The 42,455-nt window shown below is 38.5% G+C and carries 39 protein-coding genes and 1 tRNA gene; 23 read left to right on the plus strand and 17 right to left on the minus strand.

The window, feature by feature from the left end; genetic code table 11:
- Window positions 1-214 precede the first annotated feature (214 nt).
- A complete protein-coding gene (locus tag LY11_RS07615; RefSeq protein WP_111633125.1) occupies window positions 215-958 on the minus strand; it encodes an SDR family oxidoreductase in 744 nt (247 codons plus the stop codon).
- A gap of 104 nt (window positions 959-1,062) precedes the next feature.
- On the opposite strand from LY11_RS07615, the gene LY11_RS07620 reads away from it, so the two are divergent.
- The gene (locus tag LY11_RS07620) at window positions 1,063-1,413 is read left to right on the plus strand and encodes a winged helix-turn-helix transcriptional regulator (RefSeq protein ID WP_111633126.1); all 351 of its coding nucleotides are present in this window, start codon (window positions 1,063-1,065) and stop codon (window positions 1,411-1,413) included.
- Window positions 1,414-1,462: 49 nt separating this feature from the next.
- On the opposite strand, the gene LY11_RS07625 is transcribed toward LY11_RS07620, so the two are convergent.
- The 3 genes from LY11_RS07625 to LY11_RS07635 all read right to left on the minus strand — a co-directional run bounded on the left by LY11_RS07625 (window position 1,463) and on the right by LY11_RS07635 (window position 5,554).
- Window positions 1,463-3,688: an ATP-binding protein gene (locus tag LY11_RS07625; protein WP_111633127.1), complete on the minus strand. Its 2,226-nt coding sequence runs from the start codon at window positions 3,686-3,688 to the stop codon at window positions 1,463-1,465.
- A 433-nt stretch (window positions 3,689-4,121) separates the two neighbouring features.
- Entirely contained in the window at window positions 4,122-4,874 is a 753-nt protein-coding gene (locus tag LY11_RS07630; RefSeq protein ID WP_111633128.1) for an SDR family NAD(P)-dependent oxidoreductase, read from the minus strand.
- Window positions 4,875-4,966: 92 nt separating this feature from the next.
- Window positions 4,967-5,554, minus strand: a complete 588-nt coding sequence (locus tag LY11_RS07635; protein ID WP_111633129.1) for a Crp/Fnr family transcriptional regulator — start codon at window positions 5,552-5,554, stop codon at window positions 4,967-4,969.
- Between the two features lie 232 nt (window positions 5,555-5,786).
- Between LY11_RS07635 and LY11_RS07640 the strand changes: the two genes are divergently transcribed.
- Genes LY11_RS07640 through LY11_RS07650 form a run of 3 tightly spaced genes read left to right on the plus strand, consistent with a single transcriptional unit; the run spans window position 5,787 to window position 8,449 of the window.
- Window positions 5,787-6,764 (plus strand): aldo/keto reductase, encoded by a 978-nt coding sequence (locus LY11_RS07640; RefSeq protein WP_111633130.1) that lies wholly within the window; start codon window positions 5,787-5,789, stop codon window positions 6,762-6,764.
- Window positions 6,765-6,777: 13 nt separating this feature from the next.
- Entirely contained in the window at window positions 6,778-7,515 is a 738-nt protein-coding gene (locus LY11_RS07645; RefSeq protein WP_111633131.1) for an SDR family oxidoreductase, read from the plus strand.
- 19 nt (window positions 7,516-7,534) lie between these two features.
- Window positions 7,535-8,449, plus strand: a complete 915-nt coding sequence (locus tag LY11_RS07650) for a helix-turn-helix domain-containing protein (protein ID WP_111633132.1) — start codon at window positions 7,535-7,537, stop codon at window positions 8,447-8,449.
- A 311-nt stretch (window positions 8,450-8,760) separates the two neighbouring features.
- Here the strand turns inward: LY11_RS07650 and LY11_RS07655 are convergent, their stop codons facing one another.
- From LY11_RS07655 to LY11_RS07665, 3 genes are all read right to left on the minus strand, one after another.
- Window positions 8,761-9,444 (minus strand): LytR/AlgR family response regulator transcription factor, encoded by a 684-nt coding sequence (locus tag LY11_RS07655; RefSeq protein WP_111633133.1) that lies wholly within the window; start codon window positions 9,442-9,444, stop codon window positions 8,761-8,763.
- A 1-nt stretch (window position 9,445) separates the two neighbouring features.
- Window positions 9,446-10,408: a sensor histidine kinase gene (locus LY11_RS07660; RefSeq protein ID WP_211321505.1), complete on the minus strand. Its 963-nt coding sequence runs from the start codon at window positions 10,406-10,408 to the stop codon at window positions 9,446-9,448.
- A 109-nt stretch (window positions 10,409-10,517) separates the two neighbouring features.
- Window positions 10,518-11,630, minus strand: coding sequence for an acyltransferase family protein (locus LY11_RS07665; protein ID WP_111633135.1), 1,113 nt, complete (start codon window positions 11,628-11,630; stop codon window positions 10,518-10,520).
- A 901-nt stretch (window positions 11,631-12,531) separates the two neighbouring features.
- On the opposite strand from LY11_RS07665, the gene LY11_RS07670 reads away from it, so the two are divergent.
- From LY11_RS07670 to LY11_RS07685, 4 genes are all read left to right on the plus strand, one after another.
- Entirely contained in the window at window positions 12,532-12,828 is a 297-nt protein-coding gene (locus LY11_RS07670) for a hypothetical protein (protein WP_111633136.1), read from the plus strand.
- 62 nt (window positions 12,829-12,890) lie between these two features.
- Complete coding sequence (locus LY11_RS07675; protein WP_111633332.1) at window positions 12,891-13,745, plus strand: enoyl-CoA hydratase/isomerase family protein; 855 nt, start codon at window positions 12,891-12,893, stop codon at window positions 13,743-13,745.
- 193 nt (window positions 13,746-13,938) lie between these two features.
- Window positions 13,939-14,277, plus strand: coding sequence for a gamma-glutamylcyclotransferase family protein (locus tag LY11_RS07680; protein WP_111633137.1), 339 nt, complete (start codon window positions 13,939-13,941; stop codon window positions 14,275-14,277).
- Window positions 14,278-14,962: 685 nt separating this feature from the next.
- Window positions 14,963-15,910, plus strand: coding sequence for an alpha/beta fold hydrolase (locus LY11_RS07685; protein ID WP_211321506.1), 948 nt, complete (start codon window positions 14,963-14,965; stop codon window positions 15,908-15,910).
- 681 nt (window positions 15,911-16,591) lie between these two features.
- On the opposite strand, the gene LY11_RS07690 is transcribed toward LY11_RS07685, so the two are convergent.
- The 5 genes from LY11_RS07690 to LY11_RS07710 form a co-directional block, all read right to left on the minus strand.
- Window positions 16,592-16,681, minus strand: a tRNA-Ser gene (locus LY11_RS07690).
- Between the two features lie 109 nt (window positions 16,682-16,790).
- Window positions 16,791-17,756, minus strand: coding sequence for a YihY/virulence factor BrkB family protein (locus LY11_RS07695; RefSeq protein WP_111633138.1), 966 nt, complete (start codon window positions 17,754-17,756; stop codon window positions 16,791-16,793).
- Window positions 17,757-18,164 (minus strand): acyl-CoA thioesterase, encoded by a 408-nt coding sequence (locus LY11_RS07700; RefSeq protein WP_111633139.1) that lies wholly within the window; start codon window positions 18,162-18,164, stop codon window positions 17,757-17,759.
- Between the two features lie 3 nt (window positions 18,165-18,167).
- On the minus strand, window positions 18,168-19,223 hold the full coding sequence (gene mltG, locus LY11_RS07705) for an endolytic transglycosylase MltG (RefSeq protein WP_111633140.1): 1,056 nt from the start codon (window positions 19,221-19,223) through the stop codon (window positions 18,168-18,170).
- A 26-nt stretch (window positions 19,224-19,249) separates the two neighbouring features.
- Entirely contained in the window at window positions 19,250-20,017 is a 768-nt protein-coding gene (locus tag LY11_RS07710) for a PASTA domain-containing protein (RefSeq protein ID WP_111633141.1), read from the minus strand.
- Window positions 20,018-20,214: 197 nt separating this feature from the next.
- On the opposite strand from LY11_RS07710, the gene LY11_RS07715 reads away from it, so the two are divergent.
- The 5 genes from LY11_RS07715 to LY11_RS07735 all read left to right on the plus strand — a co-directional run bounded on the left by LY11_RS07715 (window position 20,215) and on the right by LY11_RS07735 (window position 26,116).
- Window positions 20,215-21,201 (plus strand): D-alanine--D-alanine ligase, encoded by a 987-nt coding sequence (locus LY11_RS07715; RefSeq protein ID WP_111633142.1) that lies wholly within the window; start codon window positions 20,215-20,217, stop codon window positions 21,199-21,201.
- Window position 21,202: 1 nt separating this feature from the next.
- Window positions 21,203-21,817 carry a Crp/Fnr family transcriptional regulator gene (locus LY11_RS07720; protein WP_111633143.1) on the plus strand — a complete coding sequence of 205 codons (615 nt, stop codon included), beginning with the start codon at window positions 21,203-21,205 and terminating at the stop codon, window positions 21,815-21,817.
- A 125-nt stretch (window positions 21,818-21,942) separates the two neighbouring features.
- Window positions 21,943-22,287 carry a DUF983 domain-containing protein gene (locus LY11_RS07725; RefSeq protein ID WP_317047983.1) on the plus strand — a complete coding sequence of 115 codons (345 nt, stop codon included), beginning with the start codon at window positions 21,943-21,945 and terminating at the stop codon, window positions 22,285-22,287.
- Between the two features lie 329 nt (window positions 22,288-22,616).
- Window positions 22,617-24,803 (plus strand): peptidase domain-containing ABC transporter, encoded by a 2,187-nt coding sequence (locus LY11_RS07730; protein ID WP_111633334.1) that lies wholly within the window; start codon window positions 22,617-22,619, stop codon window positions 24,801-24,803.
- A gap of 23 nt (window positions 24,804-24,826) precedes the next feature.
- A complete protein-coding gene (locus LY11_RS07735; RefSeq protein ID WP_111633144.1) occupies window positions 24,827-26,116 on the plus strand; it encodes an HlyD family secretion protein in 1,290 nt (429 codons plus the stop codon).
- 8 nt (window positions 26,117-26,124) lie between these two features.
- Here the strand turns inward: LY11_RS07735 and LY11_RS07740 are convergent, their stop codons facing one another.
- On the minus strand, window positions 26,125-27,552 hold the full coding sequence (locus tag LY11_RS07740) for an MATE family efflux transporter (protein WP_111633145.1): 1,428 nt from the start codon (window positions 27,550-27,552) through the stop codon (window positions 26,125-26,127).
- An 86-nt stretch (window positions 27,553-27,638) separates the two neighbouring features.
- Window positions 27,639-28,058, minus strand: coding sequence for an acyl-CoA thioesterase (locus LY11_RS07745; protein ID WP_111633146.1), 420 nt, complete (start codon window positions 28,056-28,058; stop codon window positions 27,639-27,641).
- Window positions 28,059-28,185: 127 nt separating this feature from the next.
- On the opposite strand from LY11_RS07745, the gene rpsO reads away from it, so the two are divergent.
- Window positions 28,186-28,491: a 30S ribosomal protein S15 gene (gene rpsO / locus LY11_RS07750; protein WP_068399255.1), complete on the plus strand. Its 306-nt coding sequence runs from the start codon at window positions 28,186-28,188 to the stop codon at window positions 28,489-28,491.
- Window positions 28,492-28,607: 116 nt separating this feature from the next.
- Window positions 28,608-30,752 carry a polyribonucleotide nucleotidyltransferase gene (gene pnp / locus LY11_RS07755; protein ID WP_111633147.1) on the plus strand — a complete coding sequence of 715 codons (2,145 nt, stop codon included), beginning with the start codon at window positions 28,608-28,610 and terminating at the stop codon, window positions 30,750-30,752.
- Between the two features lie 74 nt (window positions 30,753-30,826).
- Here pnp and LY11_RS07760 read toward each other — a convergent pair whose 3' ends face one another.
- Complete coding sequence (locus tag LY11_RS07760) at window positions 30,827-33,193, minus strand: ABC transporter permease (RefSeq protein ID WP_111633148.1); 2,367 nt, start codon at window positions 33,191-33,193, stop codon at window positions 30,827-30,829.
- A gap of 266 nt (window positions 33,194-33,459) precedes the next feature.
- Between LY11_RS07760 and rpe the strand changes: the two genes are divergently transcribed.
- The 4 genes from rpe to LY11_RS07780 all read left to right on the plus strand — a co-directional run bounded on the left by rpe (window position 33,460) and on the right by LY11_RS07780 (window position 37,512).
- Complete coding sequence (gene rpe, locus LY11_RS07765; RefSeq protein WP_111633149.1) at window positions 33,460-34,134, plus strand: ribulose-phosphate 3-epimerase; 675 nt, start codon at window positions 33,460-33,462, stop codon at window positions 34,132-34,134.
- Window positions 34,135-34,220: 86 nt separating this feature from the next.
- Window positions 34,221-35,288, plus strand: a complete 1,068-nt coding sequence (serC, locus tag LY11_RS07770) for a 3-phosphoserine/phosphohydroxythreonine transaminase (protein WP_111633150.1) — start codon at window positions 34,221-34,223, stop codon at window positions 35,286-35,288.
- 6 nt (window positions 35,289-35,294) lie between these two features.
- A complete protein-coding gene (locus LY11_RS07775; RefSeq protein WP_211321507.1) occupies window positions 35,295-36,245 on the plus strand; it encodes a D-2-hydroxyacid dehydrogenase in 951 nt (316 codons plus the stop codon).
- A 76-nt stretch (window positions 36,246-36,321) separates the two neighbouring features.
- Window positions 36,322-37,512: a DUF1015 domain-containing protein gene (locus tag LY11_RS07780; protein ID WP_111633151.1), complete on the plus strand. Its 1,191-nt coding sequence runs from the start codon at window positions 36,322-36,324 to the stop codon at window positions 37,510-37,512.
- Here LY11_RS07780 and LY11_RS07785 read toward each other — a convergent pair.
- The gene (locus LY11_RS07785) at window positions 37,509-38,021 is read right to left on the minus strand and encodes a hypothetical protein (RefSeq protein WP_111633152.1); all 513 of its coding nucleotides are present in this window, start codon (window positions 38,019-38,021) and stop codon (window positions 37,509-37,511) included. The two genes, LY11_RS07780 and LY11_RS07785, sit on opposite strands and share 4 nt — an antisense overlap.
- A 91-nt stretch (window positions 38,022-38,112) precedes the next feature.
- The gene (locus tag LY11_RS07790) at window positions 38,113-38,892 is read right to left on the minus strand and encodes an SAM hydrolase/SAM-dependent halogenase family protein (protein ID WP_111633153.1); all 780 of its coding nucleotides are present in this window, start codon (window positions 38,890-38,892) and stop codon (window positions 38,113-38,115) included.
- A 101-nt stretch (window positions 38,893-38,993) separates the two neighbouring features.
- On the opposite strand from LY11_RS07790, the gene LY11_RS07795 reads away from it, so the two are divergent.
- From LY11_RS07795 to LY11_RS07810, 4 genes are read left to right on the plus strand one after another with little or no spacing between them, the layout of a single operon-like run.
- Window positions 38,994-39,965, plus strand: a complete 972-nt coding sequence (locus LY11_RS07795; RefSeq protein WP_111633154.1) for a PhoH family protein — start codon at window positions 38,994-38,996, stop codon at window positions 39,963-39,965.
- Window positions 39,966-40,000: 35 nt separating this feature from the next.
- The gene (locus LY11_RS07800; protein WP_111633155.1) at window positions 40,001-40,945 is read left to right on the plus strand and encodes a phosphoribosylaminoimidazolesuccinocarboxamide synthase; all 945 of its coding nucleotides are present in this window, start codon (window positions 40,001-40,003) and stop codon (window positions 40,943-40,945) included.
- Between the two features lie 35 nt (window positions 40,946-40,980).
- Window positions 40,981-41,370, plus strand: coding sequence for an STAS domain-containing protein (locus LY11_RS07805; RefSeq protein WP_111633156.1), 390 nt, complete (start codon window positions 40,981-40,983; stop codon window positions 41,368-41,370).
- A complete protein-coding gene (locus LY11_RS07810) occupies window positions 41,370-42,281 on the plus strand; it encodes a ribonuclease Z (RefSeq protein WP_111633157.1) in 912 nt (303 codons plus the stop codon). The genes LY11_RS07805 and LY11_RS07810 overlap by 1 nt, the downstream gene beginning before the upstream one ends.
- Window positions 42,282-42,455: the final 174 nt, after the last annotated feature.

A 42,455-nucleotide genomic window follows, 5' to 3' on the forward strand; every position in this document is an offset into this window, starting at 1 on the left:
CACTGGGGTACTTGTCCCCAGAAGAATTTGGGAAAAACTTAAATAAACAAAATATTGCCGCTTAACTAAATGTCAACTTTAATGTTGCAATTCCAGTTTATTGTTCTTAGCGAAAACGGATTACCAAACTAAATTTTCTAAAAAAAAGTTTAAAAGGCAGACAAAAACATCTTTGTCTGCCTTTTATTTAGGTTTTGAATACTGTTATTATGGCTTATTTTAATGCGTAGTTATGGTAACCACCATCCACAGTGATCTCTGTTCCTGTAATAAAACTTGCGGCATCAGAAGCCAGGAATAACACTGTTTTTGCAATCTCATCAGGATCACCAATCCGTTGCAGAGCTGTAGCGCTGGCTAAAGATTCTTTTGCTTCTGGGGGTAAGGCATTATCTAAACCAGGAGTTAAAATAGGCCCCGGGCTAACAATGTTTACACGAATTTTTCTTCCCGCCAGTTCATTTGCTGCAATCTGGGCAATTTTATTTAAAGCTCCTTTAGTTGCAGAATATACGCTGGCTCCCAAATTTGCAGCTGAGGCAACTGATGAAGAAGTGAATACTACTGCTGCTCCGTCTGCCAGGTGAGGAAGTAATTTTTGCAATGTGAAGAAATGGCCTTTGACATTGGTGTTGAATTGTGCGTCAAAGTTTGCCTCAGTTACTTTTTCTATGGGCTCAAATGTTGCAATTCCCGCATTCAGGAAAAGGACATCTAATTTATTTCCACTTTCTGCAACTGCTTTTTCCAGGATTGAAATTTCTTCAAGTTTTGAAGTGTCCGATACTACAGTAAACAATTTCGGGTTGTTTATTTCTTCTGTTGCTTTTTGCAGATTACCGGCATTTCTGCCCGTAATCCAAACATTTGCACCTGCGTTAATAAATGCTTTTGCTGTTGCAAGCCCTATTCCGGTAGTTCCACCTGTAATAACAACGTTTTTATTTTTAAAGTCCATGATTAAATTTTTAAATATTTATAGTGCAAAGTTAGAATAGGTAAGTTTATTTAGGTTACTTTGTAACGAAAAGTAACAGTAACCTTTGAGTAACAAAGTAACTTATGACAGAAAATGAATGCCAATTAGGGCACAAAAAAGAGATCATGGCCGTCCACGATGCGATGGACGTGTTGTATGGGAAATGGAAAATCTCCATCATTTCCTCCATTTGCTATTACAACAAAAGAAGATTTTCAGACATTTTGAATGATGTACAAGGAATATCAAACAAAATGCTGAGTAAAGAATTAAAGGAATTGGAGATCAATAAACTGGTGAAGCGAACCGTATTAGATACGCAGCCAATATCTGTTCAATATCAGTTATCGGAATATGGGATGACGTTAAAGACTATTATTAATAACCTGTCAGCATGGGGGATAGCGCACAGGAAGGTGATTACTGGTAAGTAGGGTTGCGTTTAATTAGCGCTAAGCTGGAAGTAGGTATGGCAATAAAGTACTAGACTTGATCATGCTCAAATACTAAGCGAAAGGTTGAGCCAACTCCTAACTCACTTTCAGCAATGATTGTGCCTTTGTGTTTTTCCATGATCCGTTTCACAATTGCCAAACCAACACCTGATCCCTCTATATCTTTGACATTATCCATTCTGTTAAATAGCTCAAATATGCTCAGTAAATCATTTTGAGCTATTCCAATACCGTTGTCTGTGATGCTATAATGAACTTTATTTCCAACCAATTCGCCAGAAATATGCACTTCCGGGGCAGTGGAATGTTGTGAGTATTTCACGGCATTGCTAATCAGGTTAGAAAAAACCTGTAATACCATAATAGGATCACCTTTTACATCTGGAATCTGACCCATAACAACTTTTAGTTTTTTGTTACCATAAATTAAATCAAGATCGTTAACAATATCAGTGATTAAGTTTTCTGTTTTAATAGGGTGAAAGCGCATTGCTGTACGGCCAATACGTGAATAATCAAGTACAGCATTTATCATTAAATTCATCTGATCTGCCCGATCAGCTATTCTTTGCAGCATTTGCTGACCACGTTCCAAAATATTCTGATCCCTGATAAGGAGTTGGGCATAACTTTTAATTGATGCAATGGGGTTCTTCAAATCATGTGAAATGGTGTAACTAAAACTTTCTAACTCCTGGTAGGCTAACTTAAGTCTTTCATTCAGAATACGCGCAGTTCCGGCTTTGTGGTTTAGCCCATAGTTCACTTCCTCTTTCAATTTGATAATAGACTTGATGTCTTCTATAGACCAGGCTTCGGCAATACCAGTTATAGTTTCATTCCAGACCGCAAATGAATTTCGGGGAGAAATGTTAAGTAATTCATTAGCATCGGGCGTAACTGATTTATTTGGATTACCTGCCCATTTCAAGTTCTGAACTTGTTCGGCCCTGAACCAGATTAAGTAATCTCCCAATTCTTTAGAGAGTACTGAAATTAATATTCCGCTCGCGCTATCTTTATATGCGGATGCTTCGGGATAGACTTTAGAGAGGTTATCGGTCTGATATAATGTGTCTTTAACCTGTTCATTTATCCACAACATTAAATCCAGTAATTGTTTATCGTTGGGGGTATTCCCCAATTTATATATCTTTTTATTGTGTACAAGCATAGCACCACTACACTTGAGTATATCTAATATCGTTGTATCTTCTGAAGCCAGCGCTTTTTCTATGCTTTCGGTTTCCATCAACTGTTTAATAATCTTTTCCAGACTGTGGTTGAATTCATTTTCTTTTCTCAGCGTTTCTTCATTCTGTCTGAATTCGAGTGCGGACGAGGTGATCTGACCGATGAGCTTGGCATACTCTCTGGATTTAAAATCAATGAAACGGGGAGTATAATTATGACATGCAATTAAGCCCCATAACTCATCTTTAAATTTCAGGGAAATACTGAAGCTGGATGCTACACCCATGTTTTTTAAGTATTGAATATGGATAGGGGATACCGCTCTTAATTGACTATAGGTCAGGTCCAGGTCTTCTGGATTATTTTTTGCTTTATTAATTCTGACTGGTTGTGATTCTACATCAGCTATTAATCTGGTTAAGTTCAATTTATATAGTTCGCGGGCTTGTCGGGGTATATCAGAAGCTGGATAGTGTAAACCGAGCCAGGGAGATAAAACCGGGTTCTTAGCTTCTGCTACAACTTCACCATGACCGTCTTGTGCGAAACGATAGATCATTACCCTGTCAAAATCTATAACCTGTTTTACTTGAACAGCGGTATTTTTCAATAATTCTTCCATCCTGTTGTAGGTAAGAATTTCAGCAATGGTACTCCCCATTAAACCTTGTACATCCAATTGGAAACTGGATGCCGATAATTCGAATTCCAAAATATATTTTTCGTCACTTAAAGAAATGATTAAATAATATTGGATTCTGGAAATTGTTATTGGAACTGGATTAATCCTTTGAAACCCTTTATTGGTTTTCCCGGTAGAAATCAGCTGTCTGATGAAATCTGGTTGATGATCGTGGTCTAATAGATTCTCTATATAACTAATGGATTTACCTATTAGTAAATCAAAAGCCTGAGAAATAAACTTATTGATATTATCACTGTGAAATTGAATGATCATGTTATCATCAATGACAATCATAAAACCATGCGACTGTATTTGTCCTGGTATATGAATAGGCTCAATACCACAATTAGTTAAATCAACTTGAAAACCAGACATATCTTAATTAATTATAAAAGTGTAAATATGGGCTATTTATGGCGGCTTTGTATCATTTATAAATTATGACAATTGCCCTCACTAAAATAAAAAACGTTATAGATCATTCGATTACTAATCAGGCGGCCTAAGACAGAAAAAGAGACTTTTTCCTTATTCTCAGAGGTAATCCAGTAAAAAGGAGCGTTCTTTAATTATTTTCATTGCAGGCATTAGGTGGAGCAGTAAAAAGCGCGGCCTTGGTTTTTACTTATTTAAGATTAATACTGCTAACGTAATTGAGCGATTACTTTAAAGTATTTTATATAAAGCCATTTGACCAAAGTATTAAGAGAAAAAATATCAATTTGAAATAGAGTAGTTTTTTTGTGATTACAGATTCCCATTGGGTATTCACTGGCACGAGCTCAAACCCGTACCAGTGAATAGGAAATTATTTAGCTAAGTAGGTCATGCCACCATCAACAAGAAGTTCGGAGCCAAGCAAGAAAGAAGAATCTTCAGAAGCAAGGAAAACTGCTGTTTTACCAATATCTGACGGCTGCCCGATCCTGCCTATCGGCATTACACCTGCAAACTGTGTTTTCACAGCTTCGATTTGTTCTGCAGGAACGAACTTATCAAATGCAGGAGTGTCTGTAGTACCTGGAGTGATTACATTTACCCTGATCTTTCTTTCCAGCAAGTCGTTTGAAAAGCTTTTTGCCAAAAAGATCACGGCAGCTTTTGCAGCGCCGTAAAGCCCAAACGATGGATATGCCCGATGTGCGGCATTTGACCCGATAAGAATTACAGACCCTCCATCATTCATATAAGGCAGCGCTTTTTGTACAGTGAAGTAAACGCTTTTCAAGTTAAGGTCCATGGTCTTATCGTAATCAGCTTCGCTCACATCTGCTACAGTTCCGGTTGTTCCTGCACCTGCATTGGCTACCAGTATATCTATTTTGCCGAATTTTTTGGCTGTATCTTTAAATACTCTTTCTAAATCGGCAAGGTTAGTTACATCTGCATTGATGGCTATAAAATCATTGCCTAGCTGAGCAGCTGAATTTTCCAAAGTTTGATGATTTCTGCCAACAATAGCTCCGGCAGCTCCTTCACTTTTAAATGCTTCGGCAATACCAAATCCAATACCGCTATTGCCGCCTGTAATTACGGCTACTTTGTTTTTTAATTTACTCATGATCTTTACTATTTAATGTTAATCCAAAGATGCACCTGTACGAAGACCTGCATCTTGATATAAGTCATTAAATACGCTTGATAAAGATCAATCTATTTTGAGGAGTTCTTCCTGATCCGGCTCAAGGTTTCCGGTGTTAAACCCAGGTAGGAAGCTATTAAATTTTGCGGAAAACGCTGTATAAAGTGCGGGTAATCGTTAACAAGTTCTTGAAATCGCTCTTCGCCAGTTTGACTGATGGAAGATTGCATTCTTTTCTGGGCAGCTATGGTATTATTTTGACTAAGCACGTTTTGCATCGCTGAAAAGGCAGGAATGGGCTTTATGAATTCCTCTACCAGGCCATGGGTTATTTGTAAGATCTCCATATCCTCCAGCGCCTCTATGTTAAAACGGCTTGGTGTCAATTTGTAAAAACTTTCAAAATCGGCTAACCACCAGTTTTCAACACTTAATTTTAATATATGCTCATGACCTTTTTCATCTACCGTAAACGTCTTGGCAGCCCCTTTTACAATGAATCCAGTATATTTGCATACATCCCCTTCCTGTAAAAAGTATTGTCGCTTCCGGATTTTTTTGGGTTTGAAATGTGCGATAAATACTTGCTTATCATCAGCTGAAAGCATTTCGCCGGAAAGTTTTTGAACGTAATCGAACAGCGCTTGAAAATTATGCATCTTTAGAGTTCTTAAGGGGAATCTTCAAAAATAAAACTTTCAACCTATTTTTGCTGCTTTTTTAGTTATTCAAATTTGTTATTATTCAGTTGCACTAATTTATAGTGTTTAAAAAAACGTTTGAAAATCTGACTACAACAATTACCAATCCAACTACTTTTTATAGCGCGGCAATCAAGAATTTTGTACTAGAAATTTAAGTCAGTTATTAGAAATAATTAAATAAAGAATTATGCAAAAGAGAAAATTAGGAAATAGCGGATTAGAAGTTTCCGCATTAGGCTTTGGCTGTATGGGTTTAAACTTTCTGGATGGCAAAGGTCTTGATGAAAAAGATGCCATCACACTACTATGCAATGCAGTTGAAAGAGGTATTACATTTTTTGATACCGCAGAAGCCTACGGGCCTTACACCAATGAAGAAATTGTTGGCGAGGCATTACAGCCTTATAGAAAAGATGTAATAATAGCCACAAAATTTGGTTGTAAAGATGCCAGACCAGCAGTAGGTTTAGACAGCAGACCTGAAACTATAAGAGCAGTAACCGAAGCATCTCTGAAAAGATTAAAAACAGATTACATTGATTTGCTTTATCAGCACAGAGTTGACCCTGATGTTCCGATAGAAGATGTTGCAGGAACAGTAAAAGACCTGATACAAGAAGGTAAAGTGAAATATTTCGGTTTATCGGAAGCAAGCGCTAAAACTATCCGAAAAGCACATTCAATTCAACCTGTATCAGCATTACAAAGCGAATACTCATTGTTTTGGCGTGAGCCAGAAGATGAAATCATACCTGTTTTAGAAGAGCTGGGAATTGGTTTCGTTCCATTCAGTCCTTTGGGCAAAGGCTTCCTCACAGGTATAATAAACAAAAAATTAGAGGATATTGACCGAAGAAATATTATTCCCCGTTTCAGCGAAGAAAACATAAAGATCAACCTGGCTTTAGTAGATGCGCTTTCAGAAATTGCTCGACAAAAAAATATTACAACCAGCCAATTAGCATTAGCTTGGCTGTTAGCTCAAAAGCCCTGGATAGCACCAATCCCCGGGACTACAAAATTGCATCGTTTAGAGGAAAACATTGGCAGTATAAATATTGTATTAACAGCCGGTGAACTTGCGAAAATTGATACAACGGTAAATGGAATTACACTTGTAGGCGACCGCTATCCTGAATTTTTAGAAAAACAAATAGACAAATAAAAAGCTGACATCAATGCAAAATATTAAAGGAAAAGTAGTTGCTATTACAGGTGCAAGTAGTGGAATGGGCAAAGCCATTGCAATAGAATTAGCAAAAAACGGTGCAAAGGTTGTTTTGGGTGCAAGGCGAACAGGCCAATTACAACAAATTGTTGAAGAAATTAAAAGCACAGGTGGTGAAGCCACCTATGCTAAAATTGATGTAAAGAATAAAGTCGATTTAGTCCGGTTTGTAAATACAGCAGTTGAGAGATACGGAGCATTAGATGTTATTGTAAACAACGCAGGTGTCAGTCAATTAAGCCGTATTGACGAGTTGGATATTGATGATTGGGAAGAAATGATTGACATTAACCTCAAAGGCGTTTTGTATGGCATGGCGGCTGCAATTCCGATTTTCAAACAACAACAATCGGGACATATCGTCAATATTATTTCAACTTCAGGAATAAAGATTGTCCCAATGCAGGGCGTTTATGCAGGAACTAAAAATGCCATTCGAACTATTGCAGAAGCGTTTCGTCAGGAGTCAGACGGAAACATACGCATTACAGGCATTTCGCCCGGATTTGTGAAAACAGATTTTGCTGACAATATAAAAAACGAAGAAATGAAAACAGCTATTCAAAGAGGAATGGAACAAATTGCCATAGATCCTGTAGCCATTGCCAATGCTGTAATTTATGCAATAAGTCAACCTAATAATGTTGAAATTGGCGATATTGTTATTCGTCCGTCAAAACAAAATTGATTAAATTCGTAAACGAAAAATGCAACAACAAGCTAACATCAATCACATTAAAAGTATATCACAATTGGTGCGAGTATTGGGATTTCCTGCGCCATTGCACCCACTGATTGCATTGGTTAATTATAATAATGTTTCGATTGAAATGTTTCCAAAAGGGCAAAAAGTAAGTCTTGATTTTTACAAGCTTTCCTTTAAGCCTACATTCACAGGACACATAAAATACGGACAGGGATATTACGATTTTGAAGAGGGCGGGTTAGCATTTTTGAAGCCAAAACAAATTATTTTTCCACCGGAAGACATAGAAAGCTATGAAGGTATCGCTTTGTATTTTCATCCCGACTTTATCCGGAATTATCCACTAGGAAAAACAATAAATCAATACGGCTTTTTCTCTTACGATGTTTCAGAGGCCTTATTTCTATCGGCAAAAGAAAAAGAAATCATAGCCAATTTATTTGCTACTATAGCCAATGAGTTAGAAAACAATATTGACAATTTCAGCCAGGATGTGTTGGTGTCACAAATAGAATTGTTATTGAATTATAGCAATCGCTTTTACAACAGGCAATTCATCACCAGGAAAGCAATCAATCACGACATGATAACTTCTTTGGATGAACTTTTAAACAGCTATTTTGAAGAAGAAAACAGGCTGAAGAACGGCTTGCCATCAGTGAAATATATCAGTACAGAATTAAAACTATCGCAACGCTATTTGAGTGACATGTTGAGTTCATTGACAGGGCTAAACACACAACAATACATTCAGAACGCAATCATAGAAAAAGCTAAAGAAAGATTATCAACTACAAATCTTTCCGTTTCGGAAATTGCTTATGAATTGGGCTTTGAACATTCACAATCGTTTAGCAAGCTTTTCAAGACAAAGACAAATTTTTCGCCTTTAGAGTTCAGACATTCGTTTAATTAAAGGCGGCAGAAAGCAAATGAGTAAAAATCGCTTGCCAATAACATTGGTTTGATCTAAGTACGTAGGGGTACGGCTCAAAAGCCTTCGATGAAAATTTGGAGGCTTTTTTGGTTCTTAGTTATTCATATTGATTAGATTTACCATTGCTTTCACCATCTTCTCCTTAAATCTAAATTCCATCAGCTTAAATAAACCGTTTTAAGCAAGCTGAATTTTATAATTGACGTAGCCTTTACTCATCAGTACCTCAAAATAAATTCTTGTTAAGATCACTTAATAAAGCAGTATACTACTCCACTTTATGTTATAATTTAAACAATACGATTAATAAGGGTATCTCTAAAACTTCTCGCTACCGGTATTTGATGGGAATCAACTTTAAGAATATTTCCATCCATAGCATTGATATGGTTTATATTTACAATATAGCAACGATGAACCTGTAGGAAAACATCCTCTGGTAGTCTTTCTAGCATTTTTTTAAGAGTGGTGCTCACGATTTCTTTAGAATTTGATGTATAAATGATCACATAGTTCTCCATACTTTCTATGAAAAGTAGATCTATGATTTGTATTTTTTTTAATTGTTTCCCGCTTTTCACAAAAAGATATTCCCTGTTATCTAATTTTTGCTCTCTTTGAAAAATCTCATAAACCTTATTGACAGATTTAAAGAACCTCTCAAAGGATACTGGTTTCAGTAGGTAATCAACTACATTGAATTCATAGCCTTTAAGTGCATATTGCTCATAAGCTGAGACGATTATAACCTTTGGAGAATTTTTCATGGTATTCAATAATTCTAATCCTGTCATTTCCGGCATCTCAATATCCAAAAAAATAAGATCGACAGGCTGATTTTTCAGTTCGGCACTGAGTTGTAAGGCATCCTCACACTCACCAACTAAAGATAGAAATCCTATTTTTTCAATATAGCCTTTTAATCCCTTTCTTGCTAAAGGTTCATCGTCTGTGACAATACATTTTATTTCCATCTCAATCTGTATTTATTATTAATCTGACAAAGAATAGGCTGCTTATTTGTTCGGTGTAAAAGTTATACTTACCAGGGTATAAAAGATCGAGACGTTTCAATAAGTTATCCAGACCAATTCCCGGCTTATCGCATTTTTCTTTTTGCCACATTGGAGATATTGTATTTTCAACATACAACCTGATCTTTTTATCATCCAATTTAAGCTCGATTTTTATTTTATATTCTCCACCGACATACTTAAATGCATTTTCTATGATCGGTTGAAAGAGCAGAGGATGTATTTTCTGTTCTTTCAATTGAGGATCAAAATACGCATTCAAACAAAGTCTTCTACTCATTCTTATTTTTTGAAAAGCTATGTATGCCCGCAGATAGTTGATCTCTTGCTCAAAGGTCACTTCCTTTTCTATATCATAAAGTTGATACCGCAGAAGATCGGATAAAGTTTCTATGCTCCGCTTAGCCTCAACATTATTTTCATCGATCTGGAAATAAATAGTGTTCAAAGCGTTGAATAAAAAATGAGGATGGTACTGTGATTTTAAGAATTTGAGCTCTGACTCGGATTTATCAGCTTTTAGTTTTTCCAGCATCAATATTTTGTCTTTGTAATTTCTGCTTACCTTTTCATTTCTTATCAGCGTATAGTAGATCATCAGAAATGGTATAAAACATAGGTTGATCAGCATATAATCAATCCAACCGCTCCCCATATGGAATATTCCTACATATTGTCCCATTAAAAGGAGTATATTGATGCCGGATAATTGTAAAAGTATCTGCAAATATTCTTTTGTTATTGATTGATCTCTTTCCGGGAATGTAGAATTGTCGAGTTGTCTACGCCATAGGAAATCATAAAAATAACACAGTGAGATTGTAAAACTAATGCCAATTAAATGTAATATTATACTGCCTGACCAGAAAACCTCATGTTTGGTAAGGTCTGTGACCGCACGCAAAGTATTGAACAATATAAGCCCGAGAAAAAAGGGATATACCCGGTGCAGCGAATCTTTCATTTATTATAGCGGTATTTAAAGATATGTGAAATTACAAAATTTGAACAATTTAAGTCTTCAATCCAAATAGAGGCCTGATCCATTTGCAACGCCTGATCCCGAGTTCATAGATAAGCAAACTGAATCCGAATGTACCGAAAACCATTAATGAAAATTTTAAAGCAAAACCCCATCCTGTATGCTTCAAATAATAGCATAGAACCACAATGACCGTCTGGTGCAAAATATAAAGTGGATATACTGACTCATTGGCATATTTGAGAAATGTACCTGGCTTATTGAGATATGCTGATCCATATCCGAATATCGTCAGAATCCAGGACCAGAGATTAAATACTTTGAAGAAAGAAGAAAGATAGGACTTTCCCTGGAAATCCCCAGTTGCAAACCATAAAATCATCAGTAAAGGAAATGATATCAAACCAAATAACAGGTAAAGATTTCTATTATTCATTACCGTTGGCCAAAATAATTCCTTGTGTGAGATAATCAGGAAACCAAAAATAAAAAAAGTTCCGTAATTAATAAGGTTATACCAATCTCCGATTAGCGCATGGGAGGATGGAAAAATCGGAGCAAGATATTGTTCATAAATAAAAAATGGTATAATGAATATATAAAGCCCAAAGGTATTTCTTATCAAAGACCGTAGTTTTCTAACTAGCAATGCTTCAGGATTTTTTCGCAAATATTGAAAACCAGGAATCAGGATCAAAGAAAATATAAGTAGATAAAGTATAAACCATAGATGATTCCAGGAAATGGCTCCTCCTTCAGGATATGGCCTCCAAAATGATTTATCTAAATAAAATTCCAGATAATTCCCTTCAAAAATCCCTTTGTCGAGCCATTCGTAATAAACTTGAGGAGGTACAATAAATGTCATTCCGAAAAGCAGGGGGATAAGCAATCTCTTCAGTCTTTCTTTGGCCAACTGGCCTGCACTTCTTCGAGACATCGCGAAATATGTTCCCATACCGGAAATTATGAATAGGATAGAAAGCCGCCATTGATTTAAGAAAAGCATCGGAAAAACAAGCCCTTCATAAGTTTTAATGTCTTTTATATGGTTTGGCCACGGTACAAACACCATTCCTACATGATAAAAAATTAGCAAACCAAAAGCGATAACCCTTAGGTTATCCAGATCATATCTACGCATAGTGAATTATTTATGTAGCTCAAAAGTAATTCTACACTTAAAAAACTAATAATAAATATGACCAAACAGTTTATTTTCTTGACGAATGGAAAAAAGAGCCTTATTTCAGACAATTAGTTTGAGCAAAATGCTCCATCAATTTTCCGGAACAGATCATATAGTGCGTATTTCAAAATAGGATCGCTATTCTCTATGAGAACTACGTAGTCTATATTTTTACTTTAGATATTTCTGTACGTATACCATCAACATCTGTTTTTTAAAGTCATTCAATCCTTTTGATAATAAATCAATTTCCTTCTGAAACATCTTATTGTTCGACAATTTCAAATATTCTCTTGTAACCTGTAACCCTCCCTTTTTTCGAACTGGTTTAGGAGACGAGAATTCAAATGTCGGCCTGATCCCAAAAAACCTTAAAATTTAAAATGCGAAAAACGCGAGCAATCGAAGAACATTAATTTTAAAATTATTGAAGTCGACAACTTTAGGAAAGCCAGTTTTCAAACCCTCTCACTTGATATAAGTCATCCTGATCAAACTAATGGTTTTGACCTGTAACATCCGGGTACTGCCTGAGTACTGCCTGAGTACTCGTTAGGGTAAGAGCAATGCTAAAGTAACGTGAGAGCATGGCAAGTCCAAGTAAAAACAACTAGTTGAAAAGACTTGGAGTACCTATGGTTAAAGGCTGTTTAAAGCTTGGTCTTACATCGACCACCACTCAGGCACAACCAAAGCATGACTAGTTGAAGACTGAAGAACCTTATAATTTTTCCTTTGACCAGAACATGGACAACTACGGACAATTGCAGACAGCCGCGGACAATTATGGACATTGCCTGCTTAGGATGATACTCTTTAGCACAAATCCTTTACATTAATAAAAAAGCAAATATGTATGGCAATTTTCGACGGTAGATTTTTAAAGGGAATCCTGGGCGATTTCATTTTTAAAGTGATAGATGGGGTACAGGTTGTTTCAAAAAGACCTGTGCCTGGCACAATGAAACAATCAGTGGAAACCAAAAAGGCATCAGAGAATTTTCGTAAAAGTAGCATGCTTGGAAAACATATCAGAGGCATATTTCATAATACGCTCGGTGGAATGAACAATATCTTCCTTATCCTTAAAAGTGCACAGATAAGGTTTGATGATTTTGTTTTCTTCCATTGTATGTGCTATTATGCATTATAGCATTCCGGATAGTGATGATTTACCGCTCTATATTTGAAGTAAAATTAAACATTAATTTCATTATGGCACAGATTGGAAATATAGAATTTAAAGGTAAAAGCTATACCACATTACACATAAACGTATCAAACAGTGTAGCCACTGTCTCTTTAGACAATGCACCGGTAAATGCTTTAAGCGGGAAGATGATGAAGGAATTGCAACTATTACTTAAAGATCTTTCTGAGGATTTTCTGATCAAAGTAATTGTATTTGATAGCAAAAACGCTGACTTTTTTATTGCACACGTAGATATTAATATCCTTAATGAGAAGGATATTTTGGATGAATTGGCAAATGAGGCGGCTGAAGGGTTGAACATTTTCCAGAATTTGGGAGAAGTGCTCAGGAATCAGCCACAGATTACTATCGTGAAGCTAAAAGGCATTGCAAGGGGCGGGGGCGCTGAATTCGTTGCAGCTGCAGATATGAGTTTTGCAGCTCTAGAAAAGGGGAAAATTTCCCAGTGCGAAGCACTCATGGGTATAATTCCCGGAGGTGGTGCCACACAGTATCTATCATCTAAAATGCCTCGCAGGCGTGTACTCGAAATTATTTTGGGTTCGGACCTTTTTGACGCAGAAACTGCCGAACGTTATGGCTGGATAAACCGTGCAATAAAAGATTCAGAAATAGATAAATTCGTTTCCCGGCTGGCAGAAAATATTGCTTCTTTACCTGAAGGCGTAATGTATACCATGAAAGCTGTATTGCCTCCTGAGCGTTTTAGGTCAGGTTTTAAAACTAAGGATGATGGCTGGGCTAAGTTGGCGTTTGCTGCCAAAGCGGGTGGCATTATGAGTCTCGCCATGCAAAACGGAGCGCAGACTATCGAAGGGGAACTAAGAATTGAAGAATTATTACGGCGATTATTCTGATCGTTTATTCCCAGAATGCTTGTAATGAATTAGTATTACAAAATTTTAAATCAGAAAAAAATAAAGAAAATTTTAGTAATCAATCGACATTCGATAACTATTTTTGTAAACCTCTCAATTTGGATCTTTTGTATTCTGTTTTGAGAAGATATATCCCAGTTAAAGACTTGAGTAAAAACAAATACGGCATTACATGAATACTGAAAAATTATTTTCCTACGGAACCCTACAGAACGAAAGTGTACAAATAAAAAACTACGGCAGAACGCTGGAAGGAAAATTGGATAAGCTAACTGGATATGCACTGTCAATGATTGAAATTACTGACGCAGCGGTAGTAGCCTTAAGTGGGGCTGCACACCACCCTATGGTTAAACATACAGGTATTGTTACCGATACAGTGGATGGGATGGTTTTTGAAATTTCAGCCGATGAGCTTAAACGAACAGACGAGTATGAAGTTGACGATTATAAGAGGGTAGAGGTTATACTAGAATCAGGAAAAAAAGCCTGGGTATATGTAAATGTATAGATTAATAGTACTTGTTTGATAATAAACTATGTCTACGCTAACAAGAGACCTGTCCGGCTATTTAAAATCTATCAATTAAGGGGGATGCTGCATAGAGAGAGAGTTATTAAAGAAATGAGCACAAAACCTGCAACTGATAGTTGATATGTATATTTCGGAAAATTGGGACGTAACATGGGGCCACGTTCCGCGAAAAGACTATTTGAATTGATGTTAAAGACACTAGATCTTACTAAATTATATCCTCCAATGTGGATTAGCTCGCTGCTCTCGCTGATCCTAATAGAGTGTTTTCCTAAAAAAAATTAACTTTAATCATTATGGGAAGACCCAAAAAAACAATCCCCGAAAATTTTATCAAGGATGTACGTCGCAGTACCCGAAGAATCCTCACTGCAGAATAGAAATTTTGATCGTGATGGAAGCGCTACGTGCAGAGAATTTTATCGCCGAGATCTGTCGTAAGCACAGTATTAACTGAATACAAATTTACAGAAATTTTTATTCAGTGGTAGCAATGAAAGCGCAAGAACTAAGAGCAGGAATAATCGCAGTATTTTTATAAATTTGTATGATCTTATAATTGGCATAGGTTGACCGAAAACACTGGCATCAACATTCCGAAATGCCCAAGTGATTAAATATTCAAGCTGTAATCTTGCAAAATAATACCGAAATTAAAAAAATGGATAAAAACCGTCCTTCGCTCATAATGAGAATATCAAAAATATTTTTAAAAACAATCATAGGAATTGTAGCCATAATCGCTATCCTACTCATCACGACATTCCTGATTCATCAAGTCAATTCAAGCATCGAAGCTGATAAAATTGAAGATTATGGTCAAAAAATAAAAATTTTTGACGGTACAATGAATATTACAATAGATGGCCATGATCCAGACACGATTGTGTTACTCACCGGATTTGGAACGGCAAGCCCAAGATTAGATTTTGAACCATTAATCAGAGAATTAGACAAAAAGTATACAGTGATCACGATTGAACCTTTTGGTTATGGATTGAGTAGTGAAACAAATCGTGAACGCAGTTTGAATAATATGTCGGAAGAAATCCATGAAGTTGTGAAACAATTAAATCTTAATCGTTTTATATTAATGGGGCATTCCATTGCTGGGCTTTATAGCTTAGCATACATTAACAATTATCCAGGTAAAGCAATCGCATTTGTAGGTATTGATACCAGTGTGCCAACACAACCTTGGCCGGGTTATAATTCGGCACCTATGGATTTTTTAGCCAAAGTAGGTGTAATGCGTGCATTTTTAAAGTTTTTTGGAAATGAAAAACCTAAAGAAGAATCAGAAATACACCGTTTTGAACAAGAACACATGATTACGATGAAAGTAACCGGAAACAATACTTTGCACAGAGAAGCAACTTCATTAAGTAATAGTTTTAAAGATGCGCAAAAATTATCTTTCCCGAAGGATTTACCGGTTTTATTATTTGCAGACGAAAACTCAGCTGTCAAAGGCTGGACAGAAATGCATCAAGCGCAAGCCAACAGCGTGGATAAGGGAAAACTAATCTTATTGCCTGGTTCTCATTATCTACATCATACACAATCTAAACGAATTGTAGCAGAACTTGAGTCTTTTTTAGGAAAATAAAATAATTGATCCCGTCGTAGCGCCTCCTTGTTTGAAGTGTATAATAACAGCAATTAAATGTGTATAACATTCACTACTTGGATGATCTCGGTAAATCACACGAAGAAAAAAGTTCACAGTGATCAAGGTGACCTGGCTATTCAGATCCCCAGGGATTTTCTTCCCCCCAAGAATTCCGCTTGATCCGGGCAGAGCCTTTTACGTAGTTTTTTGGCTTCTTCATGTAGAAGAATAAGCTGAAATTAGTTTTCATAATGTTGCACATTAGGGGTTTACAAATTTAGCTTTGCAGTTACTGGAAATCAAGATGTTCAGTCTTTGAACGGGTTGTATATCAAATATATATACGAAATTCGGTGAGTCATTTTAATTTCCAAAACTACTCACCGAATCGCTCACCTACAGGATGGGAAACGGTGAATATTTTGGATAACACTAAATGCAAAAGCTTGCTATCATATGACTTGCAGGCTTGGATTATCTATGAGTCATCCTTAAGGCTTATCCTCCAATGTGGATTAGCTCGTTACTCTCGCTGATCCCTTTTGGGGGAGGCTTCAACCAAAAATGCTTTTCGCTACGCTCAATGACCTTTTTTGTTTTTAACCAAGCCTTGCGCGAAGGCGCGCAGAACTTGCTTTAAAACAAAAAATGCCACCCGAAATGGGCAGCATTTTTGTTTGGCGGAGAGTGGGGGATTCGAACCCGCGGACCCTTTGACAAGTCAACAGTTTTCAAGACTGCCGCAATCGACCACTCTGCCAACTCTCCGCGACAAAAGTACAAATACGGCTTGATTTTGCAAACAATGGTGTTGATTTTTTAACAATAAATTGATAACTGGTTAATGCTGAGGTAGAAAAAAATATTTAATGAGCTTTTAACTGCCTTTTTTGAACAAATTAAAGGGTTGTTTGATGATTCTGACACTGCGTTTTGTCAGATCCATACTGGCATTCAGCTCAAATCCGATCAAAAGTATCAGAGAGTTGAGGTATAACCAGATCATAATTACAATTAGTGTACCGATAGAGCCGTATACTTTATTGTATGATCCAAAGTGGTTGATGTAAAATGAGAATCCCCAAATGGTTAAAAAGGCAAGGATAGTAGCAAGCCAGGAACCGGGACTGAAGAATCTCCATTTCTTAGTGTTAGCTGGGCCGTACCGGTAAAGGATAGATATGGTCACGAAATAAAGAATCCCAAGCAGTGCCCATCTGGATATGTCAATGATATAAACGATAAAGTGTCCTTTGATGTGCAGTCCTTTATTGATATAGTTCAGTGCAATTTCTCCAACAGTCATCGCGCCAATAGTAATAATGAGAGATACGGCAAGAACGAAGGTCAATACTAAAGCTATAAGCCGCTGTTTAAGCCATGTTCTGGTTTCCACGACAAGTGACGACTTGTTAAAGGCGTTCATCAGGCTGTGCATCCCATTGGTGGCAAAAAACACGGACAGTATAATACCGAAGGATAGTAATTTCCCGTTTTGTATCTTAATGATCTCAGATAGGGTAGCTTCAAAGGCTTTATAGGCCTGTGCCGGAAGGATAAGTTGTAATAAAACCATTAACTGATCCTGAAAGCCTATTCGCTTAGGGATAAAAGGGATCAGTGTAAACAGGAAGATAATTCCAGGGAAAATCGCCAGCATAAAAGTATAAGCCAGTGATGATGCTTTGTTCACTAAAGAGTCTTTGCCTAGTTCCCTAAAAAAAAATGAAGCCACTGTGTAAAGTGGGATAGGGCTAAAACCAGGCAGTACATATACTTTTGTCCAGTCTATAAACAAAGAATATAGCCTAATCCTTAAAAGTTGTCTGTGTACCCAATTCATTTATTCATAGTATTGTGCAATCCGCTCCAGAAAGTAATCCGGAGGGGGGCACGGTTTCTTTTTGACCATATCAAAGAATACTAAAGTAGTAGCCCCGATATTGATCAATTCTTCTTTTTCGTTAAATAATTCGTAATCAAATAACATGCGGACACCCGGAAGCTCCTTCATATAAGTTTTGATTGTAATCTCCTGATCATACAGTGCTGGCTTAATAAATTTACATTTAAGTTCCAGCAGTGGGAGCATGATCCCTGTTTCTTCCATTTTGCCGTAGGTCATCCCCAGGCTGCGCAGCATTTCTACTCTTCCAACTTCATAGTATTGGGCATAGTTTCCATTGTAAACATATCCCATCTGATCGGTTTCGCTATATCTTACCCTGATCTTTGTGCTGTGCGTATACATGGCCTATTTGAAAATATTACGTTTGTCTAAGGCTGCTCTGTATGCTTTGGCGTTAACTTCGTGTTGTGCTTTGGTTTCTGCGAAAGCGTGGTATCCTGAGAAATCAGCTTTAGCGCACATATAAATATAGTTGTTATGTTCGTGGTTTAAAACAGCGTCGATCGCATTGATACTTGGCATCATAATCGGGCCCGGAGGCAAACCTGCATATTTATAAGTGTTATATTTTGATTCTACGCGTAACAACGGGCCTGTTACTCTTTTTACTGTAAAGTCGCCATTGGCAAAAATTACAGTAGGGTCAGCTTGTAATAAAATCCCTTTGTTTAAGCGGTTAAGGTATAAGCCGGCAATAGATGACATTTCTTTGTCGTATAAAGCTTCTCCGTCAACAATAGAAGCAAGGATAGTCACTTGCTGAGGTGTAAGGTTTAATGCGGCAGCTTTTTGCTTGCGTTCTGCTGTCCAGAATTTAGTGTATTCCTTTTGCATTCTGTCGAAGAATTCTAAAGGAGTCGTATTCCAGTACATTTCATACGTATTCGGAATAAACATTGTATAACTGTTGTCTACCGTAAAACCGTATTTTTCTACCAGCGCTGCTGAATCCAGTACCTTCAGGAAGGTTGTTGAATCTGCTTCCAGGCTTTTAGAAAGATAAGCCGCAAATTCTTCCTTTTTCCTGATGTTATGGAATTTCAGTTTTACCGGCTCCTGGTTACCTGCTTTGATCAGGTTGATCAAACTACGGTTATTCATTCCTTTAGCTAATTTATAGCGTCCTGGTTTTAAGCGTTGTACCAGATCCATTTTAGCTGCGGCCTGGCTGAAGCTTCCAACGTCAAGCAGTAAATCCTTAGTTTTGATTTCTTTATACAGGTCATCTATCGTAGAACCGGTTTTGATATACAAATATTGTTCTTTACCCGATATGTTAGGGGCAAAGTAGACTTTATACATTTTCAGGCCATAAAATGCACCTACAGCAAGCAGGATTAAGATGGCAGCCCATATAAATTTAGTGCTCTTTTTAATTTCTTTGGTCGTTTCAGTAGTCATAGAATTTGAAATTCTGATTTATGCGCTTATTTCTTGTTAGATAGAGTAATGTTTACCGGGGTTCCGATTTTAACTTTTCCAAGTGTATCTGAAAGTGCCGGGTCTTGTGCGGTAATAACGGCATTTGCGGTGTCCGTGATATTTCCTTCGTAAGTTATTGTTCCAAGTTTAAGGTTTGATCCTCTCAGTGAGAAGGCTGCTTCATCTTTGGTGAAACCTAAAAGTGCAGGGATTTCTACGTCTTCGTTTCCTCTGCCGTCTCCTAATAATAAATCTATTTTAGAGCCTTTAGGGATAACATCACCTGGTTTGATACTTGAGCCACCGAAGGAAACTTCTAATACGACATCTTTGCTCACGTCTGCTTTATAAACGGTGTCACCAACTTTTAAGCCAAAGCTTGCAATAATTGCTTGTGCTTCGATGAAAGATTTAAATTGAACGTCCGGAAATTTAACATTCGGAGCTTGCGCGGTATTAATAGTCAGGTAAATTGTTCTGTTGTCTTTTACAAATGTATTCGCTTCCGGGTCCTGATCAATTACAGTTCCTGGAGGTAAGTCCATAATATATACTGAGTCTACTTCGTAACGCAGACCTAAAGCTTCTAATTTTGATACAGCCTGGTTAAAAGCCATGCCTTTTACAGCTGGTACGTTTAATCCCTGGCCATGTTTGGTATAATAACGCAGACTAAAGAAAGCGATGAACAAGAGTATTGCCACAGTGGCAATGGCAGCGATAAGGTTGTTTCTGAATGATTTAGTTTGTAAGTAGGAGATGAATTTTGCCATTTATTTATTTTGTGTGCCTGTTATTTGGCTCAAATTTAGACTAAAAATATATTTTATCGGAATTTAAATGAGATCTGAATAAAGTATTTTAATATTTTTGACCCATATCTTATCGTTTAATTTGATTAATCAGGAATATCCGGAATGAAATCTGAAAGCATAAAGGCTTCATAACGGCTATTAAAGAAATATATTTTATGAAGAAAGTAATAGCATTAATAACTGGAGGTACAACAGGAGAAAGGGTAATTTCTGTAAAAAGCGCCGCAACTATATCCCATAATCTCGATCCGGATAAGTTTGATGTTTACAAAATTATGCTGACGCAGCAGGGCTGGTTTTATGAACCGGTAGATTCGGTCAGAATAGAGGTAGACCGCAATGATTTTTCAGTGCTTTACAATGGAAGAAAAATCACTTTTGACGGCGTGTTTATCGCGATCCATGGTGCTCCGGGTGAGGATGGTAAGTTGCAGGGATACTTTGATATGTTGAATTTACCTTATACCACGTGTGATGCGCTGACTTCGGCAGTGACCATGAATAAAGGGTATACTAAATCTATTGTACAGGATATTCCGAATTTATTCGTGGCCAAGTCTGTACAGATCTTTAAAAATACACCTTATAATTTAGCGGATGTTAAAAGTTCACTGACCCTGCCTTATTTTGTGAAACCAAACAATGGTGGCAGCAGTATCGGAATGAGTAAAGTTAAAAATCAGTATGACCTGCAAACGGCTATTGACAAGGCTTTTAAAGAGGATGATCAGATATTGATTGAAGAGTTTATTGAAGGGCGCGAGTTTACGGTAGGTGTGGTGAAGTTAGATGGTAAAATAACCGTCCTGCCGGCTACTGAAGTAGAAACGGCTAAAGAGTTTTTTGATTTTGAGGCGAAGTACACGCCAGGAGTAGCTGTGGAAACTACGCCGGCTCCAATTCGCCAGGAGACTAAAAAAAGAGTAGAGGAAATTGCAACAGCGATTTATGCGAAATTGAATTGCAGGGGAGTAGTGAGAATTGACTTTATTTTAGTGGGTGATGAGGGTGATTTCTACTTTATTGAGATCAATACGATTCCAGGGCAAACGGTAACGAGCTTTATTCCTCAGCAGGTAGCTGCATATGGGATGAAGCTGAATGATTTTTATACGAAACTGATTAAAGAGACTATTGGTTAAAATGTATACGCAGTATTTAACGGCCAATCATTTCAAAACTACTTTATATAAAAAAGGGGAGGTGATTTATGAACCGGGACAGCATCCGAAATATGCCTACTTCATTAAAAGCGGGGAGGTCCGGATGGCGACGGTTAATCAGGATGGACGGGAATTTATTCAGGGCGTTTTTAAACCAAAGCAGCTTTTTGGGGAACCTGCATTGTTATTGGACCGTCCATATCTTGCTTACACAATCGCATCAAAGGACACCGAAGTAATCCAGCTGGATAAACCGGCTTTCCTGAAAATGATCGCAGAAAACAGCGATTTTAGTATGGAGCTGATCATGACCATGAGTAAAAGGTTATTTTACAAATCTATGATGCTGGAGGAACTGGCCAATGAACAGGCAGAACATCGCTTGTTTACGTTGATCAATTATTTGTCTCAGGATTTGGAGGATGGCGCTGCATTGAACATTACAAGGCAAACATTGGCCGATATGAGTGGTTTAAGAGTGGAAACTGTGATCAGAACGATAAAAAAACTGGCTGCCAGCGGAGAGCTCAAACTTATCCGCGGGAAGATTGTTAAGACAGGATATGATGTAGATCATAAAATGGATGTTTTATAATGATTAGATTTGTCTAATTAATTATTACGAATAAAATTAACGTTATGGTCCCTATTACAAAGTTAGAAGCCGTCATCCACTGTAAATGCCCTCGTTGTAGACAGGGTGACATATTTACTGGTAAAATGTATTCTTTTTCGTTCAAAGGACAGATCACTAATGAGTTTTGCCCGCATTGTAATCTTCGTTTCGAAAGAGAGCCTGGATATTTCTATGTGTCAATGTTTATTAGTTATGCAATGAATGTAGCAGAAATGATTAGTGCAAGTGTAGCTACTTATGTTTTGGGTTTAGCACTTGTTTATGATAACCTATGGTATTATGTAGGTATTTTGCTATTGACAGTATTTGTCTGTTCTCCGTTTAATTACCGCTATTCAAGGGTAATGCTTTTACATTGGTTAACCCCTGGGTTGGGTTATGTTCCTGGCAGTGGTGATGAACCAAAAAATGTCATTAAACCTGCTTAGTTTTCCGGCAGTTTTTTATTTCAATATATAAACAGTTCCTGTTGCCTAAGCAGGGACTGTTAATTTTAAATACCAGTTAGAAATCATTTCGATTTTACCTCCTCCGGTCTTTCTGACTATCGTTTTATCTCTTCTGATACTATCTGTTTCTTCAGGTCTTTTTACAGTTATTGAAACTATCTTGTAAAGATATTTGCTTCATATGGCAAGAATTTCGCATATTTAAAAAATGTGTTATAGTTTAGGTAATAAACAGTTGATTTTTAATTTCTGTTTTATTTAAATTAACTTATTGTGGTGATTATTGTATAGTGTTAGGTAATAAAATATTGAAAAAATTTACTTTCTATAAGCAGTTTGATCAGATGGATTGCGGGCCTACCTGCCTTCGGATGATCGCTAAATATTTCGGTAAAAATATTAGTTTGCAGCGTCTGCGTGCGGTTTCAGGAATTAACCGTGAAGGTGTTTCGTTGTTAGGTATCAGTAATGCTGCAGAAAAAATAGGTTTTCGTTCTACTGGTGCCCGCTTAACTTTAGAGGTATTGAAGCAAATAGAGCTGCCTGCGATTTTGCATTGGGATCAGGATCATTTTGTAGTACTTTATCAGATTAAAAAAGACCGGTTTATGATCGCTGATCCGGCAAAAGGATTGATCCGGTATGAGCAGAAGGAATTTTCCTCGCATTGGCTTAGTTCATTTAATAAAGATGCTATTGAAGGGGTCGCCTTAATTTTATCTCCTACTCCGGATTTTTATACGGTCGAGGAAGACAAGAAAGATGGAATGGACATCCGTTATCTGCTGAAATATTTTTACCGTTATAAGCAGTTAATTGTACAGCTTTTTGCTGGTCTGCTGGTGGGAAGTGTACTCCAGATTATCCTTCCGTTTTTAACGCAGTCGGTTGTAGATGTGGGGATCAATACCCGGAACCTTAATTTCATCTATATTATTCTGATTGCACAGATCATGCTTTTTATAGGGCGCATGAGTGTAGATTTTATACGGGCATGGATCTTACTGCATATCAGTACCAGGATTAATATTTCTATCTTAACTGATTTCCTGATCAAACTGATGAAGTTGCCGATGTCTTTCTTTGATACCAAGATGACTGGTGATATTTTGCAGCGCATGGACGATCAGAAGCGGATTGAGACTTTTCTGACCGGCCCTACATTGAGTATTATCTTTTCTATGTTCAACCTGGTTGTGTTTTCCATTGTGCTGGCCTATTATAATTTAAGCATTTTTGCTGTTTTTGCAATCAGTACGGTCTTGTATACGGGCTGGGTTACGGTCTTTTTAAAGAAAAGACGTGAACTGGATTTTAAGCGTTTTGATATTTCTTCTAAAAATCAAAGTACGGTGGTACAGCTGATCAATGGAATGCAGGAAATAAAGCTTAACAATTGTGAGCAGGATAAGCGCTGGGAGTGGGAGCGGATACAGTCGAGATTATTCCGTTTTAATGTAAAAAGTCTTGCGCTTGGTCAGTATCAGCAGGTAGGCGCATTCTTTATTAACGAAGGAAAAAATATTCTGATCACTTTTCTGGTAGCTAAACTCGTGATAGAGGGACAGCTGACGCTTGGGGCAATGATGGCTATTCAATATATCATCGGACAGCTGAACAGCCCTATTGAACAGATGATCACTTTCCTGCAGCAGTTGCAGGATGCTAAAATTTCCCTGGAAAGGTTAAATGAGATCCGCGAACTGGAAGATGAGGAGCCTGCTGGCCAGACCTTTGTGCTGGATTTACCCGAAGACCATAGTATTAGTCTGAAGAACGTGGATTTTACTTATCCGGGTGCTGGTAATGAGCCGGTTTTATCTGCAATTAGTTTGACTATCCCAATGGGTAAAACCACGGCTATTGTAGGGATGAGCGGTAGTGGGAAAACTACGATTCTTAAATTGTTGCTCCGCTTTTATGAAATTCAGCGTGGAGACATCTATGTAGGACATACACACCTCAGCCAGATGGGCTTTAGTTTCTGGCGTGGTCAGTGTGGCGCAGTCACTCAGGATGGATTTATCTTCTCGGATTCTATTGCACGTAATATTGCTGTTGGTGATCAGTACCCTGATCATGCTAAGCTTCAGCAGGCATTAAAGGTGGCTAATATCACTGATTTTATCCAAAGCCTGCCTTTAGGGTTAAATACCAAAATAGGTTCTGAAGGAAATGGAATCAGCCAGGGGCAGAAGCAACGTATTTTAATTGCCAGGGCAGTTTATAAGGACCCGCGTTATCTGTTTTTTGACGAAGCAACCAATGCCCTTGACGCGAGAAACGAGTCTGTGATCATGGACAATTTGGAAAGCTTTTTTAAAGGCCGTACGGTAGTAGTTGTAGCGCATCGCTTAAGTACGGTGAAAAATGCAGACAATATAGTGGTGCTGGATAAGGGCTGTATTCTCGAAGAGGGAACGCATGCGGAACTCACAGCGCTGAAAGGTGAATATTATCAGCTGGTCAAAAATCAGCTTGAACTTGGAAATTAACGATAAAATTACGCTTCATAAAAATGCCAGAGGAATCTATATATCAGCAGAATCATAGTGAAGAGGTGAATGAAATTATCACGGCAGTACCTTCATGGTTGCTTCGCCGGGGTATTACAGTCGTCTTTTTTGTTATCTTAAGTATAATTCTGCTTGCTGCTTTTATCCGGTATCCGGATGTGGTTAGTACAAGTTTGAAAATCAATTCTTTAAATGCACCTAAGCCTGTTTATGCGAAACGGGCGGGTAAGTTGATGGAGCTGCTGCTGCCTGAAAACAAAAAAGTAGAATTAGGGGCACCACTGGCTTTTCTGGAGAGTACGGGTTCGCACCGGGATGTGCTTAAGCTTTCGGCGCAATTGAAATTACTGCGTGAAATGGTGCTGAGTGCCAAGCCATTGAGTTTGGCATTGCTGTCGCCAAATAGTAACCTTGGAGAGCTACAGGCGGCTTATCAGAATTTTTACCAGGAATATGTACAATACCTTTCTACGCAGAAGGGTGGTTATTACCAGGAAAAACATATTTACCTGGAGAGGGATCTCGAGTCTATTAAAGCGCTTAAAAGCCAGATTGTAACTCAGCAGAAGGTGCAGCAAAAGGAATATGCGAATATCGAGCAGCAGTATCTTTCTTATCAAAAATTAATGGCTAAAAATGTCATTTCAAAAAATGAGTTTCAGGAGCAGGAAAATAAATATTTATCGGGGAAGTATCCTTTGCAGCAAACTGAAACGGCTTTATTGAATAATACGGTAGCTTATGCAACCAAGGAAAAGGAGATATTAGATCTGGAGAATACAATTTCTGAACAGCGGGCTAAATTCTTGCAGGCAATTAACAGTGTAATCAGTGAGACAGAGGTATGGATCAATCAGTATGTAGTGCTGGCTCCGGTTTCCGGGACGCTTGGTTATGCGGGAGTGATTCAGCAGAATCAGAGTGTTGTGGTCAATCAGGAGTTATTTGTGATCAATCCCGGGAATACTGACTTTTTCGGTGAAATACAGATCCCACAGAATAATATGGGAAAAATCCGCATCGGACAGCGTACTTTGATCAAGATGCACAGTTATCCTTATGAGCAGTTTGGCATGATCAGGGGGAATATAAATTATATTTCTGATGTGGCATTTAAAGACAGTGTATTTATTGCGAAGGTTGGTTTTAAGACTTTTGAGAATAAAGATAGCAGGCATAAAATAGCACTCAAAAACGGTATGCTGGGCAATGCAGAAATTATTACCGAAGAGAGTTCGTTATTACAGCGGTTTTACCGGAATATTATCAAGGAGTTGAATGGCAGGGAATAAGCAGGAAATTAGACCTGCTTAGTTTTCCAGCTGCCTTTTTTAAACAAGAGGTAACCTGCAATGGCAATTCCTGTTTCTGCAACCGGAATTGCTATAAATACACCATCGGGCCCCATATTGAAATGTTTGGACAATATAAATGCAAGGGGAATCTGGAATAGCCAGAAGCCGAAGAAGTTGATCAGGGTGGGAGTAGTAGTGTCCCCTGCACCATTAAAGGTACTGGTCATCACCATTCCTACGCCGTAAAACAAGAACCCTGCGCTCATCATATTCAGTCCCCGGGCAGCTATTTGCTGAATAAGCACGTCATCTGTAAAGAAGGAAATGAAATAATGTCCGGCCAAAAGGCAGAGCACCATAGCTATGCCCATATAAATCAGGATATATTTAGTGGTTTGCCATACGGAGTCTTCAGCCCGTTTCAGGTTTTTTGCGCCCAGGTTTTGCCCAACCAAAGTTGCTGCTGCGCCACTTAAGCCCCAGGCAGGCAGCATAAAGAACATCATTAGCCTTAATGCGGTTTGATAACCTGCTGAACCATGATCTCCGCCTGTGGTAGCCACAAGTTGCGCCAGGAAAATCCAGCTGCAGGAAGCAATAACGAATTGAAAGATAGCGGGAACTGCAATTTTTAGCAGCGCGACAATTTGTTTTGATTGCGGAATAAAATAAGCCAGTTTTATTTTTAACTGACCGTTTCCTTTGATCAATTGATATACCTGGTAACAGACACCCAGTCCTCTGCCTATGGTTGTAGCAATAGCAGCTCCGGTTAACCCGAAAGCGGGAATAGGGCCAAAGCCGTTAATCAGTATCGGGCATAAAATGATATTGGCCACGTTGGCTACCCATAAGCTTTTCATGGCAATAGCTGCATTACCGGCACCTCTGAAAATTCCATTAATCAGAAAGAGCAGGACAATAATTGTACTGCCACACATCATAATCTGAATAAAAGGGGTCCCTGCGGTCGCTGTATTTGCCGAAGCGCCCATCAGCATCAGAATCTCACGGGCATAAATAAAGCCGGCTATACTGAGTGCCAGGTTGAATGCAACAGCTACCAGAATAGCCTGCATACCAGCTTTTGCAGCGGCAACAGGATCTTTTTCTCCAATTCTTCTGGCCACGACAGCGGTAGCGGCCATGCTCATTCCAACGGCAAGGGAATAGATGATCGCCAGCACAGATTCTGTTAAACCGACAGTTTGTATCGCTTCACTGCTATTGTGAAGATGCCCTACAAAATAAAGATCAACCAGTGCGAAGACGGATTCCATGATCATTTCGAGCATCATCGGGATCGCGAGCAGCAAAACAGCTCTGCGCATACTGCCCTGGGTAAAGTCTAATTCTTTTCCCTGAACTGCTTGTTTGAGTAAGTCAAAGATTTTACTGGCCTGGCTGGCCGGGCTGTTTTGTTGTGTTGTCATGTAATTATTATCCTATGTAATAATAGGCTGTTCAATATAAATAAATTATGTAATTTAAGTTATTATTTTACACGAAACGGGCTTTCTTACACGGAATAGGCTTGTATCATGTCTTCGCTTACTTTGCAGCCTTTGCCTGTAGTGGTATCAATTAATACGTAATCAAACCATCCGTCTGAAGCTATTTTTCTTGTGCGCACGTTTTCTATTTCAAATTGTACGCGGCAGCCTTTGTCATTGATGGTCAAAATGCCTGTTCTTATTTTAAGGACATCGCCTAAAATCAGTGGTCTTTTATAATCTACGTGGGCAGTTCTGACTACCCAGCCGAAACCGCTTTTCAGGAAGTCTTCCATCGGCATCTTATAGAATTTCTCCATCTGATCGTAACGGGCAGCCAATACGTAGTCGAAGTATTTACTGTTGTGTACATGGTTAAACATGTCTATATCATCGGGTCTTACGCTGAGTTCTGTCTCAAATACACTATATTCAGTCTTTTCCATCTTGCAAAAGTAAAGTTTGAAGGCTTGTTATTGAAATATTTTATCAGGATGCGTGTTTATCCTGAAAACTTACACTATCTTTGCGCGTAATTAATTAATCAATATACACTTTAGTATAATTCAAGCAATGTATTTAAGTAAAGAAGTAAAAGCCGACATTTTCAAAACTCACGGCGAAGTAGAAACTAACACAGGATCTGCTGAAGGACAAGTAGCGTTATTCACTTACCGTATCGCGCACTTAACAGGACACTTAAAGAAAAACCGTAAGGATTTTTCTACTCAATTGTCTCTTCAAAAATTAGTAGGTAAACGCCGTGGTATTTTGGCTTACCTGTTTAAAAAAGATATCAATCGTTACCGTGCTATTATCAAAGCTTTAGGGCTGAGAGACATTATCAAACCATTAGGTTCGACAAGAGATAGCAAATAAGCGTTAAAATATCAAGGAAAGCCATTCTTAGGGATGGCTTTTTTAATTGAAATATAAAAATATAATATATAAATCTGGTGTGTCGAAAGAGGAAAACACACCGCAACAATTTGTAAATGAATGTAATAAAAAAATCGTTCGATCTTGGAGATGGAAGAACCATCGAAATTGAAACAGGAAAATTAGCTAAACAGGCTGATGGATCCGTTGTGGTAAGAATGGGTGACACAATGTTATTGGCGACTGTAGTTTCTTCAGTAGTTGCTAAAGCTGGTGTTGACTTTTTACCTTTATCTGTAGATTACCAGGAAAAATATGCGGCTGCTGGTCGTATTCCAGGTGGTTTCTTACGTCGTGAGGCAAGATTATCAGACTATGAGGTTTTAATCTCCCGTTTGGTTGACCGTGCTTTACGTCCGATGTTCCCTGAAGATTATCACTCTGATACTCAGGTAATGATCACATTGATTTCTTCTGATAAAAATATAATGCCAGATTCATTGGCTGGTTTAGCTGCTTCAGCTGCCATCGCTGTTTCTGATATTCCTTTTAACGGACCAATCTCTGAAGTTCGTGTTGCTAAAATTGATGGCTCTTTAGTGATCAATCCATATGTTAGTGATTTAGAACGTGCTACTTTAGAATTCTTAGTAGCTGGTACTGAAAATGACATCGTCATGGTTGAAGGTGAAGCTGATGAAATTTCTGAAGAAGAAATGGTTGAAGCTATCGAATTCGCACACAAAGCGATCGTTATTCAGGTTAAAGTTCAAAAAGAATTAGCTGAAGCAGTAGGTAAAACTAAAAAACGTGAGTATTCACATGAAGACAGTAACCCGGAATTAAAAGAGCAGGTTTATGCTGCTACTTATGATCAGGTTTATGCTGTGGCTAAAAGCCAGACTTCTAAAGGTGAGCGTACGGAGAAATTTGCTGAGATTTCAGCAGCTTTCGTAGCAACGCTTGGTGAAGAGGTTGATGCAGTTACTGCTTTCTTAGCTAAAAAATATTTCCATGATGTACAATACGATGCTATCCGTAACCTTGTTTTAGACGAAGGTATGCGTTTAGATGGACGTGATGTACGTACTGTACGCCCTATCTGGAGTGAAGTAAGTTACTTGCCTTCTGCTCACGGTTCGGCAGTATTTACGCGTGGCGAAACTCAATCATTAACTACAGTTACTTTAGGTTCTAAAGATGATGAGCAAATGATTGATGGTGCTTTCGTTAATGGATACAACAAATTCTTATTGCACTACAATTTCCCAGGTTTCTCTACAGGTGAAGTTCGCCCGAACAGAGGTGCTGGCCGTCGTGAAATTGGTCATGGTCATTTGGCTATGCGTTCATTAAGAAAAGTATTACCAGGATTAGAAGAAAACCCATACACAATCCGTATAGTTTCTGATATTCTTGAATCTAATGGTTCTTCTTCAATGGCTACTGTTTGTGCTGGTACATTAGCATTAATGGATGCAGGTATTAAAATCAAAGCTCCGGTTTCGGGTATTGCAATGGGATTAATTACTGATGAGAAAACTGGTAAATATGCTATCCTTACAGACATCCTTGGTGATGAAGATCATTTAGGTGATATGGACTTCAAGGTTACTGGTACTGAAAAAGGTATCGTTGCTTGTCAAATGGACTTAAAAATCAATGGTTTGAAATGGGAAGTTTTAACTGCTGCCCTGAAACAAGCTAATGAGGCTCGTTTACATATCTTAAATGAGATGGCTAAAACTATCTCTGCTCCACGTGAAGATTACAAGGATCACGCTCCCCGTATCGTTTCTTTAAGTATTGACAAGGAATTCATAGGTGCTGTAATTGGCCCAGGCGGTAAAATTATTCAGGAAATGCAACGTGAAACTGGCGCATCTATCTCTATTGAAGAGGTTGGTAACAAAGGTATCGTTGAAATCTTCGCGGATAATAAAGCTGCTATTGATGCTGCTGTTAAACGTATTAACGCAATCGCTGCTAAACCAGACATAGGTGCTACTTATGATGGTAAAGTAAAATCTATCATGCCATTTGGTGCTTTCGTTGAGATTATGCCAGGTAAAGATGGTTTACTTCACATTTCTGAGATTGCCTGGGAACGTTTAGAAACTATGGATGGTGTCCTTAAAGAAGGTGACAAAATCCAGGTTAAATTATTGGACATCGATAAACAAGGTAAAATGAAACTTTCCAGAAAAGCTTTATTGCCCCGTCCACAGAAACCAGAAGGTGTAGAGACTAAGCCAGCTTAGTTTTATCACTAGTATATAAATTAAAAAACCCTCATGATTATATCGTGAGGGTTTTTTTACGTCTAACGACTTTGTTATTCGTGTTTTAAGGAATCTATCGGAGCAGCTTTAGCTACTTTAACAGATTGTACACTGACAGTTAGAATAGCAATAATCAGGGATAAACCTGTGGCTATAGCAAAGGGCAGAAGCGTTATCCCTACATTAAATTCAAAGGCTGATAACCATTTAGTGATGATAATATAGGCAAGGGGAAATGCAACCAGGTTAGCGATCGCCACCAGTTTAATAAAGTCTTTATTGAGCAGGGTTAAAATATTCAGTGTGCTTGCACCGAGGACTTTGCGTACACTGATTTCCTTTTTCCTTTGCTCTGCCATAAACAGGGCAAGTCCGAGTAAGCCCAGGCAGGAGATAAAGATGGCAAAACCACCAAACCAGTTGGATAAAATCCCCAGTAACCGTTCATCCTGGAATTTCTGCTCAAAATTATCATTTGCAAAAGTTCTGTCTACCGGGAAGTTTGGATTTAATGCTTTAATAACGTCATCAATTTGTGCAGATGAGGTACTGATATTCTGTGCAGGATTCAGGCTGGCAATAATATACGCTACATTCTCCACATTATTGGTTATATACATAGGTGCAGCGGTTTTATAAGGTGATTCCATCACAAAGTCTTTCATAACACCTATGATTGTATAGGGGTTGCCCATAACTTTGATAGTTTTGCCGATTGGATTTTTGAACCCCATTACTTTTACTGCGGCTTCATTGATCACAATATTTGTAGAATCGGCTGTAAATCTGGAGGAAAATTCTCTTCCGGCCACCATTCCAGAACCCATGGTTTTGGCAAAGTCTTCGCCTGCTGAACGGTTATTGAATAAAACGTCCTCTTTGGGATTTTTGCCTTGCCATTCAACGCTAAAGGTATTATTACCGCTCATATTTAAACTCGTGCTAAAAAAAGTTACTTGAGTAACAGCCCCTGTTTTGATCAGCCGTTCTTTTAACAGCGCCAGTTTCTCTTTGCCTGCAAGGTTTCCTTGTATGGGTATCTGTACTAAACCAGCTTTATTATAGCCCACAGGTTTGTTTTTAATGAAATTGAGCTGCTGATAAATAACGACGGTACAAATGATCAGACAAGCTGCAAATACAAATTGAAAGACAACTAAAACTTTTCTTACGGATAGTGAAGAACTGCCGGCAGTACTAAATCCCTTTAATACTTTAATGGGTTCAAAAGAGGAGAGGTAGAATGCAGGGTAACTTCCGGCAATAAATCCTGTGAAGGTAGTCAGGCCGGCGAGCACTGCCCAAAATATCCAGTTTTCATAGTTGATGACCAATTCAATTCCTAATAAGGAGTTGAAGTAAGGCAGGCTGATTTCCATTAAGGTAAAGGCTACCAGCATTGCCATGAAAGAAAGTAAAATAGATTCTATCATAAACTGGCCTATTAAAGCACCTCTTGAGGAGCCGATTGCTTTTCTGACCCCAACTTCTTTAGCCCTTTTTTCGGATCTGGCGGTTGACAGGTTCATGAAGTTGACGCAGGCAATTAAAAGTATACAAAAGGCCAGAATAAGGAATATCCTGAGCTGATCTATTTTGCCTCCAACTGATTTTCCGTTTTCAAAATTATCGTATAAGTGCCATTTGGCCAAGGGGTGAAGTAATGCCTTGCTGGTCGCATCTTTTATATTACGCAGATAGATGTCTCTGATTTGATTATTTGCCTGATCAAAAAGTTTACTCTGCTGTAATTGGACTACGGTTAAACACATGTTGTTTCCCCAGTTTGTTTTTTTAGCCCATGGGTTTTGTTTAATAAACAGTGCCCATGGCATCAGATAGTCCAGCTGAATACTGCTGTTTTTAGGGACATCTTCGATGACAGCTTCAACCTTTAAAACCTCAGTATTCTGTAGTTTTACCATTTTATTGATAGGATCTTCATTGCCGAAAAGGTTTCTGGCCATGGTTTCAGTTAATATAACTGAATTAATATTGGTTAAAACCCCATTTGAACTTCCTTTAATAATTTTGTAATCAAATATTTTCAGAAATGACGGGTCTGCATAAACGGCTTTCTTTTTGAAACTCTTTTCTTCATTACTGATTACTTGTTCCTGTGGGTAGGAGGAATGGGAAACATAAGCTACTCCTGGAATTTTACTCCTGACTTCATCGGCCATTGCATTTGGTGTCCACGCCCAGCTAAAGGTTTTTGTATTGGTTTTAACATTATTATAAACGACATAGGTTTTGTCAAAATTGGTAAATTGTCTGTCGTAACTCCATTCATAGGCTACATAAAGGAGTAAGATCATGCAGCTGGCCAGCCCGATTGCCAGGCCTCCTACATTAATTAAGGTATACCCTTTATTTTTCCAAAGGCTGCGTAAAGCTATTTTAAGGTCAAGTTTAAACATGTAATTGAGGTTATATTCTTTTGTGCCAAAAGCTAAACGTATGCCATTCCCCTTTGAATTGGTTTTTGATAGTATAAACGCTGATTTTTAATCCTTATGAATTTCAAACTGCCCGAAAACGAACAGTTAGTGTGCGGTTTCGTAATTAAAGGTATGTTTTCGCAATTACATTTTTCGTCGATTGTGCCTTTTATCTCCATGATTTTGTGCTATCAACGGGTTATTTTTTTATATTTACTTTCTCAATAGCATTACAATTTGACCACATGAAACACCTGATTGCCCCCTCTGTACTTTCTGCTGATTTTGCCAATTTACAACGCGACATAGAAATGATCAATTCCAGCGATGCAGATTGGTTTCACGTAGATATTATGGATGGCGTATTTGTACCGAACATTTCTTTCGGTTTTCCAGTAATGGAAGCCTTGAAAAAACATGCAAAGAAACCTTTGGATGTCCATTTAATGATCGTTAACCCTGATCTGTACATTGAACAGTTTGCAGCAGCAGGGGCTAATAGTATTACGGTACATTATGAGGCTTGCGTCCATCTGAACAGAACGGTTCAGGCGATCCATAAAACAGGAGCAAAGGCTTGCGTGGCGCTTAACCCGCATACGCCTGTAGAATTGCTGATTGATATACTTCCGGTACTGGATATGGTATTGATCATGTCGGTAAATCCTGGTTTTGGCGGGCAACAGTTTATTCCAAATACACTATTGAAAATCAGAAGGCTGAAAGCCATGGCTGCTACGGTAAATCCGGGATTACTGATTGAAGTAGACGGTGGCGTGGGTATCCATAATCTGGGCGATTTACTGGCTGCTGGTGCGGATGCTTTTGTTGCTGGAAATGCTATTTTCAGTGCTGAATCCCCTTTGGAAATGATCACCGCCATGAAGCGTGAATCAGCGTCCTCTCTGCGCAGTATATAAAATCCATTCGTTCAGTAGTTATTTCAAAAAACCAAATATTATTTGGATAAAACAATTACATTTACAATAATTAATTAGCATATAAAATGAGACATAATTTTGGAGCAGGCCCCTGTATTTTACCTCAGGAAGTGTTTAGACAGGCATCACAAGCCGTTTTAGATTTTAAGGATGGGTTATCGATTTTAGAGATTTCCCACCGTACACCAGAGTTCGAGGCCGTATTAGCTGAAGCTGTTAAGTTGGTTAAAGAGTTGTTAAATGTACCGGAAGGATACTCCGTTTTATTCTTACAAGGTGGTGCAAGTTTGCAGTTTGCAATGGTTCCTATGAACCTGTTAAGTGAAGGACAGACAGCAAGTTACCTGGAGACTGGTGTATGGGCTAACAAAGCTATTAAAGAAGTGAAAAACTTTGGTACTGCGAATATCGTGGCTTCATCGAAAGACGCTAACTTTAACTATGTGCCTAAGGGATATTCAATTCCTGAGGACAGTGCATATTTCCACTGTACTTCGAATAACACGATTTATGGAACTGAAATGTTCAGCTTGCCTGAAACTAAGGTACCGGTTGTGTGCGATATGTCTTCAGACATTATGAGCAGGGTGATCGACGTTTCACAATACGATTTGATCTATGCTGGTTCACAAAAAAATATTGGCCCGGCTGGTTCAGTTTTAGTCATTGTTAAGGATGAGATTTTAGGTAAAACAACCAATAAAATCCCTTCTATGTTAGATTATAAAGTACATATAGAAGGTGGTTCTATGTACAATACGCCTCCTGTTTTCGCGATCTATGTAGCGATGTTAAACTTAAGATGGTTAAAATCTAAGGGTGGTGTTGCTGAGATTGAAAAAGAAAATATTGCGAAAGCGAATGCTTTATATATGGAGATTGACAGAAATCCGTTATTTAAAGGGACTGCTGTAGTAGAAGATCGTTCAAGAATGAATATCTGTTTCGTGATGGAAAATCCTGAACTGGAGAAACCATTCCTGAAATTCGTAGAAGAGAATGATATTGAAGGTCTTAAAGGACATAGAAGTGTAGGTGGGTTCAGAGCTTCTATTTACAATGCGTTACCAATAACAAGTGTACACAGACTAGTGGAATTGATGCAGGTTTTTGCAGAGAAACACCAAAAATAAAATTTAATGATTAAGATACTTGCAAACGATGGGATCGATCCTATCGGAAAACGATTATTAGAAGAAGCCGGTTTTATTGTAGATACAGAAACTGTTGCTCAGGATAAACTGATTGAAGCCCTTCAGAATTATGATGCAATTACGGTAAGAAGCGCAACGAAAGTTCGTAAAGACGTAATTGATGCTTGCCCGAATTTGAAGTTAATTGGCAGAGGTGGAGTAGGGATGGACAATATTGATGTTGATTATGCACGTGAACAAGGTCGTGCGGTAGTGAATACGCCTGCTGCTTCCTCTTTGTCTGTTGCAGAACTGGTTTTTGCACATTTATTTACTGGTATTCGTTTTTTACAGGATGCTAACCGTAAAATGCCTGTTGAGGGTGCTACGGGTTTCAATAAACTGAAAAAGGATTACGCGAAAGGTACTGAGCTTAGAGGTAAAACTTTAGGGATCATTGGTTTTGGCAGAATCGGAAGAGAGACAGCTACTTTAGCTTTAGGCTTGGGTATGAATGTACTGGCTTACGATCTTTATCCTTTTGATGGTAAGTTAACGTTGAAGTTTCAGGGTGATTTAAGCCTTGATATTCCTGTTAAAACAGTAAGTCTGGAAGAAGTGATTAAAAACAGTGATTTCATCACTTTACATACGCCTTTTGCTGACCGTCCTATATTAGGTGCTGCTGAGTTCGATTTAATGAAACCAGGAGTTGGTGTAGTGAACTGTTCAAGAGGTGGTACAATTGATGAGCAGGCGCTGATCAATGCGTTAGACAGCGCTAAAGTTGCTTTTGCAGGTTTAGATGTGTTTGACAATGAGCCTACTCCTTTGGATGCTATTTTAAAACATGCTAAGATTTCGTTAACACCGCATATTGGTGCTGCAACAAACGAAGCACAGGAGCGTATTGGTGAAGAGTTAGCTTCATTGATTATCGCACATTTTAAAAAATAATTATTAAAAGAGGAAAATAAGTTAAATGGTTTGGGGATTTGATTATATTCGCCCCAAACCAAATAACACCTGTTTCATGCCTTTAGTAAAGCCTTTTTCAGCGCTTATCCCTGCTGCACATTTGCAGTCTTCTGTGGTCACACGGCCCCTTGAGTATTACAGTACAGGTGAGGCCAGATTAATCGCCTCGGAAAACAATTACAGCTTTCTTCATTTAATCAGTCCGGCTTTGGATCATGCTTATCTGCGTGATACGAACCAGGAACTGATCTTCCGTAAGATTGCTGAAAACTTCGATTCTTTCTTGAATGGTAAGGTACTGGTCCCGGTTAACCGTCCTTGTTATTATATTTATCAGGTTACCTGTAATGGGTTTACGCAGAAAGGTTTATGGACTTTAAGTGATGTGCAGAGTTATCTGGATGGAAGTATTAAAAAGCATGAGCTGACGGTAGAACGGAGGGAGAAACAGCTGGCTGATTATCTGCACCATACCGGGCTGGACGCGAACCCGGTCCTGATTACTTATCATCCGGTAAAGGCTATTGATGAGGTGATTGCAAAGTATATTCAGGAGCTTCCGGTAATTGATTTTACATTTACTGATCTTACCGGACATAAAGTGTGGCTGATTGATGACCAGGAGGCTATTGATTTAATTACCAGTGAGATCGCAAAAATAGATGCTGTATATATTGCTGATGGTCATCATCGTGCGGCAGCGATGTCAAAGATGGATTATTTCTCTACGGTATTTATGAATACGGACGAAATCAGGGTATTACAGTTCAACAGGCTGGTCAGAGATTTAAATGGATTAACGCCTGCAGGTTTTCTATCCGGACTGGAACATGCTTTTACGCTTGAAAAATCTGATGAACCTGTTGATCCGGATCAGTTACACAGGATTGGAATGTACCTGGATAAACAGTGGTATATTTTATCTCCAAAGTCTGCTGCTTATGATGCGAATGATCCCGTAGAGTTACTGGATGTCAGTATTTTGCAGAATCAGCTGTTAGGCCCGATATTAGGGATTGATGATCCGCGTACAAATGCCAGGGTGACTTTTGAAGGGGGGATTACACCTTTAGCGGACCTGCAAAAAATGGTAGATAACAGCCTTTATGCAGTGGTATTTACCTTGTTTGCAGTTTCTGTAGAACAGATTATCAATGTAGCGGATGCGAATAAGACTATGCCTCCAAAGTCTACGTGGATAGAGCCTAAGTTCCTGGTTGGTATGCTCACTAATTATTGCATTTAAGCTTTTTTACGGAGTTTGCTATAAAAGTAGATGCCCCCGGTAATGATAATCAGGATTAAAAAGATAATGGAATAGGTTTCTGTATTTTTTTCTGCGGCGATAGTTGTTGTTTTTGACTTCAGCTCTTCGTTCTGGTCTTGTAATTTTTTAATGGCCAGCATATAACTTTCAATGCGTTTTGCGGTATTGCCGGCATTACTTTGTACTTGTTGTACTTCCTGGTCCTTATAGTTCATTAAAACTTTAAGTTCCCTGAATATATTGTTGTCATTCAGGATAATACCGCGCAAAATTTCATTGGAATTCTTCAGGTCGTTTTTAGTCTGCAAACCGAAAATACCGGTCCTTGCACTGAGGCTTAAATCGTATTGTCCGAATTTGGCACTTCGCTCTGCAAGTAAGGCATTTATTTTTAAACGCTGCACTTGGTATGCAGAGGTGTCACTTTGTGCGGCTACGGCGTTAATAGTAATGCTTAAACAGAAAAGGAGGAGGAGAGGTCTGATCATAATGTGTTATTTTGGTGTATAAAGCAAAATCTGTGCCTTATACTGATTTATAAAAGGGATTTCTGCTGATTCAGCTGGATTTTAACCTGGCCTAAGGATGAAACTGGATACGGACGATGTCTCCCAGGTGTAAACCGAGCAGTCCGCTTGCTTTGCCTTTGTTAATGGCGATTTCCAAATGGTTACTGATCCCGAAAAGGCATAATTTCTCACCTTCTGAAACTTCATTGTAGTGCCAGCTGAGCTGGGTTATGGTTTCACTCTTTCGGAAAAATAAGGTGAAGTCCCTGTTGCGCTGGATCTTGGTAAATAATTCTTTAGTGATATTGGTAATCACATTGCAGAAGGTATCGATATAAATGACACTTCCTCTGATCATATCTTGTTCGATGACCGGGTTCAGCAGCATTTTTTCTTCAATATTTGCTGTTGGTAAGCCAATGTCTTTCAGCTTTCCGCCTTTGGCAAGGTGAATGGCTGCTTTGACAAAAATATCAACGAGGGGGAAGTGCAGGTATTTCAAATCCTGCATAATATTCAGTTCTACAACTTCATCGGGCTTCCCGTCAAATAGCAGAGAAAAAATCCCGTTATCAGCACCGACAAAATAATGATCGTGATATTTTAACCCGATATATTTTGTATTTTCACTGAACACAGAATCTATACCTATCAGATGCACAGTACCTTTAGGAAAATAGTGGTAAACATTCTTTAAAACAAAGGCTGCGTAAGAGATATTGAAGGATGGGACTTCATGGGTAATATCAACAATAGTAGCTGTAGGCAAGATCGTCAGGATACTGCCTTTGAGGGCAGCCTGATAAAAATCTTTGGATCCTAAATCTGTTGTTAAAGTGATAATGGCCATTAAAAATTGAATATTTATTCTTATTCTTGCGTATGCGGTAAAGCGCTACAAATATTCAACTTTTATATCAAAATATACACTCCTATCTAAAAAACAATATTTTGAACGAACTAAAACTAACATTAGAAACAGTAGATCCGGTACAATTCTGGGGTGCGAACAACGAGCATTATGAGTTGATCAAACACGCATTTCCTAAACTGAAAGTTGTTGCCAGAGGCAACGAGGTTAAGGTGTTAGGTGATGAAGGTGAGCAAAAACTCTTTGAAAAAAAGTTTGGTAAATTGATTGGTCACCTGGAGCAATATGGCTCTTTAAGCCCGGGTGATATTGAATCAATTTTAGCGTTTAAATATAACGCTGAGGCTTACGGTGCGGATGCTGCACCGGAAAAAGTGAATGGTGGTGGCGGTGGAGAAGTCATTGTATTCGGGAATAGCGGTATGATGATCAAAGCCCGAACGGCTAATCAGCGCAGAATGGTTGACAGTATCGTGAAAAACGATGTGCTTTTTGCTATCGGCCCTGCGGGGACGGGAAAAACGTACACGGCGGTAGCGCTTGCTGTAAGAGCATTGAAAAATAAAGAGATTAAAAGAATTATCCTGACCAGGCCGGCTGTAGAGGCTGGAGAGAGCTTAGGCTTTTTACCTGGTGATTTAAAAGAAAAAGTAGATCCTTATCTTCGCCCGCTGTATGATGCGCTTGATGATATGATCCCGGCAGAAAAGCTGAAGTTGTATTTAGAGAACAGAACGATTGAAATTGCACCGCTTGCGTTTATGCGCGGCCGTACTTTGGATAATTGTTTCGTAATTTTGGACGAGGCACAGAATTCAACGGATTTACAGTTGAAAATGTTCTTAACGCGTATGGGGCCTTCTGCGAAATTTATCGTAACTGGTGATGTAACGCAGATCGATTTGCCTAAGAAACAAATGTCAGGGTTACATAATGCTTTGCGTATTCTGGATGATATTCCGGGTATTGAAATCATTTACCTGACGGGGGAGGATGTGGTAAGGCATAAGCTGGTGAAAAGGATTTTGAAGGCGTACGGAGATATACAGTAATTTATAAACAATAATTGATGTGATCCATCAACAACATGAAAGCAATAAAAGAAACAAATTTTAATTTTCCTAAACAGAGTAGTTTTTACAAGGGTAAGGTGCGTGATGTATATACTATTGATCATCGTTTGATGGCCATGGTAGTGACTGACAGGATTTCTGCATTTGATGTGGTTTTACCTGAGGCTATTCCTTTCAAGGGTCAGGTGTTAAATCAGATCGGCGCTAAATTTTTAAAGGCAACAGCGGATATTGTTCAGAATTGGGTGATCGCTGTACCGGATGAAATGGTGACGATTGGTCGCATTTGTGAGCCTTTTAAGGTAGAAATGGTGATCAGGGGTTATCTTGCCGGTCATGCGTGGAGAGAGTATAGTGCGGGTAAAAGAAGTGTGTGCGGTGTAGCGCTTCCGGATGGTTTAAAGGAGAATGATAAATTGCCTCAGCCTATCATTACGCCAACAACTAAAGCGTCTGTTGGGCATGATGAGGATATTTCCAGAGCGGATATTTTAGCAAAGGGGATTGTTTCTATTATTGATTATGATCAGTTGGAGAATTATACTTATGCTTTGTATAAAAGAGGAACTGAAATGGCTGCAGAGCGTGGTTTGATCCTGGTAGATACTAAATATGAGTTTGGTAAGGTTGGGGAGGAAATTTACCTGATTGATGAGATTCATACGCCGGATTCTTCGCGTTATTTTTATGCGGAGGGTTATGAGGAGCGTCAGGCGGAAAATACGCCACAGAAACAGCTTTCTAAGGAGTTTGTACGCAAGTGGTTAATTGAAAATGGTTTTCAGGGTAAGGATGGACAGGAAATTCCGGTCATGACTCCTGAGATCATTGCTTCTATTTCAGAGCGTTATATTGAGTTGTATGAGCAGATTACTGGTGATCGTTTTGTAAAGAATGAGCAGGATGATATTCTGAACAGAATTGAGCAGAATGTTTTAGGAAGTCTGTTGTCGAATTAAATGCTTAATTTGTTATCTTAAAAAAGGGGGATATTATGAAATTTTCAGTAGATAAACACGAAAAGTATGTGGCAATCAGGTTGGATGAAAGTAGTCTGACTGCTGAGAATACGCCGGGATTAAAATCCGAATTCATTTTGTTGAATGCTGAGGGCTATTGTAATATCGTCCTGGACTTATCGATGGTCAGTGATTGTGATGATTCACAGGATCTGAGCTGTCTTTTAGTCGGAAACAGGCTTTGCAAAAAGGCAAATGGGTTATTCCTGGTAACGGGGGTAACGGAGTGTATTGCCAGGTTATTGGAAATGTCGTCTATTGACCAGTCATTAAACATCGTGGGCAACCTGGATGAGGCGGAAGATTTGATCTTCATGGAAGAGATAGAGAAGGAATTACTAGGGAGCTTTGATCAGGAAAATTAATGAAGTTTGAGGTTACCATTTTAGGAAGTAGTTCTGCTACTCCTGTTTTTAATAGAAATCCGTCAGCACAGCTTTTAAATTGTAAGGATAAGTTTTATTTGATTGATTGTGGTGAGGGTACTCAGCAGCAGTTAATCAGGTTTGGTTTTAAGGCGAGCAAGATTGATGTCGCTTTTATCAGTCATCTTCATGGTGATCATTATTTTGGTTTGATTGGTTTGCTTTCGACAATGAATTTGAATGGTCGTATTAAGCCTTTCCAGATTTTTGCTCCGGCAGCTTTAATGGAGATCCTGGAGATTCAGTTCAGGTATTCTGAAACGAATTTAAGGTTCGATATTGAGTTTTGTCCGATTGTAGCGGATGTACCGAGAGTGATTTTTCAGAACCAGGATTTGACGGTAGAGACAATTGTGCTGAATCACAGGATTCCGTGTACGGGGTTCAAGTTTACGGAGAAAAAGAGGTTACGTAAGGTGTTAGTGGATAAGCTGGAGGCTGCAAATATTTCTCCGGATTATTATCAGTTGTTGAAGAAGGGTTTGGATTTGACTTTGCCTGGTGGTGAGGTGATTTTGAATGCTGATTATACGATTGATTCTGATACGCCGAAAAGTTATTGTTATTGTTCGGATACGATGGCGGATGGGAGTTATCTGGAGAGTATCCGGGGGTGTACGATGTTGTATCATGAGGCAACGTTTATGGACGATTTGCTGGAAAGGGCGAATGTGACGCATCATACGACGGCTTTACAGGCGGGTTTGGTGGCGAAGGAGGTTGGCGCTGGTCAGTTGATTATCGGACATTTTTCTTCGAGGTATAAGGCGTTATTGCCGTTGTTAGAGGAGGCACAGGGGGTTTTTGAAAATACATCTTTAGCTTTAGAAGGGGTTACATTCACCGTTTAGCTGGTTTCTGGAGGAAAAAAAAGGAAGGGTAGCATGTCCTGACGGAATTCATGAAGAATGAATCATTGTCAGGACATACTACACCTTCCTTTTTTTTTACCATGAAAATCAGTAAAGGTTCATTTCATTTGGGCATGATGCAGAAAATAAAAGAAACTTGTTTGGTGCAGAAAA

The organism is Pedobacter cryoconitis (genome assembly GCF_003259615.1).
In the GTDB taxonomy this organism is placed as follows: domain Bacteria; phylum Bacteroidota; class Bacteroidia; order Sphingobacteriales; family Sphingobacteriaceae; genus Pedobacter; species Pedobacter cryoconitis.

Bases quoted from the DNA above. Each gene is read 5' to 3' on its own strand.
- LY11_RS07675 (WP_111633332.1), top strand. From the start codon at position 12,891: ATGGCACAGATTGGAAATATAGAATTTAAAGGTAAAAGCTATACCACA.
- rpe (WP_111633149.1), top strand. From the start codon at position 33,460: ATGAAACACCTGATTGCCCCCTCTGTACTTTCTGCTGATTTTGCCAAT.
- LY11_RS07700 (WP_111633139.1), bottom strand. From the start codon at position 18,164: ATGTATACGCACAGCACAAAGATCAGGGTAAGATATAGCGAAACCGAT.
- LY11_RS07745 (WP_111633146.1), bottom strand. From the start codon at position 28,058: ATGGAAAAGACTGAATATAGTGTATTTGAGACAGAACTCAGCGTAAGA.
- LY11_RS07715 (WP_111633142.1), top strand. From the start codon at position 20,215: ATGAAGAAAGTAATAGCATTAATAACTGGAGGTACAACAGGAGAAAGG.
- LY11_RS07655 (WP_111633133.1), bottom strand. From the start codon at position 9,444: ATGGAAATAAAATGTATTGTCACAGACGATGAACCTTTAGCAAGAAAG.
- LY11_RS07785 (WP_111633152.1), bottom strand. From the start codon at position 38,021: ATGATCAGACCTCTCCTCCTCCTTTTCTGTTTAAGCATTACTATTAAC.
- mltG (WP_111633140.1), bottom strand. From the start codon at position 19,223: ATGACTACTGAAACGACCAAAGAAATTAAAAAGAGCACTAAATTTATA.
- LY11_RS07695 (WP_111633138.1), bottom strand. From the start codon at position 17,756: ATGAATTGGGTACACAGACAACTTTTAAGGATTAGGCTATATTCTTTG.
- LY11_RS07725 (WP_317047983.1), top strand. From the start codon at position 21,943: ATGTATTCTTTTTCGTTCAAAGGACAGATCACTAATGAGTTTTGCCCG.
- LY11_RS07685 (WP_211321506.1), top strand. From the start codon at position 14,963: ATGGATAAAAACCGTCCTTCGCTCATAATGAGAATATCAAAAATATTT.
- LY11_RS07720 (WP_111633143.1), top strand. From the start codon at position 21,203: ATGTATACGCAGTATTTAACGGCCAATCATTTCAAAACTACTTTATAT.
- LY11_RS07810 (WP_111633157.1), top strand. From the start codon at position 41,370: ATGAAGTTTGAGGTTACCATTTTAGGAAGTAGTTCTGCTACTCCTGTT.
- LY11_RS07620 (WP_111633126.1), top strand. From the start codon at position 1,063: ATGACAGAAAATGAATGCCAATTAGGGCACAAAAAAGAGATCATGGCC.
- pnp (WP_111633147.1), top strand. From the start codon at position 28,608: ATGAATGTAATAAAAAAATCGTTCGATCTTGGAGATGGAAGAACCATC.
- LY11_RS07790 (WP_111633153.1), bottom strand. From the start codon at position 38,892: ATGGCCATTATCACTTTAACAACAGATTTAGGATCCAAAGATTTTTAT.
- serC (WP_111633150.1), top strand. From the start codon at position 34,221: ATGAGACATAATTTTGGAGCAGGCCCCTGTATTTTACCTCAGGAAGTG.
- LY11_RS07625 (WP_111633127.1), bottom strand. From the start codon at position 3,688: ATGTCTGGTTTTCAAGTTGATTTAACTAATTGTGGTATTGAGCCTATT.
- LY11_RS07710 (WP_111633141.1), bottom strand. From the start codon at position 20,017: ATGGCAAAATTCATCTCCTACTTACAAACTAAATCATTCAGAAACAAC.
- LY11_RS07650 (WP_111633132.1), top strand. From the start codon at position 7,535: ATGCAACAACAAGCTAACATCAATCACATTAAAAGTATATCACAATTG.
- LY11_RS07805 (WP_111633156.1), top strand. From the start codon at position 40,981: ATGAAATTTTCAGTAGATAAACACGAAAAGTATGTGGCAATCAGGTTG.
- LY11_RS07760 (WP_111633148.1), bottom strand. From the start codon at position 33,193: ATGTTTAAACTTGACCTTAAAATAGCTTTACGCAGCCTTTGGAAAAAT.
- LY11_RS07630 (WP_111633128.1), bottom strand. From the start codon at position 4,874: ATGAGTAAATTAAAAAACAAAGTAGCCGTAATTACAGGCGGCAATAGC.
- LY11_RS07680 (WP_111633137.1), top strand. From the start codon at position 13,939: ATGAATACTGAAAAATTATTTTCCTACGGAACCCTACAGAACGAAAGT.
- LY11_RS07645 (WP_111633131.1), top strand. From the start codon at position 6,778: ATGCAAAATATTAAAGGAAAAGTAGTTGCTATTACAGGTGCAAGTAGT.
- LY11_RS07775 (WP_211321507.1), top strand. From the start codon at position 35,295: ATGATTAAGATACTTGCAAACGATGGGATCGATCCTATCGGAAAACGA.
- LY11_RS07780 (WP_111633151.1), top strand. From the start codon at position 36,322: ATGCCTTTAGTAAAGCCTTTTTCAGCGCTTATCCCTGCTGCACATTTG.
- LY11_RS07800 (WP_111633155.1), top strand. From the start codon at position 40,001: ATGAAAGCAATAAAAGAAACAAATTTTAATTTTCCTAAACAGAGTAGT.
- LY11_RS07635 (WP_111633129.1), bottom strand. From the start codon at position 5,554: ATGCATAATTTTCAAGCGCTGTTCGATTACGTTCAAAAACTTTCCGGC.
- rpsO (WP_068399255.1), top strand. From the start codon at position 28,186: ATGTATTTAAGTAAAGAAGTAAAAGCCGACATTTTCAAAACTCACGGC.
- LY11_RS07735 (WP_111633144.1), top strand. From the start codon at position 24,827: ATGCCAGAGGAATCTATATATCAGCAGAATCATAGTGAAGAGGTGAAT.
- LY11_RS07665 (WP_111633135.1), bottom strand. From the start codon at position 11,630: ATGCGTAGATATGATCTGGATAACCTAAGGGTTATCGCTTTTGGTTTG.
- LY11_RS07615 (WP_111633125.1), bottom strand. From the start codon at position 958: ATGGACTTTAAAAATAAAAACGTTGTTATTACAGGTGGAACTACCGGA.
- LY11_RS07740 (WP_111633145.1), bottom strand. From the start codon at position 27,552: ATGACAACACAACAAAACAGCCCGGCCAGCCAGGCCAGTAAAATCTTT.
- LY11_RS07640 (WP_111633130.1), top strand. From the start codon at position 5,787: ATGCAAAAGAGAAAATTAGGAAATAGCGGATTAGAAGTTTCCGCATTA.
- LY11_RS07670 (WP_111633136.1), top strand. From the start codon at position 12,532: ATGGCAATTTTCGACGGTAGATTTTTAAAGGGAATCCTGGGCGATTTC.